Here is a 56,339-nt window from a genome sequence, read left to right as displayed (position 1 = left end):
GGCGCTTGCTACAGCTTGACCGTGGTTGGAGGGATGACGATGCGCCGGTTGTGTCTGGGATTGTGCCTGATTGTCGGGCTGCCGGCGGCGGCGCTCGCGCAGAGCTATACGGCGCCGACGCCCACCGACGTGCCGGCGACCGCCACACGGGAATTGAGCAAGGCCGACCGGAAGACCGCCTGCACGCAGGAGGCCGACCGGCGCAACATGCGCGGCCTGCGCCGCCAACAATACCGCGCCGCCTGTCGCGGACGGCCGATCCCGAAGCGGGTCAATCCCTGACCGGAGGGGGCGCGAGGCCCCCGCCTTGATCTTCGTTTCAGGCGCGCTTAGACAGCAAAACCTGAGGCGAACCAATACATTAGCGTGATTATAAACTACGGGCCCGCTGCGGCGCGTAACACGGGATCGCCGGCGCGGTGACGGGGCCCGCCGGGACTGCGATCGCTGCGCGGAGGGACGGACATCTCGCGAGGCTGCGGCCTCTGGCGCCGTTCTTCTGCCTGTATGTCAGCTTCGGGGCGACCCTCGGTTTCCTCTCGGGCGGGGCGCCGCTCATCCTGCGCGCGCGGGGCGTCGACCTCACCGAGGTCGGGCTGTTGCAGGTCATTAACCTGCCGGTCGGGTTGACCTTCCTGTGGGCCCCCCTCCTCGACCGGGTGCGCCTGCCCGTCCTGGCGCACCGCACCGGCTGGATCCTCGCCGCGCAGGGCCTTGCGATCCTGCTGCTCGGCCTCCTCAGCCTCGGCGAGACCTGGCCCCTTCCGGCCCTCCTCGCCCTGGCGATCGCCGCCTGCACCTGCGTCGCCACCATGGACATCGCCCTGGAGGCCCTGGTGGTCGAGACCGTGGGTACGGAGCGAAGGGCCTTCGTCGCCTCGGCCAAGCTCTGCGGGGCCTCCCTCGGCGGCGTCATCGGCGTCGGCGTTCTGGTCGGGTCCTACGACAGCCTCGGCTGGCGGGTCGCGGTGCTCGCCTGCGCCGCGCTCAACCTCGCCCTGCTCCTGCCGATCCTGTCCTACCCGGAACGGCCCCTGCGCCGGGGCCAGCCGGTGCGGGAGGAGCGCGCGGGCTCCCTCGCGCGGCTGCGCGTGCTGGCGCCGCGCATCCTCGTGCTCGGCACCTATTTCGCCGCCGCCTATCTCCTCTCCGGGCCGAACACCCTCGCCCTCCTCGACCTGCAGGTGCCCCTCGCCCAAGTCGGGCTCCTCACCGGCACCGTCCTGCCGGCGGTCAACCTCGTGATGGCGCTGGTCGCCGGGGGCTTGAGCGCGCGGGTCGGCACCGTCCGGCTGATCGTCGTCGGCGCGGCCGGCGTCCTGGCGTCGGGGCTCCTGATGGCGCTCGCCTGCGCTGCCGGCTCGGCCCCCTTCGCGGTCACGGCGACGATCCTGAACTTCCTGTTCGGCGGGCTGCTCGGGGTGCCGGTGTTCAACATGATCTACCGCTGGGCCCAGGGGAAACGCCCGGCGACGGATTACGCCCTGCTGTTCGGCGCGGCCTTCTTCGCGGCGATGCCCGTGCGGGTGGCCTCGGCGGCGCTGGCGGACTGGCTCGGCTGGCCGGCCTATTTCGCGGCGGCGCTGCCGCTCTACGCGGCGGCGGTCGCCGGGCTGGCCATGATGGTCGGGCGGACCCTACGCAACGACGAGGCGGTGTCGCCATGATCGAGGACGTCCTCGCCCGCGTGCCCGCCTCGCTCTCGGCCTACCGGGACAGCGTTTCCGCCGGCCCCGGCGGCGCGGCGTCCCTGCCGCTCCCGGCGCTCCGCGACGAGGCGGTGTTCGACGCCGCCCTCGCGCCCTTCGCCGCCGGATTCGGCGAGGCCGACCGGCGCGCCGTCGTCTCGTTCTGGAGCCAGTACTACTTCGCCCTCCTCGCCACGCCCGCCCTCACCGCGCTGATGTGCTGCGGCCGCGCCCTGCCCTTGGCCTTCGAGGCGACCCGCCTCGAACTCGACGCCGAGGGCCGCCCCGCCCGGCTCCTCATCGATGCGCAGGCGGGCGATGGCGCCGCTTGCCCCGCCACCGGCCTGTCCGGGCTGATCGAGGGGCATCTCCGGCCCTTCGTCGAGCTGTGCCACGCCCGCTGCGGGCTGGCGCCGCGCGTCCTGTGGGGCAACGCCGCGACGATCCTCGACTACGTGGCGCGGGAGATCGGGGAGGACGCGCCCTTCGCCTGTGACGAGGTCGCGACCTGCCTCGGATGGCGCCGGGGACCGGGCTGCGCTAGGACTCCCCTCGCGCAGGCCCTGTGCCCGGATGCGGCGGGCTGCCGGCGGCGCGCGTGCTGCCTGCGCCACCGTCTTCCCGGCGTGGCCTCCTGCGGGCCGCGCTGCCCCCTCGAACGCTGTCCCGCCCCATGCTGAAGGCCTTCCTCGCCTATTACAGGCCGCACAAGGCGCTGTTCCTCGTCGATTTCGGCTGCGCCGTGCTCTCCGGCCTGCTCGAACTCGGCTTCCCCGTGGCGGTGAAGGGCTACATCGACACCCTGCTGCCGCGCCAGGATTGGGGGCTGATCGTCCTCGCCGCCGCCGCGCTGGCGCTGGTCTACGTGGCCAATGCCGGGCTGATGGTGGTCGTGACCTATTGGGGCCACGTGCTCGGCATCAACATCGAGACGACGATGCGCGCCCGCGCGTTCGATCATCTCCAGAAGCTCTCCTTCCGCTTCTACGACACGCAGAAGACCGGCCATCTCGTGGCCCGCGTGACGAAGGATCTGGAGGAGATCGGCGAGGTCGCCCACCATGGGCCGGAGGACCTGTTCATCGCGCTGATGACCCTCGTCGGCGCCTTCCTGCTGATGCTGTGGGTCCACCCGCCGCTGGCCTTCATCACCGGGGCGATCCTGCCGGTCATCGCCTTCGTCTCTCTCCGCTACGGCGGGCGCATGACCCGCAACTGGCAGACGCAATACGGGCGGGTCGGCGCCTTCAACGCCCGGATCGAGGAGAATGTCGGCGGGATGCGCGTCGTGCAGGCCTTCGCCAACGAGCCGCACGAGCGCGCCCTCTTCGCCCTCGACAACGCCCGCTACCGCGACACCAAGCTCGAAGCCTACCGGCTCATGGCGGCGGGCCTGTCGATCAACTATCTCGGCCTGCGCCTCGTCCAGATCGCGGTGCTGCTCGGCGGCGCGGCCTTCGTGGTGCGCGGCGACCTGAGCCCCGGCGGCTTCGTCGGCTTCCTCCTGCTCGTTGGCGTGTTCTACCGGCCGCTCGAGAAGATCGGCGCAGTGGTCGAGACCTACCCGAAGGGCGTGGCGGGCTTCCGCCGCTACCAGGAATTGCTCTCCACCGAGCCCGACATCACCGACCGTCCCGGCGCCGTCGAGGCCGCCGGCCTGCGGGGCGAGATCGCCTTCGAGGGGGTGGGCTTCGGCTACGGCCGGGGCCGCCCGGTCTTCACCGGCCTCGACCTGCGGATCGCGGCCGGCGAGACGGTCGCCTTCGTGGGGCCGTCCGGCGTCGGCAAGACGACCCTCTGCGCTTTGCTCCCGCGCTTCTACGAGGTCGAGGCCGGGCGGATCACCGTGGACGGCACCGACATCCGCGACATCACCCTCGCCTCCCTGCGGCGCCAGATCGGCATCGTGCAGCAGGACGTGTTCCTGTTCGCCGGCACGATCCGCGAGAACATCGCCTATGGCCGCCTCGACGCCAGCGAGGACGAGATCGTGCAGGCCGCAAGGCGGGCGCGGCTCGGCGCCCTCATCGACAGCCTGCCCGAAGGGCTCGACACGGTGGTCGGCGAGCGCGGCGTGCGGCTCTCGGGCGGCCAGAAGCAGCGGATCGCCATCGCGCGGGTGTTCCTCAAGAACCCGCCGATCCTGATCCTCGACGAGGCGACCTCGGCGCTCGACACGCAGACCGAGCGGGAGATCCAGCGAGCTCTGGCCGACCTCGCGCAGGGCCGCACGACGCTGGTGATCGCCCACCGCCTCGCCACCATCCGCGATGCCGACCGGATCGTCGTGCTCGGCGAGGGCGGCGTGGTGGAGCAGGGCCGGCACACGGAGTTGCTGGCCGGCGACGGCCCCTATCGCGGCCTGCACGCCGCCCAGTTCGGCAGCGCGGGCGAGGCGGAGCGGGCGGCGGCGGAATAGGCCGCTGCCCGCCGCGACTACGGCGTCAGACCCGCCGCCGCGAGACGACCCGCGAGGCGCGGATAGACCTTGAGCGTGTTGCCCGCGTAGATCCGCGCGCGGTCCTCGTCCGCGAGGGCGGCGGCGTCCACGTAGCGCTTGGTGTCGTCGTAGGCGTGGCCCGTCTCGGGATCGATCCCGTTCACCGCCCCCACCATCTCGGATGCGAACAGGATGTTCTCGTGGGGCACGACCTTCATCAGCAGGTCGATGCCGGGCTGGTGGTAGACGCAGGTGTCGAAGAAGACGTTGCGCATCAGCTCCGACAGCGGCGGGCGCTTCAGGTCCTGCGCGAGGCCCCGGTAGCGGCCCCAATGGTAGGGCACCGCCCCGCCGCCATGGGGGATGACGAGCCGCAGGGTCGGGAAGTCCTTGAACAGGTCGGCGGTCACGAACTGCATGAAGGCGGAGGTGTCGCCGTTGATGTAATGCGCCCCCGTCGCGTGGAAGTTGCGGTTGGCCGAGGCGCTGACATGGACCATGCCGGGCACGTCGAGTTCGACCATCTTCTCCCAGAGCGGGTACCAGAACCGGTCCGTGAGCGGCGGATCGGTCCAGAATCCGCCGGACGGGTCCGGGTTCACGTTGCACCCGACGAAGCCGAGTTCCGTGACGCAGCGCTCCAGCTCGGCCGTGCAGTTCCGCGGCGAGACGCCCGGCGTCTGCGGCAACTGGCAGACGCCCACGAAATTCTTCGGGTTCAGGGTCACGACCCGGTGGATCATGTCGTTCGACACGATCGACCAGTCGAGGCTGGTGCGGGCGTTGCCGATATGGTGGCCCATCCCGCCCGCCCGGGGCGAGAACAGGGCGAGCGAGATGCCCCGCTCGGCTTGCAGCTTGAGCTGGCGCCCGCGCACGCTCTCCCGCACCTCGTCGTCGCTGACCTTGAGGTCGGAGGGCGACGGCGTTTGCCCGGGATCGTTGAGGGCGTCGATCTGGCGCTTGCGCCACGCCAGCATGGCCGGCGGCTCGGTGGTGTAATGCCCGTGGCAATCGATCACGAGCCCGCCGTAGCGGGAGGGCTCGGCCCGCGCGGCGGCGGGGGCGGCGGTCAGGGCCGCCGCGCCGAGGCCCGCGAGGCCCCGCATGAAGCCCCGCCGGGGCAGGCAGCAGGGGCAGGCGGCACCCGTGACGGGATCGTCCGATCCCGCCATCATCGCGGGCCCTCCTGCAGGGCGGCGCGCTTGCGCAGGACCATGTCGCCCCGGAACAGGAACTTCTGGGCGCGCTTGCCGGTGTCGACCTCCGTCGTGAAGACGTTGCCCTTCGAGTCGATGGCGAGGTTGTGGACCCAGTGGAAGTCCCCCGCCATCCGGCCGTTGCGCCCGAACCGACCGAGGATTTCGCCGTTCTCGCGGCTGAGGGTGCGGACCTCGTTGTTGGCTCCGTCCGCGTTCAGCAGGTAGCTCTGGCGCTCGTCCGGCCACAGGGCGAGTTCCCACACCGACCCGTTGGCGCGGGTGTTCTTCTCGACGAACATCTCCTTCACGAAGCTGCCGTCCTTGTGGAACACCTGGATGCGGTTGTTCGTGCGGTCGCAGACATAGACCAGCCCGTCGCGGGCGATCTGCACGCAATGGACCGGGTTGCGGAACTGCGCGGTGGGCTCGGCCGCCGGATCGTAGGCGCCGAGCTTCTCGTCGGTCGGCGGCTTGCCGTAGGCGCCCCACATCCGCTTGAACGCGCCGGTCTCGGCGTCGAACACGATGATGCGGTGGTTGTAGTAGCCATCGGCCACGTAGAGTTCGTTCGTCTCGGGATCGACCATCATCGCCGCCGGCTTGCCGAGGCGGGTCGTGTCCTGGCTGTCGGTCTGCGGACCCTGCTTGCCGATCTGGAGGACGAATTGGCCGTCCTGCGTGAACTTCAGGATCTGGCCGTCGGTGTCGCCGTTGCCCGCGAGCCAGACGAAACCCTTCGGGTCGATATGGATGCCGTGCTCGTTCTGGGGCCATTGATAGCCCTCGCCGGGGCCGCCCCAGGACTTGATGAGCGTGCCGGCCTGATCGAACACGAGGACCGGCGGGGCGGGCTTGCAGCAGCGGGTGCGCTGCGGATCGAGGCTCGCGGCCTTCTCGTCGTCGGTGAGGGTAAGTGGACGCTGGATCACCCAGACATTGTCCTGGGCATCGACCGCGACGCCCGCCGCCTGCCCCATGATCCAATCGTGGGGCAGGCGTTTCGGCCATCCCGGATCGACCTCGAAGCGCAGGGGTTCTTCCGCCATCGCGGGAGCCATGAGACCCAATAGAACGGCGACCGCCACACGCTTCAGCATGCAAATCCTCCCGATGTGTTTATTCTTGTCGTAGTCATCGGAGGAGACGACTTGGCGCGCGCGGCGTCCACCGAAGCACGGGGCGCCGCGGAACCTTTGAGCTACGTTTTCCGCGAAATGTCTCTTTAGTAGAAGCTGGATCGTTCCTTGCCTGACCTTGCGGCTTTGCCGATCAGGCGACGGCGGCCGTCGGCGCGGGCTCGGTCCACTCCTCGCCCCAGTCCTGCACGCTGTGGCCGGGGGAGACCTCCCGGTAGAGCCGCGCGGGCGGCTCGTAATCCGGGGGGCGGATCGGGCTGCGGATCTCGCTGTCCGGCAGGGCGTGCCGCGCCCGGCGGCGTGCCGGATCGGGGACCGGGACGGCGGCGAGGAGCTTCTTCGTGTAGGGGTGCTGCGGGTTGCCGAACACCGCCTCGCGCGGGCCGATCTCTACGATCTCGCCGAGATACATCACGGCGACGCGGTGGCTTACCCGCTCCACCACGGCCATGTCGTGCGAGATGAACAGGTAGGCGAGCCCCATCTCGGCCTGGAGGTCGAGCATCAGGTTCACCACCTGCGCCTTCACCGAGACGTCGAGGGCCGAGACCGCCTCGTCGGCGACGATCAGCCGGGGGCGCAGGGCGAGCGCCCGCGCGATGCAGATGCGCTGGCGCTGGCCGCCGGAGAATTCGTGCGGGAAGCGCCCGGCCGTCTCCGGGGCGAGCCCGACCCGGCTCAGCAGATCCTCCGCCCGCGCCTTCGCCTCCCGGGGGGTGGCGAGGCGATTGATGAGCAGCGGCTCCGCCACCGCCGCGCCGACGCTGAGGCGCGGATCGAGGCTCGCGAACGGATCCTGGAAGATCATCTGCATCCGCTGGCGGCGGTTGCGCAGGGTCTTGGCGTCGAGGGCGGCGATGTCCTCCCCGTCGAGGAGGACGGAACCGGACAGGGGCTCGACCAGCCGCAGGATCGAGCGGCCGGTGGTGGACTTGCCGCAGCCGGATTCGCCCACGAGCGCCAGGGTCTCCCCCGCCGCGAGGCTGAACGAGACCCGCTCCACCGCGTGGACCCGGCCCGTCACCCGCCCGAGCAGGCCGGAGCGGATGTCGAACCGGGTGGTCAGGTCGCGCACCTCCAGGACCGGGCGCTCCGCCGCCTTCACGGTGTCGGGGGTCTCCGGCGTCGGCTCGGCCACGCCGGTCGTCCGGTCGATGACGGGGAAGCGCATCGGCCGGGTCCGCCCCGCCATGGCGCCGAGGCGGGGGACGGAGGCGAGCAGGGCGCGGGTATAGGGCTCGGCGGGTTCGGCGAAGATCCGCGCGGTCGGCCCGGTCTCGACCCCCCTGCCCCGATACATCACCACCGTGCGGTCGGCGATCTCGGCCACCACGCCCATGTCGTGGGTGATGAACAGGACCGACATGCCCTCGTCGTCCTGCAGGCTCTTGATGAGGTCGAGGATCTGGGCCTGGATCGTCACGTCGAGGGCCGTGGTCGGCTCGTCGGCGATGAGGAGCTTCGGCCGGCAGGCGAGCGCCATGGCGATCATCACCCGCTGGCGCATCCCGCCGGAGAAGCGGTGCGGGTAATCGTGCAGGCGCGAGCGCGCCGCCGGGATGCGCACCTTGTCGAGGAGGCGCAGCACCTCGGCCTCGGCGGCGGCCCGCGACAGGCCCCGGTGCCGGATCAGCGCCTCCGCGATCTGGAAGCCGACCGTCAGGACCGGGTTCAGGGAGGTCATCGGCTCCTGGAAGATCATGGCGATGGAATCGCCGCGCACCGCCCGCATCTCGCCCTCGGAGGCGGTCAGCAACTCGCGCCCCTGGAAGCGCACGCTGCCGCCGATGCGGCTCGCGTCCCGGGGCAGGAGGCGCAGGACCGACAGGGCGCTGACGCTCTTGCCGGAGCCGGATTCGCCCACCAGCGCCACGGTCTCCCGGGGGCCGATGTCGAAGGAGACGCCGTGCACCACCTCGCGCCACCGCCCGTCCGAGCGGAAGGAGACGGTGAGGTCGGTGACCGAGAGGATCGGATCCGTCACGGGGCGGCTCCTACAGCACCCGGCGCGGGTCGAGCGCATCGCGCAGGCCGTCGCCGATGAAGTTGATCGAGAGCACGGTGAGGAAGATCGCCCCGCCGGGGAACAGCGCCCAATGCGGGGCGACGTCGAGATGGTCCTTGGCGTCGAACAGCAGCCGGCCCCAGGTGGGGATGTCCGGCGGGAAGCCGAGGCCGAGGAACGAGAGCGTCGATTCCGCGATGATCGCCGAGGAGACCTCGATGGAGGCCGCCACGATCACCGGCCCCAGCGCGTTGGGCAGGATGTGGCGGCGCACGAGGCGCCACGTCGTCGCCCCCTGCGAGCGGGCGGCCTCCACGAACTCCTTCTCGCGGAGCGTCAGGAACTGCGCCCGCACCAGGCGGGCGACGGGCATCCAGCGCAGGCCGCCGATCACGGCGACGATCATCAGGAACACGCCGCCCTGCGCGCCGAACACGGCCTTCAGGCTGTCGCGGAACAGGTAGATCACGAGCAGCAGCAGCGGCAGTTGCGGCAGCGACAGGAACAGGTCGGTCAGCCACATCAGCACCGGATCGAGGAGGCGGCGCGACATGCCCGCCAGCGACCCGACGAGGACGCCGATCACGCTCGCCACCGCCATGGCGGCGAAGCCCACCGCCAGCGAGATCCGCCCGCCATAGATCATCCGGGCCAGCAGGTCCTGGCCGAGGTCGTCGGTGCCGAACGGGTGCGCCCAGGACGGGCCCTGGAGCTGCGCCGAGAAGTCGATGTCGTCGATGGCGACCGGCCAGAGCAGGCCGCCGACGAGGACGCCCGCCACCAGCACCGCCAGCACGCCGACGCTGGCGAGCGCCAGCCGGTGCCGCCGGAAGCGGCGCCACGTCTCCCGCCCCGGCGAGGCCGGGGCCGAGGCCACCGCCTCAATGGAGGGCGATGCGAGGGTCGAGCCAGCCATAGAGCAGGTCCGCGACGAGGTTGAACAGGATGACGAGGCCGGCGAACACGAAGGTCACGGCCATCACCACCGGCGTGTCGTTGGCGAGCATCGCGTCGATCAGCAGGGAGCCGATGCCGGGGATGCGGAAGATTTGCTCGGTGACGATGGCCCCGCCGAACACCGCCGGGATCTGGAGGGCGACCAGCGTCACCACCGGGATCAGCGCGTTGCGGGCGACGTGGCGGCGCGTCACCGTGGCCTCGGTCAGGCCCTTGGCCCGGGCGGTGGTGACGTAGTCGAGCCGGGCCACGTCCAGCGCCGAGGCGCGGACGTACCGGGTGTAGGAGGCCGCCTGGAAGAAGCCCAGCACCGCCACCGGCATGATCGCCTGCCGGACGTTCGCCCAGACCCAGGCGAGCCCGGATCCCGGCAGATCCGCCTGATAGACGAAGGGCAGCCAGTTCAGCTTGATCGAGAACAGCAGGATGAACAGCAGGCCGGTGAAGAAGGTCGGCAGGGAGAAGCCGACGAAGGCCAGCGTGTTGGCGACCTGATCCGCCAGGGAATAGGGCCGACGCGCCGCGTAGAGCCCCACCGGCACCGCGACGAGCAGCGCCAGGACCTGCGAGGAGCCGACCACGAACAGGGTCGTGGGCAGCCGCTGCAGGATCAGCTGGTCGACGTTGACGCGGCTTGCGAAGGAGAAGCCCCAATCGCCGTGCAGCATCGCCACCAGCCAGCGCAGGTAGCGGGTCAGGATCGGGTCATCGAGGCCGAATTTCAGCCGCAGCGCCGCCCTCACCTCGGGCGGCACGTTGGGGTTCGAGGCGAGTTCGCCGAACGGGTCGCCCGGCGCGAGCGCGAGGACGACGAACAGGATCAGGCTGATCCCGAGGAGGCTCGGGATCGCGATGAGCAGCCTTCGCAGGATGTAGGCGCCCATGGCGCGCGGACCCGCTCAGGTCTGCCGGCTCCATTCGGGCAGGAAGGACAGGTCGTTGTCCCAGCCGCTGCGGGGCGCCACGAGGGTGTTGCTGACCCCCGAGACCTCCGCCCGGTGGATGAGCGGCAGGACGTTGCCGGACACCGCGAGATCGTTGGCCTTGATGAGCAGGGCGGCGCGCTTGACCGGGTCGAGCTCAGACTGGGCCGCGTTGTAGGCGGCGTCGTACTCCGCGTTGCGCCATCGGGAGATGTTCCGGCCCTGCCACTTGTTCTCCTTCGTGGCGGCCTCCCACGAGACGTATTGCAGGAGCCACGTCGCCGGGTCCGCCTGGGACATGCTGAACGCGTACATCTCCATGTCCGCGTAGAAATGCGGGAACGTGTCCGGGTTGGCGGGATCGGAGGAGAAGAACACCGAGCCGGTGATCGACTTCAGCTCGACCTCGATGCCCGCCTTGGCGGCAGCCTGCTTGATGATCGCCTGCGTCTTCTGGCGGGGGGCGTTGATCGAGGTCTGGAACAGCAGCTTGAGCCGCTTGCCGTCCTTGGCGCGGATGCCGTCCGAGCCCTTCGTCCAGCCGGCTTCGTCGAGCAGCGCGTTGGCCTTGGCCGGGTCGAACGCGTAGCGCGTGCTCTTCGAGACGAAGCGCTCCGGCCCGTTCACCGAGTTGGCGGTGGCCCGGCCGGTGCGGCCGTAGATGTAATCCTGGATCGACTTGCGATCGAGGAGGAGGTTGAGGGCCTGGACGACCTTCGGATCGGAGAAGGCGGGGTGCTTGGTCTTGAGGGAGGAGCGCTCGCCATCGACCTCGACGGTCGGATCGGTGGCGTTGAGGAGCACGAATTCGAGCTTGCCGCCGTAGACGACGTCCACCCTTCCCTTGCCCCCCGTCTCCAGGCGCTTCAGCACCTCGTCCTCGACCAGCAGATTCCAGGCGTAATCGTATTCGCCGGTCTGGATCACGGCGCGGGCCGCCGAGACGGCGTCGCCGCCGCCCTTCATCTCGATCGTGTCGAAATACGGCCGGTTCGGCAGGTGATAGTTCGGGTTGCGCGCGCCGCGCACGATGTCGCCGGGGCGGAACTCCACGAACGTGTACGGGCCGGTGCCCACGGGGGCGAGGTTCTGCGGCGCCTCGCGGGATTTGGCGCCGGTATAGGCGGCGAAGATGTGCTTGGGCAGGATCGCGCCGACGTTGCCCACGAAGGCGTCGCTCCAATAGGGCGTCGGCTTGTCGAACAGGATGCGGACGCGCAGGTCGTCGATCTTCTCGACCTTGCAATCCTTGTAGGAGCCGATCGTCACCGCCGCCGTGGCGGGGTCGCGGGCGTATTCCCAGGTGAAGACGAGGTCGTCGGCGGTGAGCGGCTTGCCGTCGTGCCACGTCACGCCCGGCTTGATCGTCCAGACCACGGAGCGCCCGTCGGCCGCGAGGCCGCCATTCTCCTTCGAGGGGATCTCGGCGGCGAGCACCGTCGCGAGGTTGCCGTCCGCATCCCAGGCCGCCAGGGGCTCGTAGAAGATGCGGCAGGCCTCCTGGTCCTTGGTGCCGATGGCGAAATGCGGGTTGATGAGCGTCGGCGCCTGCCACCACAGCAGCCGCAGGGCGCCGCCGCCGCCCGCCTTGGTCGGCTTGTAGCCGGCGCGAAGGTCGCTCGCCATCGCCACGCCGTTCCCGGCCAGCATCAGCCCGGCCATCGGCGCGGTGAGGCCCACGGCCACCATGCGGTGCACGAAGGCGCGCCGCGAGAGGCCACCGGACCGAACCCGTCCGATGAGGTCGTGCAGATCCCGCTCGTCCATGAAGCTCAGCCTGTTTCCAAATGTCGGCGCTGCGCGCACAGCATCATTCCCATGGCGCCCTTGGCAAGGGTTGCGCCAGTGACGCTTCCACCTGAGCATGTATTTTTCCCGTGCTTTGCTTGGCTCCGAGAGGATGGAATGGACAACCGCAACGCCGTGTGGCGCCACGTCGACGCCCGGAAGGACCGGCTGATCGCCCTGTCCGACCGCGTCTGGGCCATGCCGGAGGTCTGCTACACGGAGGCGCGCTCCTGCGCCGAGCATGTCGCGGAGCTGCGGCACCAGGGCTTCCGGATCACCGAGCAGGTGGCGGGCATCCCCACCGCCGTGATGGGAGAGGCGGGGGAAGGCGGCCCGGTCATCGCCTTCCTGGGCGAGTACGACGCCCTGCCGGGCCTGTCGCAGGAGGCGGGCCTCGCCGAGCATCGCCCGGTCGAGGCCGGCGGCCACGGGCATGGCTGCGGCCACAACCTCCTCGGCTCGGCGGCGCTGCTGGCCGCCACGGCGGTGAAGGACTGGCTGGAAGAGACCGGGATGCCGGGCCGCGTGCGCTATTACGGCTGCCCGGCCGAGGAAGGCGGCGCCGCGAAGGCCTTCATGGTGCGGGCGGGCGCCTTCGCCGACGCCGACATCGCGATCTCCTGGCATCCGGCGAGCTTCTGGGAGGTGGCGCCCCCGGTGGCGCTCGCCAACACCCGCGCCGACTTCGTCTTCACCGGGCGCACCGCCCACGCGGCGGCGGCCCCGCATCTCGGCCGCTCGGCGCTGGATGCGGTCGAGCTGATGAGCGTCGGCGTGAACTACATGCGCGAGCACATGCCCTCCGATGCGCGGGTGCATTACGCCTATCTCGACGCGGGCGGCATCGCCCCGAACGTCGTCCAGGCGAGCGCCCGGGTGCGCTACTCGATCCGTGCCGGCGACCTGCCCGGCATGCTCGCTTTGGTGGAGCGGGTGAAGAAGATCGCGCAGGGCGCCGCGCTGATGACCGAGACCAGCGTCGAGGTGCGGATCGTCAGCGCGGTCTCGAACCTCCTCGGCAACACGCCCCTTGAACAGGCGCTCCACGGGGTGATGGAAGATCTCGGCCCGCCGCATTTCGACGAGGCCGACCGCGCCTTCGCGCAGGCGATCCGGGGAACCCTCGGCGAGGGCGACATCGATGCCGTGTTCCGCGCCATCGGAATGCCGCGCACCGAGGCACCGCTCGCCGATTTCCTCGTGCCCCTCGACGCGCCGCGGAAGCCGGCGGTTGGCTCCACGGACGTGGGCGACGTGAGCTGGGTCGTGCCCACGGTGCAGGCCCATGCCCCGACCGTGGCGGTGGGCACGCCGTTCCACACCTGGCAGGTGGTGGCGCAGGGGAAGAGCCCGGCGGCCCACAAGGCGATGGTGCAGGTGGCCAAGGCGATGGCCGCCACCGGCGCCCTCGCCCTCACCGATGCGGGCCTGCGCGAGGCCGCCCGGCAGGACCTCGTCCGCCGCCGGGGCGCGGAGGGCTATGTCAGCCCCCTGCCCCCGGAGGTCGAGCCGCCGCTGCGGATGTCGCTGGCCTGACCCGGCTCAGAGGACGGACCGGCGCGGGCTGAGCGCCGCGTGCCGGTTCACGTCCTTGTACAGGAGGTAGCGGAAGGGGCCGGGCCCGCCCGCGTAGCAGGCCTGCGGGCAGAAGGCGCGCAGCCACATGAAGTCCCCGGCCTCGACCTCGACCCAGTCGCGGTTGAGCCGGTAGACCGCCTTGCCTTCGAGCACGAACAACCCGTGCTCCATCACATGGGTCTCCTCGAAGGGGATCGAGGCCCCCGGCCGCATCGACACGATGTTCACGTGCATGTCGTGGCGCAGATCGTCGGGGGAGACGAACCGCGTCGTCGCCCAGGCGCCGTCGGTGCCGGGCATGCTCGCGGGCTCCACGGCGGATTCATGCGTCACGAAGGAGGTCGGCCGGTCGAGGCCCTGCACCGGCTCGAACGCCTTGCGCACCCAATGGAAGCGCACGCTCTCGCCGGCCTCGTTGCGCAGCGACCACGCGGCGCCGGGGGCCAGATAGGCGTAGCTGCCCGGCCGCAGGGCGTGGGTGCCGCCGTCGAGGGTGAGGCGGGCCTGGCCCTCCACCACGAAGAGGACGCCTTGAGCCTGCGGGTCCGGCTCGGGCTGGTCGCTGCCGCCGCCGGGGGCGACCTCCATCAGGTATTGCGCGAAGGTCTCCGCGAAGCCCGACAGGGGCCGCGCGAGGATCCAGGCCCGGCTTCGCTCCCAGCCCGGCAGGAGGCTCGTGACGATGTCGCTCATCACCCCGTGGGGCAGCACGGCATAGGCTTCGGTGAAGACGGCCCGGCCGGTCATCAGAGCCGTTTGCGGCGGGAGGCCGCCGCAGGCGGGGTTGTAGGACGGCGCGGTCATGAATGTCTCCCGGTTCGGGGACGGCGGTCGCCACCGTCGCCACGCCATGGCCGATCATGGCCCCGTCACACTCCCGCCGCGCCAACGAGACGTCAAATATCTATTACATTGCCGTCCAGACGAGCGCGGTATGGATCAGGGGGGTGGCTCGCCCACGAGGCCACGTAACGCCGCCGTCACGAGCAGGCGCGTCATGCGCGGCACGTCGTCGGGGGAGATCGGGCCGAGCCCGTTCGTCTCCCCGAGATGCACCATGCCGTGGACGCTCGCCCAGAGCGCCTTCACCGCGATGGGGATCTCGGCCTCCGGAATGCGGCCGGTCTCCGTGAGCACGCTGCCGATCAGCCCGAACAGGGCCGCGATCTCGCCCGCCATCTCCGGCGGCGTGTCCGAGACGCGGGGGGCGAGCATGGCGGTCCAGGCCTTGCGGCGCAGCCGCGCGAACCCGGCATAGGCGTCCGCCAGGGCGAGCAGCCGCTCCGTCGCCGGGGCGCCGGCGCTGCGGTCCAGAGAGGCTTCGAGCACCCGCCGCATGTCGCGCATAGTGATCGCGTTGGCTTCGAGCCGCAGCGCCTCCAGATCGCCGAACGCCTTGTAGACGGCCCCCACCGACATGCCCGCGCGCTCGGCGACGGCCCGCGCGGTCAGGGCCTCCAGCCCGCCCTGCTCGATCAGTTCGAGGGCGATCCGCGCAAGGGCGAACCGCTCCTCGGCCCGCGTCAGGTCGGATTTGGACGGTCGGCCCAATTTTTTTGGAACGTCGTTCACGAAAGGCCTTGCATTGGAATTCGGGACGGGTATATCTCATTTCGTGAACGGCGTTCAAGATAGCTCGCGAGGCGGGCCGGCCGTTCCCTCGAAAGGGGTGTCACATGTTGAAGACCCTGAGCGACCTTCTGCGCGGCACGGTCGCCGACCAAGCCCAGGCTATCCACGACGCCAACGCCGTCGTCCTGCTGCGGCAGCAGATCCGGGACGCGGCCGGGGCGCTGGCGGTGGCGCGGCGCGAGCTGGCCATCGCCATGGCCCACCAAGCGGGCGAGACCCGTGCGGTGGAGGCCCTGACCGAGCGCGCCGCCGCGCTGGAGGACTCCGCCGCCAAGGCGTTGGCCGATGGGCGCGAGGACCTCGCGACGCAGGCCGCGATCCGCATCGCGGCCCTGGAGGACGAGGTCGCCGACCGGCGCGCGGCGCTGGACGGGTTCGCGGCGGACGTGGCCCGCCTGCGCCGCCTCGTGGAGGACGGTGAACGCCGCCTGCGCGACCTGGATCGCGGGCTTCAGGCGGCCCGCGCCACGGAGGCCGTCCGCCGGGCGGGGGCCAACGGCCGGCGCGGCATCGCCCACGCCTCGGGCGCCCTGCAGGACGCGGAGGCAACGCTGGTGCAGCTGCGCGGACGCCAAGCCGCCGAAGCCGACATCGACACCGCGCTCGCCGCCCTCGACGGCGCCCCGCACGCCATCGAGGAACGCCTCGACGCGGCCGGCTACGGGAAGATCCGCACCGATCCCGCCGCGATCCTCGGGCGCATCCGCGCCAAGGCCGCCTGACCCCGCCCCCTCTTCGTAATTCCCCAAAAGGACCACGCCCATGACCCCCCAGATGCCCCACACCCCCGCCTGGAAGGCCTTTACCTTCGTCAGCTTCGGCCTCGCCGTCGCCATGCTCGGCATCGGCGTCTTCTTCGCCAACATCGACACCTGGACGAAGGGCTATCTCGCCATGGCGGCGCTGCTGTCGCTGAGTTCGGCCTTCACCCTGGCCAAGACCCTGCGCGACGAGCACGAGACCAACCGCCTGATCAACCGCATCGAGAACGCCGAGACCGAGCGCACCCTGCGCGAGGCGATCCCCGGCCGCGTGTGAGGCGGGGCCGGGCTACCGGACCCGCCACAGCGCGCCGACGCAGGCGAGGTTGGCGAGGCTCAGGGCGAGCAGGAGCCACCACAGGGCATCGGGGCCGGCCTGTGTCAGCACGAAGGCCCCGGCCGGCGGGGCTAGCGCCTGCGCCACCAGCCCCGGCCGGGCGAGGCGGCCGACCACGAGCGGGTAGCGCGCGGGGCCGAACAGCGCGAGGGGCACCGTCCCCCGCGCGATGGAATAGATCCCGTTGCCGCCACCGTAGAGCACCAGCCAGACCCCGACGCCGGGCAGGCCGAGGGCGAGCAGCATCAGGCCGAGGGCGACGAGAGCCAGGGCCGCCGTCAGGGTCCAAAGCGGGTGATGCCGCCCCTTGAAGGACATCTCCACGATGCGCGCGCCCACCTGCGCCGGGCCGATCAGCGCCCCGTAGGAGACGGCCGAGGCCAGGGCCACGCCCCGCGCCTGCAGCAGCGTCAGCAGATGCACCGACACCAGCGACATGATCGCGCCGCCGAGGATCAGCACCCCGGCGAAGAGCAGGAAGGCCCGCCATTCCGAGGCGGAGAGCGGGCCGGTGCCCGCTGTCCGAAGCGCCCCCGCCGCCGGCAGCGCGGGGGCTTTCGGGATGAGCCAGAGCACCAGCGGCAGGGTGATCCCGAGATGCAGCCCGGCATAGGCGAGGCAGGTGCCGCGCCAGCCGACCTGGGCGACGAGGAACGCCGAGAGCGGCCAGCACACGGTGCTCGCGAACCCGCCCCACAGGGTCAGGGTGGTGATCGCCGGCCTCGCCTGCGCACCGTAGAGGCGTCCCAGGGTGGCGAAGGCCGGATCGTACAGGCCGCATCCCATGCCGAGGCCGAGGAGTAGCCAGCCGGCGAGGTAGACCGGCAGGGCCGGCGCCAGGGCCAGGGTGATGAGCCCGGCCGCCAGGAGCAGTGCCGCCGCCGCCAGCACCGGGCGGCCCCCGTGGCGGTGGATCGCCACCCCGACATGGGGCGAGGCGAAAGCGGCGGCGAGCAGGCCGAGGGCGAGGCCGCCGACCACCCAGGCCAGGGGCCACCCGGTGTCCCCGGCGATCGGGGCGGCGAGCACCGCCGGCAGGTAGAACGAGGAGCCCCAGGCGAGGATCTCCACGATGCCGAGGGCGGAGATCACCGGCCAGCGGCGGGCCTCGGGCGGGGGCGGGCTACCGGGGGCCACGCGGCGTGACGGGACGGCGCGGGCGGGCGCGAAGCGGGGGCCGTGGCATCGGGGGGACCGTGAGCGTGACGTCGTGCCTGTACCACGCGGGGCCGGCGGGCGACACGATCGCGCGGGAGGACTTCCGTGCGGCCCCGGAATTTGGCATCCTTGGCGCGTGACCCTCCGGCTCGCCCTCCGGCGACTGTTGCCGCTCCTCGCGGTCCTCAGCCTCGCCCTGACGCCGGTGGCCGCCCCTGCGGCCACCGCGGGGATGCACGCTCCGATGGCGTCGAGCCACGACGGGGCCATGGCCTCCGACATGTCCGATATGGACATGGCCGGCATGGACATGGACGACATGCCCTGCTGCCCGAAGGCCGAGGCCGCGAAGCCGGATTGCGGCAAGGGCTGCCCGCTGATGGCCCTGTGCCTCGCCAGCATGGCCTCCCTGCTGCCGGCCGCCCTGCGCGTCCCGGTGCCGGCGGCGACGCGGACGAGCGTGCTCTGGCCGGAGCCGGATTCCTTCGTCAGCCTGCACGGGCCACCGTTACCCGAGCCCCCCCGAGCCTGAACCCGATGCCGCCGGCGCTTGCGCCGGCACGGTGACGCGCGTCCGCGCGCCCAGACCCATCGTGTTCAGGAGATCAGTCCCGTGACCAGGAACCCCTTCGCGCGCGCCCTGCCGGCCGCGCTGCTCGGCGCCGCGCTGTCGGCCCTGCCGGCCCTCGCCGACATCAAGGACTACGCCTTCGAGCTCACGCAGAAGGAGATGAAGCAGGGCGAGGCCATCGTCGCCGTCCGGCTCGTGGACAAGCGCAGCGGCAAGCCGGTGCCCGACGCCGTGATCTTCGCCAAGCGCCTCGACATGGCCCCCGACGACATGGAGACCATGACGACGAAGATCGAGCCGCTGCCCTCGACGGAGCCGGGCCTCTACCGCTTCAAGACCAAGTTGACGATGGCCGGGAACTGGCGGCTCTCCCTCGGCGCCAAGGTCCAGGGCGAGGCCGGCACGGTCGAGGACAGGCTCGTCTTCCAGGCCGTCAAATGAGCCGGGCGGCATGGTTCGCCGGGACCTTCGCCGCGCTGGCGGCGGGGGGAGCCGGCTATGTCGCGGGGCACGGGAACGGTCCCGCTCCCGCGCCGGCCGCACGCGTGCAGGCGACCGGGCCGGTGATCTATTACCGGGACCCGGACGGGAACCCGGCCTACTCCGCCGCGCCGAGGGCGACGGCGGACGGGCGCGCGTTCCGGCCGGTGCAGGCGAGCGAGGACGTGAACTTCGACACGGTCGACGGGGACGAGGCGCCGCCGCCCGCCACCGCCGCCGCCCGGCCGGTCCTCTACTACCGCAACCCAATGGGCCTGCCGGACACGTCTCCGGTGCCGAAGAAGGATGCGATGGGGATGGAGTACATCCCCGTCCATGCCGGCGAGGACGAGGACGGGTCCACCGTCACCCTCTCGCCGGGCAAGATCCAGCGCACGGGGGTGCGCACCGAAGCCGTCGCACGGCGCATGGTGGCCCGGCCGGTGCGCGTGCCCGGCACCATCGCCCTCGACGAGCGCCGCGTCACCGTCGTGGCGACCCGCTCGGACGCCTATGTCGACCGCGTGGAACCCGTCACGACCGGCGAACGGGTGCGGAAGGGCCAGCCCCTCGTCCATGTCTACTCCCCGGAGATCAACGCCGCCGCCGCCCAGCTGATCGCCAATCCCGGCTTCGACGGCGCCCGGCGCCGGCTGCAGAACCTGAACGTCTCGGCGGAGGTCATCGCGGAGATCGAGCGCACCCGCGCAGTGCCGATGGCGATCACGTGGTCCTCCCCGCGCGACGGCGTCGTCCTGCAGCGGAACGCCATCGAGGGGATGAAGGCGGGGGCCGGCGACACCCTGTTCCGCATCGGCGACATCGCGACGATGTGGGTGCTGGCCGACGTGCCCGAGCGCGACCTCGCGGCCGTGCGCGTGGGACAGCCCGCCACCGTGCGGCTGCGCTCGGCCCCCGGCCGGGCCATCGCGGGCCGGGTGGCGGTGATCTACCCGCAGGTGAACCCGGAGACGCGGGCCACGCGGGTGCGGATCGAGCTGCCGAACCCGGACGGGACGCTGCTGCCCGACATGTACGCCGACGTCGAGATCGCCACCGGGGACGCGACGCCGGTGGTGGCCGTTCCCGACGACGCCATCCTCGACACGGGGGAGCGGCCCCTCGTGCTCCTCGATCGCGGCGAGGGCCGTTTCGCGCCGACGCAGGTGACGGTCGGCCTGCGCGGCGGGGGCTACACCGAGATCCGCGACGGCCTCTCGGTCGGCGACCGGGTGGTCACGGGGGCGAACTTCCTGATCGATGCCGAGAGCAACCTGAAGGCGGCGCTGCGCTCCCTCGCCGTGCCGAAGGACGGCCGGCAGGCCGCCAATGCCGGGGCGCGGCCATGATCGCGCGCCTCATCGGCTGGTCGGCCCGCAACCTCGTCCTCGTGCTGACCGGGACAATCTTCGCCGTCGCGGCCGGCGTGCTGGCCCTGCGGACCCTGCCCCTCGACGCCATCCCCGACCTCTCGGACGTGCAGGCCATCGTCTACACCGAGTATCCGGGGCAGGCCCCGCAGGTGGTCGAGGACCAAGTCACCTATCCGCTCACCACCGCCATGCTGACGGTGCCGAAGGCCAAGGTGGTGCGGGGCTTCTCGTTCTTCGGCGTGTCCTTCGTCTACGTGATCTTCGAGGACGGCACCGATCCGTATTGGGGCCGCTCGCGGGTGCTCGAATACCTCAACGGCGTGGCGAGCCGCCTGCCCGCCGGGGTGACGCCGACCCTCGGCCCCGACGCGACGGGGGTGGGCTGGGTCTATCAATACGTCGTCGTCGCGAAGGAGCGGTCGCTCGCCGAACTCCGCTCCCTGCAGGATTGGGTGATCCGCTTCGGGGCGTCGCGGGCGGAGGGCGTGGCCGAGGTCGCGGGCGTCGGCGGCTTCGTGAAGCAATACACCGTCGTGGTCGATCCGAACCGCCTGCGGGCGCAGGGGATCTCCCTTGCCAGGCTGCGGGAGGCCATCCGCGCCAGCAACGCCGATGTCGGCGGACGCACGGTCGAACTCTCCGAGTTCGAGTTCATGGTGCGCGGGCGCGGCTACCTGAGGAGCGTCGCCGACATCGAGGACATCGTGCTCAAGACCGCCGCCGGCACGCCCCTGCGGGTGCGGGACGTCGCGCGGGTCGAACTCGGGCCGGACGAGCGGCGCGGCCTCACCGAGATGAACGGCGAGGGCGAGGTCGCGGGCGGCATCGTGCTGCAACGCTTCGGCGCGAACGCCCTCACCGTCATCGAGGGCGTGAAGGCGAAGCTCGCGGAGATCGCCGGCAGCCTGCCGGCCGGCACGGAGATCCTGCCCGTCTACGACCGCTCGCAGCTGATCGAGGCGGCCATCGACACCCTGCGCCGGACGCTGGTGGAGGAGAGCCTGATCGTCTCCCTCGTCTGCGTGGTGTTCCTGCTGCATGTGCGCAGCGCGCTGGTGGCCATCCTGATGCTGCCGGTGGGAATCCTGATGGCGCTCGCGGGTATGAAGGCCCTGGGGCTCGGCGCCAACATCATGTCGCTGGGGGGCATCGCCATCGCGGTCGGCGCCATGATCGACGCCGCCATCGTGATGATCGAGAACGCCCACAAGCACCTGGAGCGGGCGCCGCCGGGCAAGCCGCGCGTCGCGATCCTGATCGAGGCGGCTTCCGAGGTCGGGCCGTCGCTGTTCTTCTCCCTCCTCGTCATCACCGTGAGCTTCCTGCCGATCTTCACCCTGGAGAGCCAGGAGGGCCGGCTGTTCGGGCCGCTCGCCACCACCAAGACCTTCGCCATGGCGGCGGCGGCGCTCCTGTCGGTGACGCTCGTCCCGGCGCTGATGGTGCTGTGCGTGCGCGGGCGGATCGTCCCGGAGCACCGCAACCCGCTGAACCGCCTGTTGATCCGGCTGTACCGCCCGCTCATCGCGGGCGTGCTGCGGGCGCGCGTCCTCACCCTCCTCGTCGCCCTCGGCGTCCTGGCGGCGACGCTCTGGCCCGCGCGGCAGCTCGGCTCGGAATTCATGCCCGACCTCGACGAGGGCAGCCTGCTCTACATGCCGACGACGCTGCCCGGCCTCTCGGTGACGAAGGCGGGCGAACTGCTGGCCACCCAGGACCGCATCATCAAGGGCTTCCCCGAGGTGGCCTCGGTCTACGGCAAGGCCGGGCGCGCCGGCACCGCCACCGACCCGGCGCCGCTGGAGATGTTCGAGACGATCATCACCCTGAAGCCGAAGGCGGACTGGCGGCCGGGCGTGACGCTGGCGAGCCTGAAAGCCGAGATGGACGCGGCGCTGCAGTTCCCCGGCGTCTCGAACGCCTGGACGCAGCCGATCCGCGCCCGGATCGACATGCTCTCGACGGGCATCCGCACCCCGGTCGGCGTGAAGGTGCTCGGCACCGACCTGACCCGGATGGAGGGCGTCGCCCGGCAGGTCGAGGCTCTTGTGCGGGCCGTGCCGGGCACCGCGAGCGCCTATGCCGAACGGGTGATCGGCGGCTACTTCCTCGACATCACCCCCGACCGCGAGGCGCTGGGGCGCTACGGCCTGACGGTCGGCGACGTGCAGGACGTCATCGCGACGGCGCTCGGCGGGCAGACGGTGACGAACACGGTCGAGGGCCGCGAGCGCTACACCGTGAACGTGCGCTACCCCCGTGCCCTCCGCTCGGACCCGAGGGCCATCGCGGACGAGGTGCAGGTGCCCCTGCCGGCGGGCGGGACGGTGCCCCTGCGCGAGGTCGCCACGGTGGCGCTGGCGCGGGGGCCGACCGCGATCCGCACCGAGAACGGCCGGCTGGCGGTCTATCTCTTCATCGACATCGCGGGGCGGGACCTCGGCGGCTACGTCGCCGCCGCGCGTCGGGCCGTGGCCGAGGGGGTGAGGCTCCCGCCGGGCACCACGCTGCAATGGAGCGGGCAATACGAATACCTCGAACGGGCCGAGGCGCGGTTGAGGATCGTGGTGCCGCTGACGCTGCTCGTCGTCTTCCTGCTCCTCTACCTGAACTTCCGGCGGCTGACCGAGACGTTCATCGTGATGCTGTCCCTGCCCTTCGCCCTCGTGGGCGGGGTGTGGCTGCTCTGGTGGATGGACTTCAACCTGTCGGTGGCCGTGGCGGTGGGCTTCATCGCCCTGGCCGGCGTCGCCGCCGAGACCGGGGTGATCATGCTGGTCTATCTCGACCAGGCCTGGGCCGAGGCGCGGGCCGCATGCGGGCGCGAGGGGCGCCCCCCGACGGAGGCGGACCTGCGCCGGGCCATCATGGTCGGCGCGGTGGAGCGGGTGCGCCCGAAGATGATGACCGTCGTCGCCATCATGGCGGGGCTCCTGCCCATCCTCTGGAGCGCGGGCGCCGGGTCCGAGGTGATGCAGCGCATCGCCGTGCCGATGATCGGCGGCATGGTCTCCTCGTCGGTGCTGACGCTCCTCGTGATCCCCGCCGTCTACGCCCTCGTGAAGGGCTGGGGATTGCCCGCGCGCGACGGCGTTCAGGCGATGCCGGCGATGCGGATGCCGAGGTTGCTGGGACCGCGCAAGGACGCCCCGGCGCGGTAGGGCGGCGGATCGTCGAGCAGGGTCGGCCGGACGAGGCGGCGGCAGAGGGTGACGAGGGCGATCTCCGCCTCGATGCGGGCGAGGGGCGCGCCGACGCAATAATGGAGACCGCCCCCGAAGCCGAAATGCTGGTTGTCCGCCCGGTCGGGATCGAAGCGATCCGGGTCGGCGAAGCGCTCGGGGTCGCGGTTGCCGGAGGCGAACAGCAGGATGACCGGCGCGCCCTTCGGGATCGTCGTGCCGGCGATGTCGATGGCGCCGAGGGCCTTGCGCGTCCGGAAGTGGACGGGCGGCTCGTAGCGCAGGACCTCCTCGATCAGGCGCGGCGCCCGCTCGGGATCGGCCTTCAGCCGGTCGAGTTCGTGCGGGTGCCTGAGCAGGGTCAGCATGCCGTTGGTGATGAGGTTCACCGTGGTCTCGTGCCCCGCGACGAGGAGCAGGACCGCCGTCGCGATGAGGTCCACGTCGCCCATGGCGGTCGCCCCGGCGCGGGACGGCCGGGCCAGGCCGCTCAGCATGTCGTCGGCGGGGTGGCGCCGCTTCTCCCGGATCAGCCGGCGCATGTAGGCGGCGATGGCGTCGAAGGTCGTCACCGTCACCCGGCGGGCCTCGTCGTCCCGGCGGGCATCCGGCTCCAGAGCCGTGGCCAGTTGCGTCGCCCAGGCGTGGAATTGCGGCTCGTCCGCCTCCGGCACGCCGAGCAATTCGCAGATCACCGCCACCGGCAGCGGATAGGACAGGTCATCGACGAGGCACACGGTGTCCCGCCCCCGGCACCGCTCGATGAGCGTGTCCACCAGCGCCCCGACCCGCCCGTGCAGGCCGTTGACCCGCGTGATGGTGAACTCGTTCATCACGAAGCCGCGCAGGGTGTCGTGGGCCGGCGGGTCGCGGAAGATCAGCGGACGGTGGGCGTTGGCCACCCGGTTCTTGATGGGGTTGAGGATCCAGTCCGTGAGCGGGTTGCCGGTGCGCGGCCGCCGGGAGGGCGGCAGGTCCTCCGAACTGAGGCGCGGGTCGAAGAGCAGGCTGCGGATCGCCGCGTGCGTGCTGACGACATAGGCCCCGTCGCGCTGGCGCGAGACGGGCATCCGCCGCAGCCGGGCGTAGATCGGGTACGGGTCGGCGCGGTTGGCCGGATCGAGCACCTCCGCGAACAGCGCGTCCTCAGACATGGGCCATCTCCCGCATCCGTTCGTCGGCGGCCGGGCCGGGGCGGGGCGGCGGGAAGCCCGGCGCCAGGATCTCGACCCGGCCCTGGTCGGTGGCGTCGAGGATCGGCGGGAACGCCGCTCCCTCGGCGATCCGGTCCGCGTAGGAGGGCAGCCAGCGCGCCTGATCGAAGGACACCGCCGCGATGCTGCGTCCGCTCCGGCCATAGACCGCGAGGTAGCGCCGCGCCGCCCGGTCGCCCTGCACGATGGCCACGGCATCCGCCCCTTCTGCGAGGCCGACCGCCTTGATGTTGATCCCGAACTGGCTCGACCAGAACGCCGGCAGGTGCCGGTAGGGACGCGGATCGTCCGGGCGCAGCAGGGTGCGCGCCGCGTGCGCCGCCTGCTCCACGGCGTTGCCCCAATGCTCGACCGTCATCTCCCGCCCGCCATAGAGGGGGTTCGGCCAGCGCGCGACGTCGCCCGCCGCGCAGATATCGGGATCGGGATCGCCTGCTTGGGTGAGCGCCCGGCAGGCCGCGTCGCAGGTCAGCCCGCCCGCGTCGGCGCGCAGGCCACCTTGCGCCAGCCACGCCGTGTCGCGGATGGCCCCGAGGGCGACGATGACGCAATCCGTCGCGATGAACCCGCCGTCGTGCAGGTGGGCCCCGGCGACGTGGCCCCCCTCTCCCGTGAGGGCGCGGACCTTCGTGCCGGCGCGATACGCGACGCCCGCCCGGCGCAGGCATTCGACGATCGTTCCGCCGACGAGGGTTCCGAGCACGCGGGCCAGGGGCGTCGGATTGGGATCGGCCAGCGTCACCGGCACGCCGAGGTCGCGGCAGCAGGAGGCGGCTTCGCAGCCGATCAGCCCCGCGCCGATGACGAGGACGTGCCTGGGCGGTCGGGCGAGGGCGAGCCGCAGGGCGGCGGCATCGTCCCGGCCGCGAATGGTGAACAATCCGGCGAGGCGGGCGCCCTCCCCCGGCCAGGGGCGAGCCCGCGCCCCCGTCGCGATCAGGAGCTTGGTGTAGGGCACCTCGCTGCCGTTGCCGAGGCGGATCGCCTTGCGCGTCCGGTCGAGGGCGGTTGCGGGCTGGCCGAGGCGCCAGTTGGCCCGCAGGGGCCGCTGCTGCGGCAGGGCGGTGGCCTCGGGCGGCAATTCCCCCGCCAGGACGTGCTTCGACAGCGGCGGCCGGTCGTAGGGCCGGTAGGGCTCGTCGCCGACGAGGGTGAGCGGCCCGTCGTAGCCGGCCTCGCGCAGGGCCTCAGCGCCGCGCAACCCCGCCAGCGAGGCACCGACGACCACGATTCCCGGATCGCCGGTCATGGCGCGTCGTCCCGGTCGAGGCCGGCTGGCTCGATGCTGATCGCCCGGACGGGGCAGGCCTGCTGCGCCCGCTCGATCCGGGGCCGGGCCTCATCGGGCGGCGCGGGATCGTAGAACAGGATCTCGTGGCCCCGCAGCTCGAAGGATTCGGGGGCCGCGTAGCAGCACTGCGCGTAACCCTGGCAGCGGTTGAGGTCGACGACGACGCGCATCGGTGGATCTCCGGGCAGCGGGGTCCGAGGGGGTCACTCATCTCCGTCGGGAATCAGCTTGTATGCTGAGCGCAGAGGCACCCCCGCCGCAACTGCCAGGAAGGAGGCGGCCAGGGCCTCCGCGACCTCGCCCGCCACGCGATGCCAAAGGCCCGGCGCGGCCGGCGGCGAGGCCGGGCGGAAGGCGTGGGTCGGGGAAACGGGGGTCGGAACGGGCATGGCGGCCTCCTGCGCTGGGCGGATGTCTCAGGACGTCATTCGCCTGAGGGCCGAGCCCGTTACCGGCTCGGTTGGAGCCCCGGTGTGCCGGCGCACCTGCGCGCCCTCACGCCCAGCCTGCGAGCCCCTTCGCGTCGATCGCCTCGCGGGTGCAGCGGTAGCCGAGGGCGGCGGTCGTCGCGAAGCTCGACCAATCCCGCAGATCGACCCCTTCGAGGGGCGGCTTGAGCACCACCGTGGCGCGGCTCACCGACATCATGGTCTGGGCGTCGCTCGACACGGTCGCCGCCCGGAGGAGCAGCGGCGCGATCCCCGGCATCGCATCCGGCAGGCCGAGCAGGCGGCGGACGAGATGGCCCGTCCACGAGCGCGCCGGCATGCCGGTGAAGGCGCGGTCGCTGCCGACATCGATGGCCAGGACCGGCCCCCGCCCCAGCCCCGCCATCACGTCCGCCGGCAGGTTGTTCATCATGCCGCCGTCCACGAGGATGCCCTCCTCCGAGACGACGGGCGGCAGCAGGCCGGGGATGGCGATGCTGGCGCGCAGCGCGGTGGCGAGGTCGCCGCTGCGGTGGACCATGGCCGCGCCCGTCGTGAGGTTCGAGGACACGCAGAGGTAGGGGAGCCACAATTCCTCGATCCGGGCCGCGCCGAAGCTCTCGCGGAGGGCGGTGTCCACCTTCAATCCCCGCGTCAGGGCGTGGAACGGCAGGGTGTAGTCGTTCAGCGGGTTCCGGCCGACGAAGGTCGCCTCCATCCTGTCCCGGATCTCGGCCGGGCCGAGGTCCATCGCGACGCTCGCCGCGACGATGGCCCCCATGCTGGTGCCGCCGACGAAATCCACGGGGAAGTCCGCCTCGGCCAGGGCTTCGAGGACGCCGAGATGGGCGAGGCCCCGCGCGCCGCCGCCGCCGAGGACGAGGCCGCGGGCCTTGCCGATGGCGAGCCGCGCCAGCCGCGCCCGGTCCCGGACGCTGCCGTCGCGGACCTGGATCCGCATCGAGGACGGCAGGGCGGCGACCGCCGGATGGAGCGGGCGCGGGAGGGACACGCCCGCAGGCTGGCGGATGGCGAGGTCGATCTGGATCCAGGCCGAGCGGAGGGGCTCGATGCAGGCCGCCGCCCCCGGACGCGGCGGCGTCTCCGGCTCGGCGAGGAGCAGGATGTGGTCGGCATGCCGGAGGCAGAGCTTGCACCAGGGGCAATCGGTGACGCGGTGGGCCACGAAGATCGTGCGGGCGTGCCGCGTCTCGTACTCGTGGAACCACGTCTCGTCGGCGCCCTCCGGCCAGTCCGTCAGGCAGCCCGTCGTCCCCGGCAGGGCCTCGTCGAAGGCGCGGGCGAGGTCATGGCCGAAGGCCGCCGCGTCGGGGCCGTCCGTTATGGCGAGCACCGCGAAGCTGCGGGGCGGGTGGTCGAAGGCATGGCCCCCGGAGGCGACGCGCAGGCGTTCGGCCAGGAGGCGGGCGACGTACAGGAGCGTCGAGGGATGCTCGGCGACGATCTCCTCGAAGGCGGAGCGCCCGAGGCGCAGCAGATGCGTGTCGCGCAGGGCCGTAGCCGTCGCCGAACGCGGCTCGTGGGAGAGGAGCGCCATCTCGCCGAACGCCTCCGGCGGCGTCAGGCGGGCAAGGCGCCGGGTCTGCCCGTCCCGGGGATCGCGGGCGGAGATGCCTACCGCGCCGGAGACGAGGATGTAGAGCGCGTCGCCCTCCTCCCCCTGCTCGAACACCGGCACGCCGCCCGCGACCGCGACGGAGGCGAACCGCCGCCCGACGGCCGAGGCGGCGGCGGGGTCGAGCCCCGCCAGGAAGGGGATCGCCGCCGGGCTCACCCGACCGCCCGCTTGAGGTTCTGCGCCGCGCGGGCATAGCCGCCTCCGGCGCCATCGACGAAGTGCAGGTGATCGGCCCGCAGGGGCGAGGGCGTGATGCAGGTCACCACCGCCGCCTCCTGCCGGTGCAGGCCATACCGCACCAAGCCCTCGGATCGGGCGGCCTCCAGCATGGCTTCGATCCGGTCGACGGTGCGCAGCGGGCAGGCGACCGTCACCCGCAGGCCGTCGTCGTATTTGCGGAAGTCGGCGTTGGCGACGAGCTGGCGCACGTAGGTCTTGGGCGAGAACCGGCCGACCGTGAGGTTGAAGCGGAAGATCGCGAACGAAAAGCAGCGCCGCGCGAAGGCCACGGCGCAGCGCACGGCGAACGCGCCCCGCATCGGCCCGGCGACGTGCACCTCGTCCCGCAGGCCGGTCCAGGGGGCGCCCATCGGCGGTCCCCCCTCCGGGAGGGGGCAGCCCATGTCCGGCCCCTCGTCGATGGCGGCGATCACGCCCTCCAGCACGGCGCGCACCGCCGCCCGATCCGCCCCGTCGCGCGGGACCACGATCAGCGAGAGGATGGGATCGCCCCGCCGGCCGACCGGCTTGAAGCGGCACGACAGGCCGGTGAGGTCGGGGCGCGTCCCCCCGGCGGCGGGTGCCACCGCGAAGCGGCCGGTCTTCATGGCCGCCTCCGCCCAGGCCAGCCCGCCCCCGGTGAACATCGCGTAGGCGATGTCGGCGGAGGCTTGGTAGCGGGCGACGCGCAGGTCGAGCCCCGCCTCGCGCACCGCCGCGACGGGGATCAGGCCCGCCCGGAGGGTCAGGCCGAGTTCCTCGCGCGCCCAGGTCACCGTCGCCGCCAGCGCCGCCTCCACCATCGCCCGTGCGTCGGGCGGGATCAGGACGCTGGCCCCGTCGCCGCCGAAGACGAAGGGGACCTCGCGGCCGGGCAAGGCGTTGCGGATGGACGCGATGGCGGCGGCGCCCGCGAGGTTCACCGCCCGGTAGCGCCCCTCCTCGATGGCCGCCGTGGACATCGTGACGTCGCTCGACGCGATCCACCACGCATCGGGCACGGGCGCGTACAGGGCATCGTCGAAGATGTCCCGGAAGCGTGCGAGGGGCGGCAGCAGCCCGTAGTCGAAGGGAGGCGTCTCGGCTTTCACGGCATCAGGCTACCACGCCACCGCGATTCGCGTCGGCCCCATCCGCGGTTACGCGATCCGGGGGAGATGCATCTCCTTGCGGAAGCTCCGGTCGAACGCGCCACCGGGAACGAACCGGCGCAGCAGGCTGACCTGACGCGCCTTCGACCCGGCGGTGTAGCGGCGCTTGGGCACCGACGCGGTCGCCGCCGCCACCACGACCTTCGCCACCACCTCGGGCGCGTCGCCGGTCTTCATGACCTCGTCCATGAAGTGGTCCCGCTTCGTGCGCTCGGCCGCGTAGAGGTCCAGCGGCGCGTCGGGCCGCACGAGGTTCTGGTCGAAGCGCGTGCGCGTGTAGGCGGGCTCCACGAGGACGATCCGGATGCCCTGGTCGCGGACCTCGTGATCGAGCGATTCCGAGTAGCCTTCGACCGCGTGCTTGCTGGCGCCATAGAGGGCCATGTACGGCGCGGGGACCAAGCCCAGGATCGAGCTGATGTTGACGATGCGCCCCGCCTTCTGGGACCGCATGATCGGCAGGACGGCGCGGGTCGTGCGGATCAGGCCGAACAGGTTGACGTCGAACATCGCCTGGGCCTGCCCGACCGAGGATTCCTCGGCCGCGCCGCTGATTCCGAACCCGGCATTGTTGACCAGAAGGTCGATGCGGCCGGTCTCGCCGAACACGGTCTCGACCATCGCCGCGACGGACGCGTCGTCGGTGACGTCGCAGGCGAGCAGCGGGACATCGCCGCCCACGGCGGCGGGCTTCCTGCTCGTGCCGTAGACGCGGTAGCCGGCCGCCCGCAGGGCCTTGGCGGTTTCGAGCCCGATCCCGGACGAGGCCCCGGTGACGATCGCGGTTTTGGTCGAACTTCTGGTCGAGATCTGGCTCATCGTCGTCTCCCTGCGGCCACCCATGCGGCCGCGTTCGCCATTTAAATTACGAACATAATCTATAATGGCAAGCGTGGTTTGGCCGGGGCCCCGCGATTGGGTGCGGTGACACACCGACCATGCGGCGCGGACGGGGAGCGATCAGGGCGCGACGGAATCCTGCGCCGCCTGGAGCAGTTCCTTGGCCAGGTCCTCGTCATCGACGGCGCGGGCCAGGACGACGGCTCCGACGAGGGTGGCCATCGTCGCCAGGGCGCGCTGGCGACGGCGCTCCTTCGAGGCCTTCGGCGTGAGACCGGCGAAGAGGGCGGCCAACCCTTCCACGCCCTTCGTGAACCGCGCCCGGACGAGGCTGCCCGCCCCTTCGCGGGAGACGTCGTTCGCCAGCGCGGCCAGGGGGCAGCCCCGCCCCGGCGTCTTCACGTGGCCGAGCGACAGGTAGTTCTCGACCACTTTGTCCGTGGTGCCCCGGTGTTCCTCGGCGAGGGCCGCGTCGAAGGCCTCCGCCGCCAGGGCATCCTTGTTGGCGAACTGGCCGTAGAAGCCGCCATGGGTCAGGCCGGCGGCGGCCATGATGTCGACCACCCCGACGCCGTGGAGGCCGCGCTCGCGGAACAGGGCCGCCGCGACCTCGACGACGCGCTGCCGGTTGATCCTCGCCTGCTCCTGCGACACTCTCGGCATGGCCTGATCCTTGGGGCGTTCCTCGGCGTCATATAGATGCGTCATGTCATCTATAGAAGGCCGGGCGCCGCGACGCCGCGCGCGGGGGCGTCCGCCCCGCGCGGCTCCCGCGCCACCCGGAACCACAGGGCGTAGAGGGCCGGCAGGAACAGGAGGGTCAGCAGCGTCCCGACCCCGACGCCGCCGATCAGCACGTAGGCCAGCGCCCCCCAGAACACCGAGTGGGTGAGCGGGATGAAGGCGAGCATCGCCGCCGCCGCCGTCAGGATCACGGGCCTGGCCCGGCGCACCGTCGATTCGACGATGGCCTCGTAGTCGGACAGCCCCGCCGCACGGTCGTGGTGAATCTGGTCCACGAGGATCAGCGTGTTGCGCATCAGGATGCCCGACAGCGCGATCAGCCCGAGGATCGCGTTGAAGCCGAAGGGCTGGTGGAAGATCAGCATCGTCGGGACGGCGCCGACGAGGCCGAGCGGCGCGGTGGCGAACACCATGAACATGGTGGTGAACGAGCGCACCTGCAGCATGATGACCGTCAGCGTCACGATCAGCATCAGCGGAAAGACCGTCACCAGGGCCTTCATCGCCTTCTCGCTCTCCTCGACCGAGCCGGCCGTGTCGATGCGGTAGCCCGGCGGCAGCTTCGCCTTGATCGCCGCGAGGGCGGGGACGACCTCCGCGTGGATGTCCGGCGGCTGCCGGCCATCGAGCACGTCGCCCTGCACGCGGATGTAGGTCTCGCGGTTGTAGCGCTTGAGCACCGCGTCCTCGTTGCGGCTCTCCAGATGCGCCACCTGCGAGAGCGGGACCTGCCGCCCGTCCTTCGTCGCGAGCGTCAGGTCGCCGATGTCGCCGAGCGAGCGGCGCTCCGGGCCGGGGCTGCGCAGGAGCACGTCCACGGAACGCAGGTTTTCGCGCACCTGGGTGGCGGGGGTGCCGTTGAGGTAGCTCTGCAATTGCTGGCCCGCCTCTTTCGGCGTCAGGCCGATCAGGCGCAGGCGCTCCTGGTCGAGGGCGAGGTGCAGGGTCGGCGTCCGGTTCCCCCAGTCGAGGTGGACGAGGCGCATGTTGGGGTTGGCCATCATGACGTCGCGTACCTCCGCCGCGATGCCGCGGATGACGTCGAGGTCGGGGCCGACCACCCGGAAGGCCACGGGAAAGCGCACCGGCGGCCCGAACACGATCTGCAGGACGCGAACCCGCGCCTCGGGGAAGCGCCCCTCGTCCACGAGGTGGCGCACCTTGCCGCGCAGCACGTCGCGGGCGTGGGAATCGGCGGTCTGCACCACGATCTGCGCGAAGGCGGGGTCCGGCAGTTCGGGATCGAAGGAGAGCACGAAGCGCGGCATCCCCTGGCCGATATAGCTCGTGATCTCGCGGGCCTCCGGCAATGCGCGCACGGCCGCCTCGACCCGCTTCACGCTGGCCTCGGTGGTCGCGAAGGCGGAGCCCGTCGGCAGCGTCACCTCCACGATGAGTTCGGCGCGCTCCGAGTTCGGGAAGAACTGCTTCTCGACCCGGCCCATGCCGACGATGGACGCCGCGAACAGCGCCACGGTGATGCCCGCCGCCATCCACTTGTGATCGACGGAGAACCGCACCACCCGGCGCAGCCGCTGGTAGTTCCGGGTGGCGTAGATCGCCGCGTGCCCGCCCTCGACGCGCTTGATGGCGGGCAGGAGCTTCACGCCGAGATAGGGCGTGAAGGTCACGGCCACGATCCACGAGACGATCAGCGAGAAGGCCACCACCCAGAAGATGTTGCCGGCATATTCGCCCGCCGTGGAGGCGGCGAAGCCCACGGGCAGGAAGCCCGCGATGGTGACGAGGGTGCCGGTGAGCATCGGCGCGGCGGTGGCGCTCCAGGCGTGGGTCGCCGCCGAGACCCGGTCGGCGCCCTCCTCCATGCGCACCACCATCATCTCGATGGCGATGATCGCGTCGTCCACGAGGAGGCCGAGCGAGATGATGAGTGCGCCTAGCGTGATGCGGTCGAAGTCGCGGCCGGTGATCATCATCACCACGAACACCGCCGAGAGGGTGAGCGGCACGGCGAGCGCCACCACGAGGCCGACGCGGAAGCCCAGGGCCACGAGGCTCACGAAGATCACCACCGAGAGGGCGGTGAAGAACTTTACCATGAACTCGTGGATCGCCTCGTCGATGACCTTCGCCTGATCGGTGATCTTGGTGAAGGTCACACCGACCGGCAGGTCGTGGAGGATCGCGACCTCCTCTTGGTTCAACGCCTCGCCGAGGCTGAGGCCGTTGAAGCCGGGCTTCATCACGAGGCCGAGCATCAGGGCCGGCTCGCCGTCGTTGCGGATCGCGAAGCTCTTCGGGTCCTCGTAGCCGCGCTTCACCTCCGCGATGTCGCCGAGCTTGAGGCTGCGCTCGCCCGCCGCCACCGGCAGGTTGCGGATCGCGTCGAGCCCGTCGAGGGCGCCGTCGAGGCGCAGGTACACGCGCGGGCCCTCGGCCTCCACGAAGCCGGCTGGCGTCACGTCGTTCTGGTTGGCAAGCGCCGCCAGCAATTGCTGCCCGGTGATGCCGAGGGTCGCGAGGCGCTGGTAGGAGACCTCTACGAAGATCTTCTGCGCCTGCTCGCCGAGGATGTTGATCTTCTCGACGCCGGGCACGCGCAGGAGCCGCTGGCGCAGGTCCTCGGCGCGGAGCACGAGGGCCCGGTGCGGCAGGCCCTGCGCCTGAAGCGCGTAAAGGGCGAAGTAGACGTCCGAGAACTCGTCGTTGAACAGCGGCCCGAGCACGCCGCGCGGCAGGGTGGAGGCCTGATCCGAGAGCTTCTTGCGCGCCTGATAGAACTCCGAGGGGAGCTTCGCCGGGGGCATCGAATCCCGGAAGAACACCTTCATCAGCATCAGGCCGGGGCGGAGCGTCGTCTCGACCCGGTCGTAATAGACGAGTTCCTGCAGGCGCTTCTCCAGCGGGTCGGCGACCTGCCGCTGCATCTCGTCGGTGGTCGCGCCGGGCCACGCCGCCGAGACCGCCATCGTCTTCACCGTGAAGGTCGGATCCTCCGCCCGGCCCAGCTTCTCGAAGGCGAAGATCCCCGCCGCCGTGACGGCGAGCAGGAGGAACAGCGTGACGGCGCGCTCGCGCACCGCCAGGGCCGAGAGGTTGAAGGCGGAGGCGTTCATCGGACGGCCCCCGTCATGCCCGTGGCGGCCTGCCGGACCGGCTGCCCGGCCTTCAGCAGGTGGGCGCCGAGCGACACGATCCGGTCGCCAGGGTTCAGGCCGGCGGCGACCTCCGCGCTCTCCTCCGACAGGCGTGCCACCGTGACGGGCTGCGCCGCGACTGTCTGGGTCTCGGCGTCGTAGCGCCAGACGGCCGAGCCGCCGCCTTGATCGAACAGGGCGCCCAGCGGCACCGAGACCATCGCCACCTGTCCCTGTGCCGGCTTCAGCCGGAGGGTGACGGTCGCCCCCAGCGGCGCGGCCTCGCCCCCGCCTGAGAGGATGTAACGGGCGCGGTAGGTGCGGGTCGCCGGGTCGGCGGTGGCGGACAATTCGCGGAGGCGCGCCGGATAGGTCGCCTCGCCCTCGGCGTAGAGGGTCGCTGACGCCGTGCCCTTCGCGAGGTGCCGGCTCGCCTCGGGCAGGAACACCTCCGCCTCGCGGGCACCGTCGCGGGCGAGCTTCACCACGGTCTGGCCGGCGGCGACGACCTGACCGGGCTCGCTCGGCACCTCCATCACGACGCCGTCGGCATCGGCCTGAAGCTCGGAATAGCCCGCTTGGTTGGCGATCTGGCTCGCCTGCGCCTCGGCACTGGCGAACTGGGCGATGGCCGCGTCGGCGGCGGCCTTGTTCTGGTCGTAGGTCTGCTTGGAGGTCCAGCCGTCGCCCACGAGCTTGCGGCTGCGCTCCTCGTCGGCCCTGGCCTTGACCATCTGCGCGCGGGCCGCCTCGACGGAGGCGCGGGCGGCGTTGAGCGCGAGGCTGAAATCCGTCCGGTCGAGGCGCATCAGCGGCTGCCCGAGGCGGACGTGATCGCCCGGATCGACGAGGCGCTCGGCGATTTTGCCGCCGACCCGGAAGCCGAGATTGCTCTCGGTCCGGGCCCGGATCACCCCGGTGTAGCGCACGAGCCCCCCCGTGGCGGGGGCGACCGCGACGGTCTGCACCAGGGGCGGCTGCGGCGTCACGGCGGTCTCGGCCGGCGAGCATGACGCCAGGGCCAAGCCGGCGAGCCCGATCACCCATCTCGCATCCATCGCCCGCTCCCGTCGCCGTCCGTAAAGATTATGAACATAATCTATTATGGCGCGGCGACGGGGTCAATGGCCCTGCCGGGGGATCGCGTCGATAGCGCCACAGGGATGGACCTTTGGTCTCTGCGATCTGTTGCTCCCGTATATCCATCGACCGGACCGACGAGGCACTGAATTGGCTGAGAGACATTCCACCCAGAATGGGCACCACGACTCGGGACGACTGCCGGTCTATTTTGCATCCATTGGCAGCGTCGGCCTGATGCTGGCGGTGCTCGCGGTGATGATGACCGGCCAGATGGCGAATTCGCCCGTGACGGGCAAGGCGCTGGCGATCGGCGCGCCGATCATCGGGGGCGCGGCCACCACCGCCCGGTAGCCACAGCGCCTCCCCTCCCCCGGCGTCCTGCGGCGCTAGGGGATCATGAGGTTCAGCGATCGGGAGGCCGGCGTGATCACCACCTGCCGCCCCCAGTCGAAGGCGACGAAATCCTGCTCGATCCCGTCGGAGAAGACGACGCCGCCCTCGTTCATCCGCGACACCACGGTGAGGGGCGATCCGGCGAACTTGCCCCCGCGCAGGTCGGTGCCGGTGGCGACGCTCGGGAACGGCTCGCGCACCCAGTAGCCGAAGGCCGCCTCCCCGATGCCGACCTCCACGGTCAGGTGCGTCGCCTCGCTGATCGAGCGCGCCCAGCCGGTCAGGCCGGTGCCCGAGGCGACGATCAGCCCGCTGGACGACTGGTCCTCCGCCCGAACCCCGTCATCGATCCGGTAGCGCGCGGATTGGTGGCTGCGGTGGCCGACGAAGATCTCGTTGAGGGCGAGCAGCCGCTCGCCGCCGTCGAACGTCGCCTGCACCATGGTCCGCCGTTCCACGGGCGCGGCGCCGGCCGCACCGGCGGGCAGGAGTTCGCGCAGGGCCTCCACCCGGACCCGGGCCAGCACCCCGTCGTAGAGGTCGGGGGCCGGGTTGACGCCGACGACCGGCTGCCCGTCGAGATACTTGGCGACGTTGGCCACCAGCCCGTCCTGCCCCACCGCCACCACCACGTCCTCCGGGGCGAACAGGAAGCGGTCGAGATCGGGGCGCCGCACCAGGGCCTGCCGCCACTCCGGCGGCACGCAGGCCCGCGCTTCGGCGAGGATCGATTGGAACCGGGCGTGGCGCGCCTCGACCTCGGCGAGCGTCTGGCCCCGGCTCTCCAGGAAGAACCGGACCTGGCCCCGGGTCGCGTGCCGGGCGATGAGCTGTTCGTAATCCGTGTCGCGGATCACGAAGACCACCCGTGGGGTGATGCTCGGCATGGTCCGCCTCCTCAGCGCGGTGCGATCCGCGACGGGAGAGCGCCCCGGACCTCGCCGAGAACCGCTGCCAGCAGGTCGGGCGTGACGTTGACGTGCTCGATCGTCTCCAGCTTGCCGGCGAGTTCCTGCGCCGCCAGCCCGAGCAGGATGGCGGGCGGCATGTCCCGGTAGATTGCGGCGCGGCGCTGCTCCGTCTCGACGCGGGCGCCCTCGACGAGCCGGATGCGCTCGGCCTCCGCCGCCGCCTCCAGGCCCCGTGCCTGCGCGACGCCGGCGGCGCGGTCGCGGGCGTTCTCGGCCTCCTGGGCGATCAGCACCGTCTCCCGCCGGGCCAGTTCGGTCTTCGTCGCGAGCTCGTTCTCCGCGATGGCGCGTTCCTTCTCCACCGCGAGCGCACGCCGCGCGAAGGTCGCCTCGTCGGCCTTCTGCTGCAGGGCCTCGAAGGTCGGCGTCTGCAGGGCGCGTTCCAGCTCGCTGCTCGGCGCGAGGTTGGTGAGCCGCACCGACACGACGGCGATGCCGATCTCGGCCAGCGCCGGAGCGGCGAAGAGGGCCCGTTCCAGCACGGCGCGCAGGGGCTCCGGCCCCGCATCGAGGAGGGCGCCGATCGGGCTGGCGCCGAGATAGTGCAGCGCCGCCTGACCGGCGATGCCGCCGAGACGGGCCTCGATCCGCTCGATGGGCTCGCCCTGCAGGCGCCCGGTGCGCAGGTCGATGGAGAAGTCGACCCGGCTCGCCAGCAATTCCGGATCGACGACGTGCCAGCCGACCGTCCCCTGGACCACCACGGTCTGGAAATCCCGGCTGCGGCCGCGGACGAACAAGGTCATCTCGCGGTCGTCCACCGGCACTTCGCTGATGCTGGCGGTCTCCGGCCTGAACCAGAAGACCAGCCCCCGCCCGCTCTGCCGGATGCGGCCGTTGCGGAAGCGGATGACGTGGCTGCTCGCCTCGCTGCGGAGCTGGGCGATCACACCGACATTGCGCAACGTGGCCATGATGGTCTCCTCAGAACCGACCGGACCGGACATGTGCCAACTTATACTCATAATGAGCATAATGGAAGCCGGAATTGATCGCGCCTCGATCCGCCGGCCGAGGAATTATGCGGCGACGCTCACCCGCACCCGATGCCAGCAGGCGCAGAGGTAGCCCTTGTGGTTCCAGGTGTCGTCCGGCAGCGCCGGCTGCGTCTGCCCGGCGGCATCCCAGGCGCGGACGGCGAGGTCGTGCTCGCCCGGCGGCAGATCGAGATCCACCGCCCAGAACGTCCAGGCGAACGGTGCGCCGGTTTCGTGCTCCAGCGCGGCCTGCATCCAGGACCGGCCGCCGTCCCCGGAGACATCGACCCGCACGATGGCCCGGTCCCCGCTCACCGCGTAGCCGCGGATGCGGTTCGTCCCGGCCCTCAGAATGGCGCCGCGCGGCGGCTCGCAGATCGCGGCGTTCAGAGGCATCGTCTCGATGGTGTGGCCCAGGGCCGGGTCCGCCGTCTCGGCGGTCACGTCCGGCGGGTAGAGCTTGTAATCGCCGGCCTGGATCGGGTTGTCGGACGGGTGGTCCTGCACGGCGAGGCGCCGGAGCCATTTCGGGCTGCGGACGCCGGCATAGCCCGGCACCACCGCACGGACGGGAAAGCCGTGCTCGGGCAGCAGGGGGGCCCCGTTCATGGCGTAGGCGAGCAGGGTCTCGGGGGCCATCGCCTTGGCGAGGGGGATCGAGACCCCGTAGGCATGCCCCTCCACCCTGTCGTGGCTCTCGAAGGCCACATGGCGATCCGCGCCCTCCGCGACGCCCAGGGCGCGCAGGACGTCGCCGAGGCGCACCCCCGTCCAAGCGGCCGTCCCGATGGCGCCGGCATCCCACGGATCGCCGGAGACCGGGGCCACCGCGCGCATGTCGGCGCGGCGATTGCCGGCGCATTGCATCGTCGCCGTGACCGTTTCCTCCGGGAAGCCCGTCCGCAGGTCGTGCAGGGAGAAGTCCCGCGCGGCCCCGGCTCCGCCCGCGACGGTGAGGCGCCAGCTCTCCGCGTCGAGATCCGGGAGATCGCCGTGCGAGCGGACATAGAAATCCGCCGCCGGGGTCCGGTAGGCGGCCCGCAACCGGCCGAGGGGCGGTTCGGCGTTGTAGGGCCGGTCGCCGTGGACGATCAGGCGGGCCTTTCGCTCGGCAAGGCTCGACATCGCGGCTCCCGTTCGGGTGAGGACACGGCGGTGAACGCGCGAGACCGACCCATGGCCTATGCGGCGACTTTGCCCGATGCGGTTTTCCGAAGCTGCGCCTCGATGGCGGCGTTGGCGCGGCTGCGCAGGGCCTTCGTCGCCTCGCCCTCGTCGAACGTGTCGGGGAAGCGGCGCGCCAGCCACAGATAGGCGGCGGCGAGTTTGACCGTGCGCTCCAGGTCGCCGAGGTCGCCGTCGACGCTGGCCCGCAAGGCGGGGACGAACGCGCCGGCCGCGCGGGCCTGGACCCAGCGGTCGAGCACGCCCGTGGACACCGCGTCGCGGCGGTCGATCGGGGCGACGGCGAAGGCGAAGGCCTCGCGGATCGGGAGCCCGGCCTTGTCCACCGCGCGGGCGGCCTCCAGCGCCTCCTCCATCGCGGAGGGCTGGAACGGCGAGCCGTCGTAGAAGGTCGCGCGGGCGAAGTGGGTCAGCACCTCGGCGAGGGAGGCGGTGCCGAGTTCCAGGGCCGCCGCCTCGATCGCGATCAGATCCGGCCGGACATAGAACCGGGTGTCGGCGGCAGGCGCCGTCGGGGCGCCGGCCAGGGCGTCGCGGATCGGCCCGAGGCTCGTATCGTCTGTGGCCGAGACGTGGCCCTCGTCCTGATGGCCGAAGCGTCCGGCCCGGCCGGCGATCTGGCGGATTTCCGGGTTGGTGAGGGGGCGCGTCGCCGTCCCGTCCCATTTCGTGACCGCCGAGAAGATCACGCGCTTGAGCGGCCCGAGGTTGAGGCCCATGCCGATGGCGTCGGTCGTGACCAGCACCTCGGCCTCGCCGTCGCGGAACCGTCGCGCCTCGGCGCGGCGCACCTCCGGCGACAGGGCGCCGTAGATCGTGGAGACGCTTCGCCCCTCCGCCACCAGGGTCTCGCGGATCTCGTGCACGGCCCGGCGCGAGAAGGCGACGACGGCGTCGCCCGGTTGCACGGATTCGAGGGGGACGGGCGTGTCCAGCGCCACCAGCGGCGTCTTGCGCGCGAAGGTCACGACGTCGAGGGATTCCCCGGCCGCCTCCGCCGCGCGGCGGACATGCGACAGGGCATCGTCCGAGCCGCAGACGATGACGGTCTTCGCCGGGATGCCGAACAAGGCGTTGGTCCAGGCCCAGCCGCGATCGGGATCGGACAGCATCTGGATCTCGTCGATCACCGCCACATCGACCGGGCGGCGCAGGTCCGCCGTCTCGATGGTGCGCGCGGTGTGGCTGGGGTCGGGCTCGCCCAGGATCTCCTCGCCCGTGACCATGCCGGCGCGCAGCCCCCGTTCCAGCAGCGCCTCGTAATTCTCCAGCGCGAGCAGCCGCAGCGGGGCGAGGTAGGTGCCGGTTTGCGCCTGCGCCAGGGCCTGGAGCGCCGCGTAGGTCTTGCCGGAATTGGTCGGCCCCATGTGGAAGACGATCCGCCGGTTCAGCCGGCGGGCGGGCACGAACTTGTCGATGTAGCCGCCGAACCCGACCCGGTCGCGCAGGCGCCGCCGGCCGGATTCCTCCCGCGCCACCACCTTCGCCCGGGTGCGGACGGTCTTGAGCGTGTCGCCGATGGTGCGAGCGAGGTTCGGCGCCGGCGTGAAGATGCGCGAGCGGAGCGACCGGTCGAGGTGGGCGATGTAAGTCGGCGCGTCCGCCCCGGTCTCGTGCAGGTCCTCGCTGATCTGGACGCGCAGCCGGGCGATTGTCGAGCGCAACGAGGCCGTGAGGTCCGCGGCCGTCCCGGCGAGCGCCGCGCGCAGGCCGTCGAGGTGGCGGGCCGGATCGTCGCCCAGCGCCATCTCCTCCAGGATCTCCGTCGCCGCCTCGCCCGGCGGAACGTCGATGCGGAGATCGAGCCGGCCGTCGTCCAGCAGCGGGAGGCTCACCCGAAGCCGCCAGACGAGGTCGCCGTCGCGGCCCGGTTCGGCCCGCAGCGCCGGGAGCGCGGAGCGGAGGAGTGCGACGCCTGTCTCGGCGAAGGCGCGTCGCGCCTCGCCGTCACGCAGGGCGGCGGCGACCGCGTCGTCCTCGACGAAGCCGTCATACTCCGGCAGCGCCATGCGGAGGCGCAACGCCTCCCGGTCGATGGCGGCGGCTCCGATGCCGAGCCGATGCAGGACATCGGCCAGGATGTCGGTCGTCAGGTGGGTGCGCTTGCGAGCCATGCCCCACCTTTCCGGTCGCGCGGCCGCAGATCAAGCGGCGGCGCGCGCTGAGGGTGTCGGCGACGAGCCTCGCGAACGGCTAGGCCGCGCGCACGGTCGCCAGGAAGCGGGCGACTTCGGCCGTCAGGTGCTCGGACTGCCGGGAGAGTTCCGAGGCCGCGCCGAGCACCTGCGTGGCGGCGGCCCCCGTCTCCTCGGCCGCCTGCGCGACGCCGGTGATGTTGCCCGTGACCTCCCCCGTCCCGGCCGCCGCCTGAGACACGTTCCGGACGATCTCCTGCGTCGCCGCGCCCTGCTGCTCCACCGCCGCCGCGATCGAGGTCGCCGTGGCGCTGATGTCGCGGATCCGCTGGGTGATGCCGCCGATGGCCGCCACCGCCTGGCCCGTCGAGCCCTGGATCCGGCTGATCTGCGCGGCGATCTCCTGCGTCGCCCGCGCCGTCTGGCTCGCGAGTTCCTTCACCTCGGCGGCCACCACGGCGAAGCCCTTGCCGGCCTCGCCGGCCCGCGCCGCCTCGATGGTCGCGTTTAGGGCGAGCAGGTTCGTCTGGCCGGCGATGGAGGAGATCAGCCCCACCACGTCGCCGATGCGCTCCACGGCGGCGCTCAGGTCCTGCACCAGAGCCCCCGTCTGGTCGGCCGCGATCACCGCCTCCCGCGCGATGCTGGCGGACCCGTCCACCTGCCGCCCGATCTCCTGGACCGACGAGCCCAGTTCCTCGGCGGCCGCCGCGACCGTGGCGACGTTGCTGCCGGCCTCCTCGGCGGCGGCCGCGACGGCCGTCGACTGCGCGGCGGTCTCGGCGGCGGTGCCGCTCATGGTGCCGGCCGTGGCCTGCAGCTCGGTGGCCGAGGACGACACCATGCCGATGATCCCGCCCACCGCCGCCTCGAAGCCGTCGGCCATCTGCCGCATGCCGGCCTTGCGCTGCTCCTCGGCTGCGAGCCGGGCCTGCGCGGTGTCGGCTTCGAGCTGCCGCGTGCGGATCAGGTTGTCCTTGAACACCTGGACGGCCGACGCCATCGCGCCCACCTCGTCCCGGCGCGCACGGTGGGGCACCTCGGCCTGCGTGTCGCCGCCGGCCAGCACGGTCATGGACGTCGTCATCGCCTGGATCGGGCGGGACACGCGGACCAGCACGAAGAGGGCGGCGCCCAGCGCGGTGAGCAGGCTGAGGGCGACGGCGATATAGGCCGTCGTGCTCGCCGCGTCGGTGGCGCCGATGGCGCCGTCGGCGTCCCGATGCGCCCCGCGCTCATTCAGCTCGATGGCCTTGCCGAGGGTGCTGCGGACCGCATTGTAGAGATCGATGTTGGCCGGATCCGCCATCAACCGGGCCCCGTCGGTCAGCCGCCCGGCCTCCGCCAGCTTCATGGCGTCGCGGCCGATCATGTCGTAGCGACCCCATTCGATCGAAAACGCCTCGTACAGGGCGCGCTCCTCGGCGGAGGAGATCAGCGGCTCATAGGCCCGGCGCGCCTTGTCCAGCGCCGCATTCACCTCGTCCATCTGTCGCACGTTGTCGGTGCGGCTCTGCAAGGCGTCCGCCAGCGCCAGGACGCGCAACTCCTTGATGCGCACCTCTGCGGCGGCCGCACGGAGATTGGTGACGGCGATCACCGAGGGAAGCCAATTCGTGGCGACCTCGTTAACGTTGGCCCGGATGCCGGCCAGGCGCGTGATCGAAAGGACGCCCTGCCCGACGCAGAACAGCGTGAGCAGACCGAAGGCGGCAAAGAGCGAGGATTTCACGGTGAGGGCGAAGCGCATCATTCCATCCCGGAAGATCGAGCCCGGATGGACGCACGCCCCCTGCCGGTGGGCAGGCGTCGACGCGGCCGCACGGGCAGAATGGGGGGACATGGATCGCACGACGCATGAGACAGTCGCCGCTCGTCCAAGCAACGCTATCGTCGTGCCGCTCGCTTAATAAAACGATTGTTTCTGACTGTAGCAGTAGGGCTTGCCCGTCAAATAAAGGTGATTCGGAATCGGGGCGGAGAGCCCTATTCGACCAAGTACCGTATTGCCGTTTTGTCGCACATGAATGCCGGCACGTACGTCTGGGACGACGGGGCCGGCGCAGACCGTCCTGCGCCGGCCGGACCGGATGCCGTTTACTTGGTCGTCTTGACGCTGCCGGTGGACCCGGTCGCCTGCGCCGGGGCCGACTTGGCCGTGGCGGCATGGGCGGCCTGCGGCAGGGCGATGGCGTCGATCACGTCGAAGCGCACCGCGTCCTGAGCCGTCTTCAGGACCGCGTTCGCCTCGTAATACTTGCCCTGGCCGATCAGCGTGGCGGCCTGGTCGACATTGGAGATGGTCTTGTCGAGGGGCAGGACGGCCATCGTGAAGTTGACGTCGACATGGGCCAGCTTGAGCTTCTCGAGCGCGCCCTTCTGATCGCCCTGGGCGAGGTTCTTGTTCGCCTCCGTCACGGCGGAGGCCTTCTCGGGCGTGGCCACGAAGTCGTCGCCCAACGTCAGCTGCGCATCGACGGGCACCCACGCCATCGGCTCCTTGGAGGCCGGCTTGGCGTCGGTCGTCGCGGCCTGTGCCGTTCCCTTGTGGCCGCCGAGGTCGGCTTGCGTCCTGAGATCGGCCTCGGCCTTGGTGAACCGGGCGTCGTCGGTCTTCGCCTTGGCGAAGGCGGCCTGCGCCTTGGCGATCAGGTCCTTCGCCTGGGCGGGGTTCGCCTCGAAGATGGCCAGCCGCGTGAGTTGTAGATCGCGGAAGCCTTGCGCCCCGTCCTTCGACAATTTGCCGACATCCTTGTCGACCACGTTGGTCTGCGCGGCATTCGGCTGAGCCGCCTGCTCGGCGGCATAGGCCGTCCCACCGAGGATGGTGGTCAGCACAAGCGCCGCAGCCATGGATTTACGATAGGCCATCTTTCTAGCTCCATCCGAACGGGGAACAAGCGCCGATGACTTGCGCGGCTGCTTTCATCCCGTGTTCAGATCATAGACTTCCTCCCTATTGGTCGGATGTCCGCCTGGTTAAAAAACCTTAATCTCACTTTTGAGTGCGTCGTAGAACAGGGCGGCGGCGGGCGTCAGCGACGTGTTGCGGCGGCGCACGAGGCTGATCGTGCGGTGGATCACGGGCTCGGTCAGCAGTATCTCGATGAGGTCGTCGCGCGGCGCGGCGCCCTTCAGCGCCGCCGGGAGGATCGCGGCGCCGATGCCCGCCGAGACCAACGCCAGGGCGGTCGGCGTGCTCTCGACCACGAACCGGCCCCGCGGGGGCAGGCCCACGGCCCGTAGCTGCGCCTCGACGCGGGGCCGGTTACCGCTGGCGCCGCCGAGGGTCACGAGATCCGTGCCGGACAGGTCGGTCCACCGGACCTCGCGCCGCCCGGCCAGGGCATGGCCGGGGTGGCAGATCAGCACGAACGGATCCCGCACCAGCCGATCCTCGACGAGATCGGGATCCGCCTCCTGCTGGATGTGGATCCCGAAATCCGCCTCCCCCTTGCGCACGGCTTCGGTGACCAGGGCCCCGGAGCGTTCGAGGATCTGGACCCGGTTCTGCGGGTGATCGCGCGCATAGGCCTGCAGGACCGCCGGCATCCGGCGGAAAGCGATCGATTGGACGGTCGCCACCGTCACGTCGCCGATGCCGAGCCGCGAGGTCGTGCGCAGGCGTTCGACCCCATGGGTGAAATCGCCGATGAGCCGCGTCGCCAGCGGCAGGAACTCGCGGCCCACCGGGCTCAAGCGCACAGTCCGCGTCGTGCGGTCGAGCAGCACCGCACCGAGGAAGGCTTCGAGCTTCTGGATCCGCCGCGTCAGCGCCGTCTGGGTCAGCCCCAGGCTCTCCGCCGCCCGGCGGTAGCTGCCGAGTTCCGCGATCAACACGAAGGCCTGCACGCCGTCCACGGGGAGTTTCATGTTGAAAGATCATGAATTGATGAGATCAATTCATTTTACTCGATGATCCCGGCGCGGGACAAGGAGCGCAGGGCCATAACCCGCCCGATACGACTCGACCCCGGCTCGAAACGGGGCGATGCGGAGGAAACGATGAGCGCGCATGCCGCCGCCGGGTCGGCGGTCGCGACCTCGACCCGTCCGGCGCCGGCGCCGACCTCCGTCTGGGCGCGGGCCATGGCGGCGCGGGTCGGCATCATCCCGCTGCCGGTCTATCTCCTCCTCCTCGCGCTGATCGCCGCCTTCGCCGTCAGGGGAAAGTTTTCGGGTGAGGTGACGGTGATGATCGCCGTCATCGTCGCGGGCGGCTTCACCTGCGCCGAGATCGGCCGGCGCATCCCGCTGCTGCGGGCGGTCGGCGGGTCGTCCCTGGTGACGATCTTCCTGCCTTCGTTCCTCGTCGCCCATCAGCTGCTGCCGGCCCCGCTCGTGCAGGCGGTGACGACCTTCACGAAGTCAACGAACTTCATCTACCTGTTCATCACCGCCGTCGTGGTCGGCTCGATCCTGAGCATGGACCGCCGGGTGCTGATCCAGGGTTTCGCCAAGATCTTCGTGCCCCTCGCGCTCGGTTCCCTCGCCGGCCTCCTCGTCGGCGGAAGCGTCGGCTGGCTCGTGGGCATCGGCTTCTGGCGGTCGATCCTCTACGTCGTGGTCCCGGTCATGGCCGGGGGCGTCGGCGAGGGCGCGATCCCGCTCTCGGTCGGCTATGCGGAGGCGCTCGGGGTCGATCACGGCGGGATGCTGGGCCAGATCCTGCCGCTGGTCTTCTTCGGGAACCTCGTCGCCATCATCTGCTGCGGCGCCCTCAACACCCTGGGCAAGCGCCGCCCCGACCTCACCGGCAACGGCCGGCTCCAACCCGTCGCGCCTGGAGAGGCGGAGGCCGATTCCGGCGCCGTCCACCGGGACACCTCCGGGATCGATGTCGCCACCGTCGCGGCCGGCGGCATCACGGGCATCGCCATCTACGTCTTCGGCACGCTGATCCACGCCCTCGTCGGCCTGCCCGCCCCCGTGGCGATGCTGTTCCTCGTCGTGATCGTGAAACTGCTGCGCGCGGTGCCGGCCCCGCTCGAAGAAGGCGCCCGCGTGGTGTTCCGCTTCTTCGTGGTGGCGGTGACCTACCCGCTTCTGTTCAGCACGGCGGTGGCGCTGACCCCCTGGCACGAACTGGTCGCGGCGTTCCACCCGGCCAACCTCGTCACCATCGTGGCGACCGTCCTCGCCCTCACCGGCACCGGCTACGTCGTCGGACGCTGGCTCGCGATGTACCCGATCGAGACCGCCATCGTGAACGCCTGCCACAGCGGCCTCGGCGGCACCGGCGACGTCATGATCCTCACCGCCGCCGAGCGGATGGAGCTGATGCCCTTCGCCCAGGTCGCGACCCGGATCGGCGGGGCGCTCACCGTCACCGCCGCGATCGTCGCCATGGCCCATTTCCGAATCGTCTGACGGAGGCGCGCCGTGCTGATGCGCTCGAAACTGTTCGTCCCGGCCTCCCGGCCCGACCTGTTCGCGAAGGCCGCCGCCGGCCCCGCCGACGCCCTCTCCTTCGACCTCGAGGATGCCGTGCCGGAAGCCCGCAAGGGCGAGGCGCGGGAGGCTCTCGCGGCCTATCTGCGGGAGGCCCCGGCCGGTTCGGGCCAGATCGTCGTGGTGCGGGTCAACGCCCCCGGCACGGCGCATTTCGCGGCCGATCTGGAGGCGGTGGCCCTGCCGCGCACCGACCTCGTCAACCTGCCGATGGTCGAGGAGCCGGCCGCGATCACGGATGCGGCCGCGCGTCTCGACCGCCTGGATCCGGAGGGCCGCATCCGCCTCCTCGTCAACATCGAGACCCCCCGTTCGCTGCGCCGGGCGGCGGACCTCGCCTGCGCGCATCCCCGCGTCGCCGGGCTGCAGATCGGCTACGCCGACCTGCTGGAGCCCTGCGGCATCGACCGGGACGACGCCCCCGCCCTCGCGCAGATCCGCGTGGCCGTGCGTCTCGCCGCCGCCGAGGCCGGGGTGCCGGCCTATGACGGGGCCTTCGCGGCGGTGAAGGAGCCGGAGGCGTTCCGCGCCGAATGCGAGGCCGCCCGGCGGCACGGCTTCGCGGGTAAGACCTGCATCCACCCCTCCCAGGTCGGCATCGCCAACGCCGCCTTCCTGCCGCGCCCCGACGAGGTGGAATGGTCGCGCCGCATCCTCGCGGCCGCCGCCGAGGCCGAGACACGGGGCCTGGGCGCGATCCTCGTGGACGGGCGGATGATCGATCCGCCCTTCCTCGCCCGCGCTCGCGCCGTCGTGGCGCTGTCCGACCTCCATGCCGGGACGCAAGCCCGATGACCCCGCCCGACCTGCACAGGCGCGATTACCGGCCCGAGGCCAAGGGCATCCTCGACGGGGTGCGCATCCTCGACCTCTCCCGTCTCTTCGCGGGCAACGTGCTCACGCAGATGCTCGGCGATTTCGGCGCCGAGGTCATCAAGGTGGAGCCCCCCGAGGGCGACACCCTCCGCGCCTGGAAGACCGAAGGCGTCGAGACCCATTGGAAGATCTACGCCCGCAACAAGAAGAGCCTGTGCCTGTCGCTGCGCGACCCGCGCGCCGTCGAGGTGCTGCGCGCCCTGGTGCCCTCCTGCCACATGCTGGTGGAGAGCTTCCGGCCGGGCGTCCTGGAGTCGATGGGCCTGTCGCCCGAGGCCCTGCACGCCCTCAACCCCGGGCTCACGATCATCCGCATCTCCGGCTGGGGGCAGGACGGGCCCTACGCGCAGCGGCCCGGCTTCGGCACGGTGATCGAAGGCTTCTCGGGCTTCGCGGCCATGAACGGCTTCGCCGACCGCGAGCCGGTACTGCCGCCGATGTACCTCGCGGACGGCGTCGCCGGCCTCACCGGGGCCTCGGCCGCGATGATCGCCCTGCGCGAGGTGGAGGTGAACGGGGGCAAGGGCCAGGTGATCGACCTGCCCCTCCTCGACCCGCTCTTCGCCATCCTCAGCCCGCAGGCGGCGCATCACCGGCTCACCGGCCGGGTGAAGCCGCGCACCGGCTCGCGCTCGACGAACTCGGCCCCGCGCAACGCCTACCGCTGCAGCGACGGGCTGTATGTCGGGCTGTCGGGCTCCATCCAGAAGATGGCCGAGCGCCTGTTCCGGGCAATCGGGCGTCCCGACCTCGTGGACGACCCGCGCTTCCGCACCAATGCCGACCGGCTGCGACACGTGGACGAACTCGACGCCATCATCGGCGCCTTCATCGGGCAGCGGACGCAGGCCGAGAACGTCGCCTTCTTCGAGGCGGCCGAGGTCACGATCGGCCCGATCAACGATGCGGCGAGGCTCGTCGCCGATCCGCATGTGATCGCGCGCGAACTCGTCGCCGACTATCCCGACCCGGAGATGGGGCTTCTGCCCATGCATGCCGTCGTGCCGCGCCTGCACGACCGCCCGGGCTCGATCCGCACGCCCGCGCCCCGCCTCGGACAACACAACCGGGAGGTGCTGAGCGGGGTCGGCATCACCGACGCGGCCTTCGACGCTTTGGTCGAGGCGGGCGTCGTCCGCGGCGGCGAAACCCGCTGACGACAACGACAGGGAGAATGGGCATGCCCACGCTGACACGCCGCGGTTTCGTCGCCGCCGCCATGGCCGGATGGGCCGTCGCCGACGGGGCGCTGGCCGCCGACGCGCCCGTCCCGAACTCCGCCGGGACCGAGCGGCCGCGCCATCCCGCGCCGGCCCTTGCCTGCGATTCCCATTTCCACATCATCGACGCGCGCTTTCCGCCGCCGGATACGCCGAAGCCCCCCGGCATGACCTTCGACGATTACCGCCTGCTCCAGGCGCGGCTCGGCACGACCCGCGCCGTGCCGGTCCAGCCGAAGAACCACGGGACCGATCCGGCCTGCCTCCTCGACGCCCTGGCGCGCTTCGGCGGCAACGGGCGCGGCATCGCCGTCCTGCGCCCGGACGTCGCCGACGCCGAGTTGAAGCGCCTCGATGCCGGTTACGTGCGCGGCCTGCGGTTCAGCGTCTGGAATCCGAACGATACGGTGGCCCCCATCGCGACGATCGAGCCGCTGGCCAAGCGCATCGCCGATCTCGGCTGGCACGTGCAGCTGCACATGTCGGGGGACCAGATCCGGGAGAACGCGGCGCTTCTGAACCGGCTGCCCTGCCCTATCGTGTTCGACCATATGGGCCGCCTCGACCCGGCCAAGGGCCCCGACGACCCCGCCTTCACGACCATCGCCGGCCTGGTTGACAAGGGGAAGGCCTGGGTGAAGCTCGCGGGCGCCTACCTGAACACCAAGGCCGGCCCGCCCGGCTACCCGGACGCGACACGCACCGCCCAGGCTTTCGTGCGGCTCGCCCCCGAACGCCTCGTCTGGGGCAGCGACTGGCCGCACGTCACCGAGAAACACAAGCCCGACGACGCGGTGCTGTTCGATCTGCTCTCCGAGTGGGCCGGCAGCGAGGCGGTGCGGGACAAAATCCTCGTCGACAATCCGGCCAAGCTTTACGGCTTCGCCTGAGGGGAGAGCGGCCGATGCGGAACCCGATCACGCCCTCCCGCCGTCAGGTCGCCGCATGGCTGGGCGCGGGGGCGGCGCTCGCCGCCGGAACGGCCAGGGCCGCCCCCGGCGCGGAGGCTCCCCTCGCCGACCGGCTCGCGGCCTACGCCCATGCCCTGCGGTTCGAGGATCTCGACCCGGCCGGCGTCGAGACGGTGAAGGTCCATCTCATCGACGCCCTGGGATGCGGGCTCGCCGCCCTCGATGCCGGGCCGGTGCGGATCTGCCGCGAGATCGCGCTCGGCGACGGGGCGGGCTCCGCGACCGTGCTGGGCACCGACCGGCGGACCAGCCCGGACTTGGCCGCCTTCGCGAACGGCGTCGCCATCCGCTACGAGGATTTCAACGACGTCTATGTCGGTCGCGAGCCCGGCCACCCCAGCGACAGCATCGCCGCCTGCCTCGCCGTGGCCGAGGCCGAAGGGGCCAGCGGCCGCGACCTGATCACGGCGATCGCCCTCGCCTACGAGATCGATTGCCGCCTGCTCGACGCGGCCGAGGTGACGGGGCGGGGCTGGGACCACCCGGTCTACAGCCTGCCCGCCTCGGCGCTGGCGGCCGGCAAGCTGATGCGGCTCCCGCCGGAAGCGCTGACCCAGGCCGTCAACCTCGCGATCAACGGCCACATCGCCATGAACCAGACCCGCGTGCAGACGCTGTCGGACTGGAAGGGCGTGGCCGATGCCGAGGCCACCCGCGCGGGCGTGTTCGCGGCGCGCCTCGCCCGCGCCGGCCTCACGGGCCCGGCGCCGATCTTCGAGGGCCGCGCCGGGTTCTTCCAACAGGTCTCGGGCCCGTTCACCGTCGATGTCGGGGCGTTCGGCGGCCGGGGGCGCCCCTTCCGCATCGCACGATGCGGGATCAAGCCCTACCCGGCGCAGGTCTACTGCCTCACGGCGATCCCGGCGGGCATCGCCCTCGCCGCGGAGGCGGGGGGCGTCGCGGCCATCCGCAGCCTGCGCATCGATACGACGCATCTCGGCTACGTCACCGCCGGCCGCGACCGCGAGAAATGGCGCCCCACGACGAAGGACACGGCCGACCACAGCCTGCCCTACATCACGGCACGGGCGATGCTCGACGGCGCCATCACCAACGACAGCTACGCCCCCGACAAGCTCCGCGATCCCGCCCTGCTGGCCCTGATCGACCGGATCACCGTCGCGGAGGATGCCGCCCTGACGGCCATGCAGCCGACGGCGGTGCCGAACCGTCTGACCGCGACGCTGACGGATGGTCGCGTCCTCGTCCGGCAGGTCGATGATGTCCCCGGCTTCGTGGCCCGGCCGATGACCCGCGACGACGTCGCGCGCAAGTTCCGCATGAATGCGGGCCGGCGACTCGACGCGGACAGGGTTCGCCAAGTCCTCGACGCCTTTTGGGCGATCGACGAACGGCCCGACCTCACCGGCCTGCTTTCGGCCCTGTCGTAAGCCCCGACGATGACGATGGGGACCGCCTGTCGCCCCGGCACGCCGTTGTCGCCTCGTCAGCGCCGGGCTACGGGACCTATGAAATCCGATGCAGGCCGGAGCAACCGGCCGCCTCGTCTCGCTCGGGAGTGAACATGACGCCGAACCCGTCTCGCGGCCTGGCCGTCGCGGTCGCCTGCCTCGGTCTGGCCGCCCTCGGGCCGCTGCCGGGCATGGCCCAGGAAACCAAGGCGACCGCCGCCCTGCCGGCCAACGTGCAGGTGGACAAGGGCTCGGCGCTCTACGGGCGCCCGGAGGGAACCGGCGCGGCGAAGCTCGCCCCGGTCGCCGGGCCGCCGATCGCCACGGCCGCCGCGAAACTGCCCCTCGACCGGCTGAAGGTGCCGGACGGCTTCAAGATCGAGGTCTATGCCAGCGGGCTCGCCAATGCGCGTTCCCTGGCCCAGGCGCCGGACGGCACCGTGTTCGTCGGCACCCGCACGGTCGGCAAGGTCTACGCGGTCCTCCCAGAGGCCGGGGCGGACGGCACGCACGCAGTCAAGACTATCGCCTCCGGACTTCACCGCCCGAACGGCGTCGCCTTCCATGACGGCGCCCTCTACGTCGCGGAACTGTCCAAGATCTGGCGATACGACCAAATCCTCAAGCATCTCGACGGTGGCCAGACGCCTCAACTCGTCTACGACGACCTGCCGAAGGACGAGGCGCATGGCTGGAAGTTCATCGCCATCGGGCCCGACGACAAGCTCTACGTGCCGGTCGGCGCGCCGGGCAACATCCAGCTCCCGCCCGAGACCCATGCGCAGATCCGGCGGATGGACCTCGACGGCAAGAACGTCGAGGTGATCGCCCGGGGCGTGCGCAACACCGTCGGCTTCGACTGGAACCCGAAGACGAAGCAGCTGTGGTTCACGGACAACGGACGCGACTGGGTGTCGGAGGACATCCCCAACGACGAACTCAACGTCGTGACCGATCCCGGCAAGCAGCATTTCGGCTATCCGTTCTGCCACCAGGGGACGTTCACCGACCCCGAATACGGCTGGGGCCATTCCTGCAGCGAGTTCACCGCGCCCGCCGCGCTGCTCGGGCCGCACACGGCCTCCCTCGGCATGCGGTTCTACACCGGCACGCAGTTCCCGGACGCCTACAAGGACGCGATCTTCGTCGCGCAGCACGGCTCCTGGAACCGCACCACCAAGCTCGGCGGTGATGTGCTGGTCGCCAAGCCCGGCCCGGACGGCAAGGTCGCCTCGACCGAGCCGTTCCTGACCGGCTTCCTGCAGGACAACAAGTATGTCGGGCGGCCCGTCGACGTCCTGGTCGCCAAAGACGGCTCCCTCCTCGTCTCGGACGACTACAACGGCGCGATCTACCGCGTGAGCTACGCCAAATGAACGACCCTCGGGGTCTGTTCGGGGCGCTGGCCTTCCTCACCGCCGTCGGCATGACCGGGGCGGCCCTCGCGGCCTCGGCCGCCGAGGCCCCGGTGCCGGAGCGGCTGACGGCCTGCGTCGCCTGCCACGGCGCGGGAACCTCCGCGACCGAGGGGGTGCCCTCGCTCGGGGCGCAGCCGGCGGATTACGTCGTCACGCAGCTTTTCCAGTTCCGGGAGAAGCAGCGGGAGGCGGCGCCGATGAACGACATCGCCGCCGGGTTCTCCGACGACGACCTTAAGGCCTATGCGGAGGCCGTCGCGACCCTGCCCGCGCCAACGTGGTCCGGCGCCGCGCCGGACGACGCGCTCAAGGCGCGCGCCCAGGCGATCATCGGCAAGCACCAGTGCACGTCCTGCCACGGGGCCGACCTCGCGGGCCACGACGCGATCCCGCGGATCCGCGCCCAGCGGGAGGAGTATCTCGCCAAGGCCCTGGCCGCCTACAAATCCAACGCGCGGCCGGGTTACGACCCGGCGATGAACGAGGTCGCCCAGGAGCTCAAGGACGACGAGATCCGCGATCTCGCCGCCTACATCGCGCGGCTTTGACGGGACGCCGGAGTGAGACCGGTCGCAGCATCGAGGGAGGTCACATGCGCGCGTTGACTCTGCTGCGGGCGGCCGCCGTGGGACTGGCATTGTCCTGGGCGGCGTCGGCGGCTCAGGCGGCCGAGTATCCCGCGCCCAAGGAGGGCGATTGGACGGTCAAGGACTTCACGTTCCACACGGGCGAAGTCCTGCCGGAACTGCATCTGCACTACGTCACCATCGGCGATCCGAAGGGCGAGCCCGTCGTGGTCCTGCACGGCACCACGGGCTCGACGGCCAGCATGCTGACGGACGGCTTTGCCGGTGAGTTGTTCGGCCCCGGACAACCGCTCGATGCCGCGAAGTATTACATCATCATCCCGGACGCGATCGGCCACGGGAAGTCGTCCAAGCCGTCGGACAGGCTCAAGACGCGCTTTCCGAAATACAATTACGACGACATGGCCGAGGCACAGTACCGGCTGCTGAAGCAGCATCTCGGCCTCGAACACGTCCGCCTGATCATCGGCAATTCGATGGGCGGCATGCATGCCTGGATCTTGGGCGCGACGCACCCCGACTACACGGACATCCTCGTCCCCATGGCGGCCCAGCCGAGCGAGATGGCGAGCCGCAACTGGATGCTGCGCAGGCTACTGGTCGAGTCCATCCGGCGCGACCCGGCCTATGCCAACGGCGAGTACACCACGCAGCCGCCGTCGTTGCGGGTCGCCAACGTCTTCTTCGCCCTCGCCACCAGCGGGGGAACGCTGGCCTTACAGAACAAGGCCCCGACGGGTGACGCGGCCGATGCGCTCGTGACGGCGCGTCTCGCGGCGCCGCTCAATGCCGACGCCAACGACTACATCTACCAATGGGAATCGTCCCGGGGCTACAATCCCTCGCCGGGGCTGGAGACGATCAAGGCTGCTGTGCTGGCGATCAACTCGGCCGATGACGAACGCAATCCACCCGAAACCGGGATCATGGAGCGCGACATGAAGCGGTTGAAGAACGGGCGCCTGTACCTGATACCGGCCAGCCCCGAGACCACGGGTCACGGCACCACGGCCTTCGCGAAATTCTACAAGGAGCAGCTCAGGGCGCTTCTCCAGACCGCACCGAAGCTCGCGATGTAGCTCTGCCCGTCGCGAGCGAGCCCTCCTCACGGGATTGCCCCCTGGTCGCGGACATCCTGATCATCGCAAGCTAGACTTGAAATTCCGGCCCGCGGAAATCCGCCGGGCGGTGTAGAGGCGATGAGCGTTGCCGCCGCGATGGATGCCGGGCGTCCGTAAGAACAGCCGAACTTCTCATCGGAAACCCATGCAAGGAGTTTCCCGTGGGGATAAGATCAAATTGATGAGTTAAAACAGCGGCTTAGCCGAGGAGTGGTGCCCAGGGGCGGATTGGGCTTACGTCGACACTATATCAATCAGATCAGCGGGTTAGGCCGCTCCTTAATTCGTCGCTGGTCACTTTGTGCATCACTCGTGTGATGCGCGCAAGCGCAAACCAGCGGCTTGAGCATAGACGACAAGGAGTATTGAGGGTGGCTGGATGGCTGGCCGCCACAGCCTTGATGCCACCCACCGCGTAGACCGCTTGCATCAGATCGCGTTGTGCCTCAGCGTCTGGACAGACAACTATGTGACTGCTTTGAAAGGCTTGGTCGAACAGACCTTTGCCCCGCACATAGTCCGAGGTCAGAACACCGACGCGCTGGACCATGGGATGGTCGGCCGTCAGCTTCGCCCGCAAGGCTTCGATTAAACCGAAGATAGGCGTGCTGATGTTGGGAGCGATCTCATCGAGGAAGGTCTGGCTGATGAAGCACGGAAGCAGGATCACGTCGATGCCCCGCATTTCCAGGCGACGGATCAGCGAAAAGGCGTGCAGCTTGCGACCAGTGGGATCGTAGTCGGTATCGGCGCGTTGCGGTCTCTGGGGAAGCTATGTCGCTCAAAGGCGACGGCATAGCGTTCGGGATCGACGGCAGTTGCGCGAATGAGGTGCTGAAGCGAGTCTGCACCCGCCAGCGCGCCGAGGCCGCCAACCACGCCGAAGGCAAATCGATCATCGATCACCAGAAACCTTAGTCCTCAGAAGGACCCGTGTCCGCAATGGATCGGATTGCACGCGTGCTTAGTTAGAAACCGAATGGTTGACGAACGGCCACTTCGGAGAAGCGCCGGTAGGGAACTATTCGACCAAGTTGGGTCCAAGATGGACCGGCTCCTCCTTGGTTTGCTATCGGTGTCTACAATTGGCGCACGATGTACCTCCTACGATTACGATAGTGTTCCTGGGGTACGGGTGAAGCGTCGAGGCGAAGCAGGGTGCACTAAGCCGCGATCAGTTCGTCGCTCCATCCTCACCCCAGCGACGCAGCGCTCGGACATGCGGCCGTAGCAGCGTGATGCCCAACAGCTTGATGCTCGCGAGCGCCGTGCTCAACAGCGCGATCGGCAGCCACGCCCCACCCGAGGCTTCCGCCAGCTCCGTGCCAACGATCGGCGTCAGGCCCCCCGCCACCGCGCCGCTGAACTGGTAGCCGATCGAGATGGCGGTGTAGCGCACCCGGGTCGGGAATGCGCCGGCGACGTAGCCGGCCACCACCGCGTAGAAGCTCGCGATACCGAGCTGGATCAGGCACAGGCCCAGCGTGATCGCGGCGAACGAGCGCGTCTCTAGCAGTAGGAACAGCGGTTAGGGTGCGACGATGCACCAAAGCAGCGAGAGCTGAAGGAAGCGGCTCTCGTCGCCGAGCCGCTTGGCCGCGCGCGCGGCCACCGGGTGGACGATGAACTGCACCCCGGCGGTAATCAGCAAGGCGTCGAGGATCACCGCGTGCTCGATATGCAGGTACTGCACGGCGTAGGTGATCAGGAACACCTGATAGAGATACACCGAGGCGATGTCGAAGGTGTTGGCGGCGATCGCCATCAGCAGCGGGCAGCGCTGCGTGCGCATATCTCTGGGATCGGCGCCGCCCGGGCGAGCGCTTCCCGATCGGCCGCCTGCGCGGCCTGGAACGCCATCGATTCTGCGGCACCGAGCCGGATAACGAACCCCACCGCCAGGAGCACGACGCTGGCGAGGAGCGGCAGGCGCCAGCCCCAAGCGAGGAATGCCTCCTTGTTCATCAGCCCGGCTAGTGCAGTGACGCGAACGGAGGATTCACGCGGGCGGTGAGGCGTGCGAGTCTGGGCCATGACTCAGACGGTATGCGTACTCATCGATGCGAGCGACGCGGCACGGCTGGCTGCGATCGCCAGCGACCGCTCTCGTCCGCTCAAGCACACCCAGCGCGCCGGCATCGTCCTGCTCTCGGCCGAGCGCTTGAGCGTCCAGGACGTCGCCCGGCGGGCAGGTGTCAGCCGCCCGGCCGTGTGGCGCTGGCAGCTGCGCTACGCCGAGGCGGGCGTCGAAGGTCTGCTGCGCGATAAGACGCGTCCGCCCGGGACACCACCCCATTCGACCGAGACGGCGGCCGAGGTCTTGGCGCTGACCTGCTCGGAGCCGCCGGGCGAGGTCACCCACTGGACCGGCCGGGCCGTGGCCCGCGCGGTCAGGATCTCGTTGCAGGCCGTGCCGCGGATCTGGGACGCCCACCGCCTCCAGCCGCATCGGCTACGCACGTTCAAGCGCTCGCGCGGCCCCGCCTTCGCCGCCAAAGTCGAGGATGCCGTCGGCCTCTATATGGCCCCGCCCGCCCACATTGATACAAGCTTGACCGTTCGCGTTCTCCCGGCAACTAGGTGTTTGGTCCCGGCATTTGGTGGAGCGGGTTTGACCTGAAGCGTTCGGGCTCGGCGGACCATGCTTTGCAGATAGCCTCGTAGGGCGTGAGGCCACGCAGGATCTTGAGGCGGCGGCCAAAGT

Annotated in this window: 50 protein-coding genes and 3 pseudogenes; 22 read left to right on the top strand and 31 right to left on the bottom strand. The window is 70.9% G+C overall.

The annotated features are described in order from the left end of the window. Positions 1-39 precede the first annotated feature (39 nt). The 4 genes from AAHF99_RS23795 to AAHF99_RS23780 all read left to right on the top strand — a co-directional run bounded on the left by AAHF99_RS23795 (position 40) and on the right by AAHF99_RS23780 (position 4,107). Positions 40-282, top strand: a complete 243-nt coding sequence (locus AAHF99_RS23795) for a hypothetical protein (protein ID WP_342166875.1) — start codon at positions 40-42, stop codon at positions 280-282. A 137-nt stretch (positions 283-419) separates the two neighbouring features. Next, on the top strand, positions 420-1,667 hold the full coding sequence (locus AAHF99_RS23790) for an MFS transporter (RefSeq protein WP_342166874.1): 1,248 nt from the start codon (positions 420-422) through the stop codon (positions 1,665-1,667). Next, positions 1,664-2,368, top strand: coding sequence for a siderophore-iron reductase FhuF (gene fhuF / locus AAHF99_RS23785; protein ID WP_342166873.1), 705 nt, complete (start codon positions 1,664-1,666; stop codon positions 2,366-2,368). The genes AAHF99_RS23790 and fhuF overlap by 4 nt, the downstream gene beginning before the upstream one ends. Beyond that, positions 2,362-4,107 carry an ABC transporter ATP-binding protein gene (locus tag AAHF99_RS23780; protein WP_342166872.1) on the top strand — a complete coding sequence of 582 codons (1,746 nt, stop codon included), beginning with the start codon at positions 2,362-2,364 and terminating at the stop codon, positions 4,105-4,107. The genes fhuF and AAHF99_RS23780 overlap by 7 nt, the downstream gene beginning before the upstream one ends. A gap of 17 nt (positions 4,108-4,124) precedes the next feature. Here AAHF99_RS23780 and AAHF99_RS23775 read toward each other — a convergent pair whose 3' ends face one another. From AAHF99_RS23775 to AAHF99_RS23750, 6 genes are all read right to left on the bottom strand, one after another. Next, positions 4,125-5,303 carry an amidohydrolase family protein gene (locus tag AAHF99_RS23775; protein ID WP_412759940.1) on the bottom strand — a complete coding sequence of 393 codons (1,179 nt, stop codon included), beginning with the start codon at positions 5,301-5,303 and terminating at the stop codon, positions 4,125-4,127. Further along, positions 5,303-6,427, bottom strand: a complete 1,125-nt coding sequence (locus AAHF99_RS23770) for an NHL repeat-containing protein (protein WP_342166870.1) — start codon at positions 6,425-6,427, stop codon at positions 5,303-5,305. Before AAHF99_RS23770 ends, AAHF99_RS23775 begins: the two co-directional genes overlap by 1 nt. A 172-nt stretch (positions 6,428-6,599) precedes the next feature. Beyond that, a complete protein-coding gene (locus AAHF99_RS23765) occupies positions 6,600-8,489 on the bottom strand; it encodes an ABC transporter ATP-binding protein (protein WP_342166869.1) in 1,890 nt (629 codons plus the stop codon). Further along, a complete protein-coding gene (locus AAHF99_RS23760) occupies positions 8,461-9,387 on the bottom strand; it encodes an ABC transporter permease (protein ID WP_243953436.1) in 927 nt (308 codons plus the stop codon). The genes AAHF99_RS23765 and AAHF99_RS23760 overlap by 29 nt, the downstream gene beginning before the upstream one ends. Continuing rightward, positions 9,353-10,312, bottom strand: a complete 960-nt coding sequence (locus AAHF99_RS23755; protein WP_342166868.1) for an ABC transporter permease — start codon at positions 10,310-10,312, stop codon at positions 9,353-9,355. The genes AAHF99_RS23760 and AAHF99_RS23755 overlap by 35 nt, the downstream gene beginning before the upstream one ends. A gap of 15 nt (positions 10,313-10,327) precedes the next feature. After that, positions 10,328-12,118, bottom strand: a complete 1,791-nt coding sequence (locus AAHF99_RS23750) for a peptide ABC transporter substrate-binding protein (RefSeq protein WP_342166867.1) — start codon at positions 12,116-12,118, stop codon at positions 10,328-10,330. Positions 12,119-12,256: 138 nt separating this feature from the next. On the opposite strand from AAHF99_RS23750, the gene AAHF99_RS23745 reads away from it, so the two are divergent. Beyond that, positions 12,257-13,675: a M20 family metallopeptidase gene (locus AAHF99_RS23745; protein ID WP_342166866.1), complete on the top strand. Its 1,419-nt coding sequence runs from the start codon at positions 12,257-12,259 to the stop codon at positions 13,673-13,675. Positions 13,676-13,681: 6 nt separating this feature from the next. Here AAHF99_RS23745 and AAHF99_RS23740 read toward each other — a convergent pair whose 3' ends face one another. Both AAHF99_RS23740 and AAHF99_RS23735 read right to left on the bottom strand, forming a co-directional pair. After that, positions 13,682-14,521 (bottom strand): bifunctional allantoicase/(S)-ureidoglycine aminohydrolase, encoded by an 840-nt coding sequence (locus AAHF99_RS23740; RefSeq protein ID WP_342166865.1) that lies wholly within the window; start codon positions 14,519-14,521, stop codon positions 13,682-13,684. A 135-nt stretch (positions 14,522-14,656) separates the two neighbouring features. Then, on the bottom strand, positions 14,657-15,268 hold the full coding sequence (locus tag AAHF99_RS23735; RefSeq protein WP_342166864.1) for a TetR/AcrR family transcriptional regulator: 612 nt from the start codon (positions 15,266-15,268) through the stop codon (positions 14,657-14,659). Between the two features lie 125 nt (positions 15,269-15,393). Here AAHF99_RS23735 and AAHF99_RS23730 point away from each other — a divergent pair, with 125 nt between their 5' ends. Beyond that, positions 15,394-16,071 carry a PspA/IM30 family protein gene (locus AAHF99_RS23730; protein ID WP_342166863.1) on the top strand — a complete coding sequence of 226 codons (678 nt, stop codon included), beginning with the start codon at positions 15,394-15,396 and terminating at the stop codon, positions 16,069-16,071. Positions 16,072-16,111: 40 nt separating this feature from the next. Then, a complete protein-coding gene (locus AAHF99_RS23725) occupies positions 16,112-16,387 on the top strand; it encodes a YiaA/YiaB family inner membrane protein (RefSeq protein WP_243953429.1) in 276 nt (91 codons plus the stop codon). 12 nt (positions 16,388-16,399) lie between these two features. Here AAHF99_RS23725 and AAHF99_RS23720 read toward each other — a convergent pair whose 3' ends face one another. Beyond that, positions 16,400-17,584, bottom strand: coding sequence for an MFS transporter (locus AAHF99_RS23720; RefSeq protein ID WP_342166862.1), 1,185 nt, complete (start codon positions 17,582-17,584; stop codon positions 16,400-16,402). 157 nt (positions 17,585-17,741) lie between these two features. On the opposite strand from AAHF99_RS23720, the gene AAHF99_RS23715 reads away from it, so the two are divergent. From AAHF99_RS23715 to AAHF99_RS23700, 4 genes are all read left to right on the top strand, one after another. After that, positions 17,742-18,137 (top strand): hypothetical protein, encoded by a 396-nt coding sequence (locus tag AAHF99_RS23715; protein ID WP_342166861.1) that lies wholly within the window; start codon positions 17,742-17,744, stop codon positions 18,135-18,137. 81 nt (positions 18,138-18,218) lie between these two features. Beyond that, positions 18,219-18,617: a FixH family protein gene (locus tag AAHF99_RS23710; RefSeq protein WP_342166860.1), complete on the top strand. Its 399-nt coding sequence runs from the start codon at positions 18,219-18,221 to the stop codon at positions 18,615-18,617. Continuing rightward, the gene (locus AAHF99_RS23705; RefSeq protein ID WP_342166859.1) at positions 18,614-20,005 is read left to right on the top strand and encodes an efflux RND transporter periplasmic adaptor subunit; all 1,392 of its coding nucleotides are present in this window, start codon (positions 18,614-18,616) and stop codon (positions 20,003-20,005) included. Before AAHF99_RS23710 ends, AAHF99_RS23705 begins: the two co-directional genes overlap by 4 nt. Then, positions 20,002-23,190, top strand: a complete 3,189-nt coding sequence (locus tag AAHF99_RS23700) for an efflux RND transporter permease subunit (RefSeq protein WP_342166858.1) — start codon at positions 20,002-20,004, stop codon at positions 23,188-23,190. Before AAHF99_RS23705 ends, AAHF99_RS23700 begins: the two co-directional genes overlap by 4 nt. Here the strand turns inward: AAHF99_RS23700 and AAHF99_RS23695 are convergent. The 10 genes from AAHF99_RS23695 to AAHF99_RS23650 all read right to left on the bottom strand — a co-directional run bounded on the left by AAHF99_RS23695 (position 23,124) and on the right by AAHF99_RS23650 (position 34,893). Next, positions 23,124-24,365 (bottom strand): cytochrome P450, encoded by a 1,242-nt coding sequence (locus tag AAHF99_RS23695; protein WP_342166857.1) that lies wholly within the window; start codon positions 24,363-24,365, stop codon positions 23,124-23,126. The genes AAHF99_RS23700 and AAHF99_RS23695 overlap by 67 nt on opposite strands. Continuing rightward, entirely contained in the window at positions 24,358-25,674 is a 1,317-nt protein-coding gene (locus tag AAHF99_RS23690; RefSeq protein ID WP_342166856.1) for an NAD(P)/FAD-dependent oxidoreductase, read from the bottom strand. The genes AAHF99_RS23695 and AAHF99_RS23690 overlap by 8 nt, the downstream gene beginning before the upstream one ends. Then, entirely contained in the window at positions 25,671-25,886 is a 216-nt protein-coding gene (locus AAHF99_RS23685; protein ID WP_342166855.1) for a ferredoxin, read from the bottom strand. The genes AAHF99_RS23690 and AAHF99_RS23685 overlap by 4 nt, the downstream gene beginning before the upstream one ends. Before the next feature lie 33 nt (positions 25,887-25,919). Beyond that, positions 25,920-26,105, bottom strand: coding sequence for a hypothetical protein (locus AAHF99_RS23680; RefSeq protein WP_342166854.1), 186 nt, complete (start codon positions 26,103-26,105; stop codon positions 25,920-25,922). 106 nt (positions 26,106-26,211) lie between these two features. Next, positions 26,212-27,939: a patatin-like phospholipase family protein gene (locus AAHF99_RS23675; protein WP_342166853.1), complete on the bottom strand. Its 1,728-nt coding sequence runs from the start codon at positions 27,937-27,939 to the stop codon at positions 26,212-26,214. Further along, positions 27,936-29,093 (bottom strand): DUF3095 domain-containing protein, encoded by a 1,158-nt coding sequence (locus AAHF99_RS23670; RefSeq protein WP_342166852.1) that lies wholly within the window; start codon positions 29,091-29,093, stop codon positions 27,936-27,938. The genes AAHF99_RS23675 and AAHF99_RS23670 overlap by 4 nt, the downstream gene beginning before the upstream one ends. 48 nt (positions 29,094-29,141) lie before the next feature. Then, complete coding sequence (locus AAHF99_RS23665) at positions 29,142-29,972, bottom strand: oxidoreductase (RefSeq protein ID WP_342166851.1); 831 nt, start codon at positions 29,970-29,972, stop codon at positions 29,142-29,144. A 141-nt stretch (positions 29,973-30,113) separates the two neighbouring features. Further along, positions 30,114-30,656, bottom strand: coding sequence for a TetR family transcriptional regulator (locus AAHF99_RS23660; RefSeq protein WP_342166885.1), 543 nt, complete (start codon positions 30,654-30,656; stop codon positions 30,114-30,116). 50 nt (positions 30,657-30,706) lie between these two features. Then, positions 30,707-33,814, bottom strand: coding sequence for an efflux RND transporter permease subunit (locus AAHF99_RS23655; RefSeq protein WP_342166850.1), 3,108 nt, complete (start codon positions 33,812-33,814; stop codon positions 30,707-30,709). Then, entirely contained in the window at positions 33,811-34,893 is a 1,083-nt protein-coding gene (locus AAHF99_RS23650) for an efflux RND transporter periplasmic adaptor subunit (RefSeq protein WP_342166849.1), read from the bottom strand. Before AAHF99_RS23650 ends, AAHF99_RS23655 begins: the two co-directional genes overlap by 4 nt. A gap of 172 nt (positions 34,894-35,065) precedes the next feature. On the opposite strand from AAHF99_RS23650, the gene AAHF99_RS23645 reads away from it, so the two are divergent. Next, the gene (locus tag AAHF99_RS23645) at positions 35,066-35,269 is read left to right on the top strand and encodes a hypothetical protein (RefSeq protein ID WP_342166848.1); all 204 of its coding nucleotides are present in this window, start codon (positions 35,066-35,068) and stop codon (positions 35,267-35,269) included. 35 nt (positions 35,270-35,304) lie between these two features. On the opposite strand, the gene AAHF99_RS23640 is transcribed toward AAHF99_RS23645, so the two are convergent. From AAHF99_RS23640 to AAHF99_RS23610, 7 genes are all read right to left on the bottom strand, one after another. Beyond that, on the bottom strand, positions 35,305-36,198 hold the full coding sequence (locus AAHF99_RS23640; RefSeq protein ID WP_342166847.1) for an NAD(+)/NADH kinase: 894 nt from the start codon (positions 36,196-36,198) through the stop codon (positions 35,305-35,307). Positions 36,199-36,209: 11 nt separating this feature from the next. Then, positions 36,210-37,196: an SPFH domain-containing protein gene (locus AAHF99_RS23635; RefSeq protein WP_342166846.1), complete on the bottom strand. Its 987-nt coding sequence runs from the start codon at positions 37,194-37,196 to the stop codon at positions 36,210-36,212. A 105-nt stretch (positions 37,197-37,301) separates the two neighbouring features. After that, on the bottom strand, positions 37,302-38,384 hold the full coding sequence (locus tag AAHF99_RS23630; RefSeq protein WP_342166845.1) for a molybdopterin-dependent oxidoreductase: 1,083 nt from the start codon (positions 38,382-38,384) through the stop codon (positions 37,302-37,304). 56 nt (positions 38,385-38,440) lie between these two features. Beyond that, on the bottom strand, positions 38,441-40,558 hold the full coding sequence (locus AAHF99_RS23625; protein ID WP_342166844.1) for a helicase-related protein: 2,118 nt from the start codon (positions 40,556-40,558) through the stop codon (positions 38,441-38,443). 79 nt (positions 40,559-40,637) lie between these two features. Further along, entirely contained in the window at positions 40,638-42,329 is a 1,692-nt protein-coding gene (locus AAHF99_RS23620) for a methyl-accepting chemotaxis protein (RefSeq protein ID WP_342166884.1), read from the bottom strand. A gap of 347 nt (positions 42,330-42,676) precedes the next feature. Further along, entirely contained in the window at positions 42,677-43,450 is a 774-nt protein-coding gene (locus AAHF99_RS23615) for a YfdX family protein (protein WP_342166843.1), read from the bottom strand. 108 nt (positions 43,451-43,558) lie between these two features. Beyond that, positions 43,559-44,452 carry a LysR family transcriptional regulator gene (locus tag AAHF99_RS23610; protein WP_243956444.1) on the bottom strand — a complete coding sequence of 298 codons (894 nt, stop codon included), beginning with the start codon at positions 44,450-44,452 and terminating at the stop codon, positions 43,559-43,561. Between the two features lie 132 nt (positions 44,453-44,584). On the opposite strand from AAHF99_RS23610, the gene AAHF99_RS23605 reads away from it, so the two are divergent. The 8 genes from AAHF99_RS23605 to AAHF99_RS23570 all read left to right on the top strand — a co-directional run bounded on the left by AAHF99_RS23605 (position 44,585) and on the right by AAHF99_RS23570 (position 53,593). Beyond that, positions 44,585-45,949, top strand: coding sequence for a 2-hydroxycarboxylate transporter family protein (locus AAHF99_RS23605; RefSeq protein ID WP_342166842.1), 1,365 nt, complete (start codon positions 44,585-44,587; stop codon positions 45,947-45,949). Between the two features lie 18 nt (positions 45,950-45,967). After that, positions 45,968-46,825, top strand: coding sequence for an HpcH/HpaI aldolase/citrate lyase family protein (locus AAHF99_RS23600; protein WP_342166841.1), 858 nt, complete (start codon positions 45,968-45,970; stop codon positions 46,823-46,825). Next, complete coding sequence (locus AAHF99_RS23595) at positions 46,822-48,063, top strand: CaiB/BaiF CoA transferase family protein (RefSeq protein ID WP_342166840.1); 1,242 nt, start codon at positions 46,822-46,824, stop codon at positions 48,061-48,063. The genes AAHF99_RS23600 and AAHF99_RS23595 overlap by 4 nt, the downstream gene beginning before the upstream one ends. A 23-nt stretch (positions 48,064-48,086) precedes the next feature. Beyond that, on the top strand, positions 48,087-49,016 hold the full coding sequence (locus AAHF99_RS23590; RefSeq protein ID WP_342166839.1) for an amidohydrolase family protein: 930 nt from the start codon (positions 48,087-48,089) through the stop codon (positions 49,014-49,016). A 14-nt stretch (positions 49,017-49,030) separates the two neighbouring features. Beyond that, complete coding sequence (locus AAHF99_RS23585) at positions 49,031-50,488, top strand: MmgE/PrpD family protein (protein ID WP_342166838.1); 1,458 nt, start codon at positions 49,031-49,033, stop codon at positions 50,486-50,488. Between the two features lie 134 nt (positions 50,489-50,622). Further along, complete coding sequence (locus tag AAHF99_RS23580; protein WP_342166837.1) at positions 50,623-51,885, top strand: PQQ-dependent sugar dehydrogenase; 1,263 nt, start codon at positions 50,623-50,625, stop codon at positions 51,883-51,885. After that, a complete protein-coding gene (locus AAHF99_RS23575; protein ID WP_412759937.1) occupies positions 51,882-52,475 on the top strand; it encodes a c-type cytochrome in 594 nt (197 codons plus the stop codon). Before AAHF99_RS23580 ends, AAHF99_RS23575 begins: the two co-directional genes overlap by 4 nt. Before the next feature lie 44 nt (positions 52,476-52,519). Then, the gene (locus AAHF99_RS23570) at positions 52,520-53,593 is read left to right on the top strand and encodes an alpha/beta fold hydrolase (protein WP_342166836.1); all 1,074 of its coding nucleotides are present in this window, start codon (positions 52,520-52,522) and stop codon (positions 53,591-53,593) included. A gap of 301 nt (positions 53,594-53,894) precedes the next feature. Here the strand turns inward: AAHF99_RS23570 and AAHF99_RS23565 are convergent. Continuing rightward, positions 53,895-54,386: pseudogene (locus AAHF99_RS23565) on the bottom strand (aspartate/glutamate racemase family protein); the annotation flags it as partial. A gap of 23 nt (positions 54,387-54,409) precedes the next feature. Here AAHF99_RS23565 and AAHF99_RS23560 point away from each other — a divergent pair. Further along, positions 54,410-54,553 carry a hypothetical protein gene (locus AAHF99_RS23560; protein ID WP_342166835.1) on the top strand — a complete coding sequence of 48 codons (144 nt, stop codon included), beginning with the start codon at positions 54,410-54,412 and terminating at the stop codon, positions 54,551-54,553. Between the two features lie 256 nt (positions 54,554-54,809). Here the strand turns inward: AAHF99_RS23560 and AAHF99_RS23555 are convergent, their stop codons facing one another. The 3 genes from AAHF99_RS23555 to AAHF99_RS23545 form a co-directional block, all read right to left on the bottom strand. Then, positions 54,810-55,070 (bottom strand): hypothetical protein, encoded by a 261-nt coding sequence (locus tag AAHF99_RS23555; RefSeq protein ID WP_342166834.1) that lies wholly within the window; start codon positions 55,068-55,070, stop codon positions 54,810-54,812. 93 nt (positions 55,071-55,163) lie between these two features. Then, positions 55,164-55,427 carry a hypothetical protein gene (locus tag AAHF99_RS23550; RefSeq protein ID WP_342166833.1) on the bottom strand — a complete coding sequence of 88 codons (264 nt, stop codon included), beginning with the start codon at positions 55,425-55,427 and terminating at the stop codon, positions 55,164-55,166. Further along, positions 55,400-55,600, bottom strand: coding sequence for a hypothetical protein (locus tag AAHF99_RS23545; RefSeq protein ID WP_342166832.1), 201 nt, complete (start codon positions 55,598-55,600; stop codon positions 55,400-55,402). The genes AAHF99_RS23550 and AAHF99_RS23545 overlap by 28 nt, the downstream gene beginning before the upstream one ends. 67 nt (positions 55,601-55,667) lie before the next feature. On the opposite strand from AAHF99_RS23545, the pseudogene AAHF99_RS23540 reads away from it, so the two are divergent. Next, positions 55,668-56,174: pseudogene (locus AAHF99_RS23540) on the top strand (helix-turn-helix domain-containing protein); the annotation flags it as partial. 37 nt (positions 56,175-56,211) lie between these two features. Here the strand turns inward: AAHF99_RS23540 and AAHF99_RS23535 are convergent. Next, positions 56,212-56,339, bottom strand: a pseudogene (locus AAHF99_RS23535) (IS481 family transposase); the annotation flags it as partial.

It is taken from the genome of Methylobacterium litchii (genome assembly GCF_038442315.1).
Classification (GTDB): domain Bacteria; phylum Pseudomonadota; class Alphaproteobacteria; order Rhizobiales; family Beijerinckiaceae; genus Methylobacterium; species Methylobacterium litchii.
The sequence above is the reverse complement of the archived record's forward strand: the minus strand, read 5'-3'. Positions and strand labels throughout refer to the sequence as shown.

Coding starts and splice junctions, on each gene's coding strand:
- AAHF99_RS23740 (WP_342166865.1), bottom strand. CDS start 14,521: ATGACCGCGCCGTCCTACAACCCCGCCTGCGGCGGCCTCCCGCCGCAA.
- AAHF99_RS23665 (WP_342166851.1), bottom strand. CDS start 29,972: ATGAGCCAGATCTCGACCAGAAGTTCGACCAAAACCGCGATCGTCACC.
- AAHF99_RS23660 (WP_342166885.1), bottom strand. CDS start 30,656: ATGCCGAGAGTGTCGCAGGAGCAGGCGAGGATCAACCGGCAGCGCGTC.
- AAHF99_RS23705 (WP_342166859.1), top strand. CDS start 18,614: ATGAGCCGGGCGGCATGGTTCGCCGGGACCTTCGCCGCGCTGGCGGCG.
- AAHF99_RS23635 (WP_342166846.1), bottom strand. CDS start 37,196: ATGGCCACGTTGCGCAATGTCGGTGTGATCGCCCAGCTCCGCAGCGAG.
- AAHF99_RS23730 (WP_342166863.1), top strand. CDS start 15,394: ATGTTGAAGACCCTGAGCGACCTTCTGCGCGGCACGGTCGCCGACCAA.
- AAHF99_RS23595 (WP_342166840.1), top strand. CDS start 46,822: ATGACCCCGCCCGACCTGCACAGGCGCGATTACCGGCCCGAGGCCAAG.
- AAHF99_RS23650 (WP_342166849.1), bottom strand. CDS start 34,893: ATGGATGCGAGATGGGTGATCGGGCTCGCCGGCTTGGCCCTGGCGTCA.
- AAHF99_RS23765 (WP_342166869.1), bottom strand. CDS start 8,489: ATGCGCTCGACCCGCGCCGGGTGCTGTAGGAGCCGCCCCGTGACGGAT.
- AAHF99_RS23750 (WP_342166867.1), bottom strand. CDS start 12,118: ATGGACGAGCGGGATCTGCACGACCTCATCGGACGGGTTCGGTCCGGT.
- AAHF99_RS23695 (WP_342166857.1), bottom strand. CDS start 24,365: ATGTCTGAGGACGCGCTGTTCGCGGAGGTGCTCGATCCGGCCAACCGC.
- AAHF99_RS23775 (WP_412759940.1), bottom strand. CDS start 5,303: ATGGCGGGATCGGACGATCCCGTCACGGGTGCCGCCTGCCCCTGCTGC.
- AAHF99_RS23620 (WP_342166884.1), bottom strand. CDS start 42,329: ATGCGCTTCGCCCTCACCGTGAAATCCTCGCTCTTTGCCGCCTTCGGT.
- AAHF99_RS23545 (WP_342166832.1), bottom strand. CDS start 55,600: ATGAACAAGGAGGCATTCCTCGCTTGGGGCTGGCGCCTGCCGCTCCTC.
- AAHF99_RS23575 (WP_412759937.1), top strand. CDS start 51,882: ATGAACGACCCTCGGGGTCTGTTCGGGGCGCTGGCCTTCCTCACCGCC.
- AAHF99_RS23755 (WP_342166868.1), bottom strand. CDS start 10,312: ATGGGCGCCTACATCCTGCGAAGGCTGCTCATCGCGATCCCGAGCCTC.
- AAHF99_RS23760 (WP_243953436.1), bottom strand. CDS start 9,387: ATGGCTGGCTCGACCCTCGCATCGCCCTCCATTGAGGCGGTGGCCTCG.
- AAHF99_RS23625 (WP_342166844.1), bottom strand. CDS start 40,558: ATGGCTCGCAAGCGCACCCACCTGACGACCGACATCCTGGCCGATGTC.
- AAHF99_RS23680 (WP_342166854.1), bottom strand. CDS start 26,105: ATGCCCGTTCCGACCCCCGTTTCCCCGACCCACGCCTTCCGCCCGGCC.
- AAHF99_RS23610 (WP_243956444.1), bottom strand. CDS start 44,452: ATGAAACTCCCCGTGGACGGCGTGCAGGCCTTCGTGTTGATCGCGGAA.
- AAHF99_RS23780 (WP_342166872.1), top strand. CDS start 2,362: ATGCTGAAGGCCTTCCTCGCCTATTACAGGCCGCACAAGGCGCTGTTC.
- AAHF99_RS23795 (WP_342166875.1), top strand. CDS start 40: ATGCGCCGGTTGTGTCTGGGATTGTGCCTGATTGTCGGGCTGCCGGCG.
- AAHF99_RS23560 (WP_342166835.1), top strand. CDS start 54,410: ATGTCGCTCAAAGGCGACGGCATAGCGTTCGGGATCGACGGCAGTTGC.
- fhuF (WP_342166873.1), top strand. CDS start 1,664: ATGATCGAGGACGTCCTCGCCCGCGTGCCCGCCTCGCTCTCGGCCTAC.
- AAHF99_RS23600 (WP_342166841.1), top strand. CDS start 45,968: ATGCGCTCGAAACTGTTCGTCCCGGCCTCCCGGCCCGACCTGTTCGCG.
- AAHF99_RS23550 (WP_342166833.1), bottom strand. CDS start 55,427: ATGCGCACGCAGCGCTGCCCGCTGCTGATGGCGATCGCCGCCAACACC.
- AAHF99_RS23655 (WP_342166850.1), bottom strand. CDS start 33,814: ATGAACGCCTCCGCCTTCAACCTCTCGGCCCTGGCGGTGCGCGAGCGC.
- AAHF99_RS23770 (WP_342166870.1), bottom strand. CDS start 6,427: ATGCTGAAGCGTGTGGCGGTCGCCGTTCTATTGGGTCTCATGGCTCCC.
- AAHF99_RS23690 (WP_342166856.1), bottom strand. CDS start 25,674: ATGACCGGCGATCCGGGAATCGTGGTCGTCGGTGCCTCGCTGGCGGGG.
- AAHF99_RS23585 (WP_342166838.1), top strand. CDS start 49,031: ATGCGGAACCCGATCACGCCCTCCCGCCGTCAGGTCGCCGCATGGCTG.
- AAHF99_RS23630 (WP_342166845.1), bottom strand. CDS start 38,384: ATGTCGAGCCTTGCCGAGCGAAAGGCCCGCCTGATCGTCCACGGCGAC.
- AAHF99_RS23640 (WP_342166847.1), bottom strand. CDS start 36,198: ATGCCGAGCATCACCCCACGGGTGGTCTTCGTGATCCGCGACACGGAT.
- AAHF99_RS23725 (WP_243953429.1), top strand. CDS start 16,112: ATGACCCCCCAGATGCCCCACACCCCCGCCTGGAAGGCCTTTACCTTC.
- AAHF99_RS23605 (WP_342166842.1), top strand. CDS start 44,585: ATGAGCGCGCATGCCGCCGCCGGGTCGGCGGTCGCGACCTCGACCCGT.
- AAHF99_RS23590 (WP_342166839.1), top strand. CDS start 48,087: ATGCCCACGCTGACACGCCGCGGTTTCGTCGCCGCCGCCATGGCCGGA.
- AAHF99_RS23615 (WP_342166843.1), bottom strand. CDS start 43,450: ATGGCCTATCGTAAATCCATGGCTGCGGCGCTTGTGCTGACCACCATC.
- AAHF99_RS23570 (WP_342166836.1), top strand. CDS start 52,520: ATGCGCGCGTTGACTCTGCTGCGGGCGGCCGCCGTGGGACTGGCATTG.
- AAHF99_RS23685 (WP_342166855.1), bottom strand. CDS start 25,886: ATGCGCGTCGTCGTCGACCTCAACCGCTGCCAGGGTTACGCGCAGTGC.
- AAHF99_RS23580 (WP_342166837.1), top strand. CDS start 50,623: ATGACGCCGAACCCGTCTCGCGGCCTGGCCGTCGCGGTCGCCTGCCTC.
- AAHF99_RS23745 (WP_342166866.1), top strand. CDS start 12,257: ATGGACAACCGCAACGCCGTGTGGCGCCACGTCGACGCCCGGAAGGAC.
- AAHF99_RS23700 (WP_342166858.1), top strand. CDS start 20,002: ATGATCGCGCGCCTCATCGGCTGGTCGGCCCGCAACCTCGTCCTCGTG.